Origin of the sequence: Streptomyces ficellus, assembly GCF_009739905.1 — a bacterium.
GTDB classification, from domain to species: domain Bacteria; phylum Actinomycetota; class Actinomycetes; order Streptomycetales; family Streptomycetaceae; genus Streptomyces; species Streptomyces ficellus_A.
In genome coordinates this window covers 6,637,394-6,694,198 of sequence record NZ_CP034279.1, presented here as the reverse complement: position 1 = coordinate 6,694,198, position 56,805 = coordinate 6,637,394, and the positions used below count along the sequence as shown (strand labels likewise).

Genomic DNA, 56,805 nt, shown 5'->3' with positions numbered 1-56,805 from the left:
GTTCCAGCGCGGCCTGTTCGGCGTGGGCCGCTTCCGCCTCGCGGGCCAGGGTCCGGGCGTCGTCGGCCAGTTCGGCCGGCAGGGCGCGGCCGTGCAGGCGGTCGAGGAGGGTGAGGTCGGCCGTGCCGGGTGCGTGTCCGGCGTGCAGGCGCCGGCGCAGTGCGAGGACGGCCCGCCGGTCGGCGGTGGTGAGGCCGGGGTGCGGGACGACGCTCACGCCGAGGTGTTCGGCGAGCGCCCGGGCACGGGCGGCTCGTTGTTCGCCGGCGAGGGCGTGCCGGGCGGCGCGGGCGAACAGCGCGGGGTCGGCGGCGGAGGTCCAGGCCGTGCAGGGCAGGCCCGCGATCCGCAGCAGCACGGTGGCCGTGTTCGGGGGCTCCGCCATGTCAGCGGTCCTCCGGGTCGGGGGTGTCGGAGCCGTCGGACGCCAGCGCTTCGGTCAGCAGGCACTGGCGGGCCAGGGGGAACCGGCCGCGGTTCCAGTGGAAGACGGCGTAGTGGGCGGCGGCCCGGCGGGGGCCGACGGTCGCGTCGCCCGTTTCGAAGTAGCCGGTGCGCCAGCGTTCCGCGGCCCGCCGGACGGCGTCCTGGTGGTCGCGCAGGCCGTCGCGCCAGGGGGCGGGGAGAGTGTCGAGCTGCTCCTCGCACGTCATGTCCCAGTACGCGCGGATGCCGTCGGCGGCCCGTCGTACGGGTGCGTCGCGCAGTCCGGCGACCATGCGCCGCCCGGTGTCGTCCCGTACGACCTGCCAGACGCCCCGGTGTTCCCAGCCGACGATGCCCAGGCCGTCGAGGGCGGCGCGCAGCAGGGTGAGTGACACCCGCCAGTCCGCGGGTGGTGGCGCTCCGGGTTTGCCGCGTGCGGCGTGGTGGTCGAGCCAGGCCAGGGAGTCGGCGGTGAACAGGGCGTGCACGAGCGGCATGGCGGTCACTCCGCCGAACAGGTAGGTCTCCGGTTCGTAGACGCCTTCGGCGGGGCTGGTCCAGGCGCCGTCGCGGCGGTCGAAGCGGCGGAGGAGTTCGGCGCGCAGGGCGGCGACGCCGGCGGGCCGGGTGGCGTGGAACCGGACGCGTAGGCCGGGTGGTTTGTGCATGAAGAAGAAGTCGCCGGCCCAGCCGCAGCCGGTGAGTTCGTGGGCGGTGTCGGCGAGCCGCCGGTACAGCGCGGGCCAGGCGTCCGGCCAGGGTGCCAGGCCGAGTTGCACCCAGCCGGTCTCCGGCACGTCGTCGCGCAGGGCTCGCAGCCCGGCGGCGAGGAAGGTGCGGCGGGCCTCGGCGTACGCGGCGCCCTCCCCGCTGAGCGGAAGTGTTCCGAGGGATGCGGTACGCGCGTCCGCCAGGCAGTCGGCCAGCAGTCGCTCGACGTCCACCATGCGGGCTCCTCCAGGAGTGTGTCGCTTCCTCCCAGGGGATGTCCGGGCCGGGACCGGCCGAAAGCACCACAAAAGCTAGTCGTACTATCGACTGGGGTGCGCTGGCGCTGTGTTGGTCCGCCCGCGGCTGCCGGCGCGCACGCCAGGGGCGTGCCGTACGCCCGGCGGGCGTGGACGCCTCAGGTGGTGGAGGGGTCGCCCTTGATGAGGGCGAAGGGCGCGCCGGAGGGGTCCTTGAGCAGGGCGAGGCGCCCGACGCCGGGGTAGTCGGTCGGGGCGAGGAGGCCCGTGGCGCCGTGTTCGGTGGCGGTGGCGTAGGTGGCGTCGCAGTCGTGCACGCCGAAGTACGGGTGCCAGGCGGAGCCGGGGCCGGACGCGGGTCCGTGCGGCTGGAGTGGGGTGATGCCGCCCTGTCCGGCGTCGTCGCCGGTGCCGCCGCCGGGTGCGGAGACGACGGAGTAGACGGTGCCGCCGCCGGTGTCCATGTCCTCGTACCGCCAGGAGAAGACCGAGCGGTAGAACTCCTTCGCGGCTGTCGTGTCGGTGGTGTGGAGCTCGGTCCAGCACAGGGTGGCGGGTTCCATCACCACGTCCACGCCGGTGGTGGTGCGGGGCTGCCAGACGGCGAAGTCGGCGCCCGTCGGGTCGGTGAAGGCGGCCATGCGCCCGGCGGTGAAGACGTCCATGGGCGGGACGCGCACCGAACCGCCCGCCCGCCGCACGTCGTCGGTCGTGGCGTCGGCGTCCCGGGTGTGGAAGTACGGCGTCCAGGCGGGGCTCGCGCCTTCCCCGGTGAGGGGGCCGAGTGCGGCGACCGTGCGGCCGTCGCGCTGGAAGAAGCCGTAGCCGCCGGCGTCCGGGCCGGCGGACCGGAAGGTCCAGCCGAACACGGCGGAGTAGAACGCCGCGGCGGCCTCGGTGTCGGGGGCGCCGAGGTCGATCCAGTTGGGGGTTCCGGGGACGAAGTCGGTGGTCAGCATGGGTGGTCCTTCGACGAGCCGAGCAGCGCGTAGGCGGTGGGGACGAGGGTGTCGGCGCGGCTGTGGCGGCGGGTGGAGAGGGCGACGAGCGCGGTGCCGCTGTCGGGGCGGAAGCCGAGGAAGGCGGTCTGTCCGCTGGTGGCTCCCATGTGGAAGTACATGCTTCCGCCGTGGGCGGGGTGGTGGAACCAGGCCATCGTGTGGGTGTGGGCGTGGTTCCAGCCGCGTCGCAGCACCGGGCGGCGCACCTCCGTCAGGGCCGGGGCGAGCGGTGAGGCGTCGGGGCGCAGGTGTGCCTCGAGGAAGGTGAGCAGGTCGCCCGGGGTGGCGCGGACTGCGCCGGCGGCCTGGAACCCGCCGATGTACAGGGGTGGCGTGGGGGTGGTGCCGTCGGCGCGGTGGCCGGTGGCGTCGACACCGGGGCCGGTGGGGCGCAGGGCGGTTCCGTCGAGGAGGCCGAGGGGGCGCAGGACGCGTTCGGTGAGGAGGTGTTCCCAGGGGGTGCCGGTGGCCGCGGCGAGGGTGTGTCCGAGGACGGCGACGCCGAAGTTGGAGTAGCGCCAGCGGGTGCCGGGCCGGTGGCGGGGGCGGGCGCGCAGGAAGGCGCGGACGACCCGCTCGGGCGGGTAGCGGGCGTAGGGGTTGGTGGACCAGCGGGGCAGGGCCTGGGGGTAGAAGTCGGCCGGCAGCGGCGGAAGTCCGGAGGTGTGGGTGATCAGGTGCGCCAGGGTCGCGGGGCGCGGTCCCGGTGGTCTGGCGGGGTCCAGGAGGGAGGCGGCCGGGTCGTTGCCGGTCAGCACGCGGCGGTGGATGAGGTCGGCGAGGAGCAGACCGGTGAAGGTCTTGGACGCCGAGCCGATCTCGTAGCGCAGTGCGTCGCGCGGTACGGGTCCGGGCGGTGCGGTGCCGCCGCTGCGGACGGCGCGTTCCCCGTGCCGGGAGAGCGCGAACACGACGTCGGGCGCGTCGACCGAGCGCACGGCCGCGTCGAGGAGTGCGGCGTCGTCGCGGTACCGGCCGTGGTGGTGGCCGGGCCGGTTCACGCGGGGGCCTCGGCGGTGAGCCGCCCCAGGGCCCGCGAGGTGGCCAGGACGGACGCGAACGCGGCGACGAGGGTGGAGTGGTAGACGACGTCGAAGACGTCCTGGGGGTCGCCCTCGGGCATGGTGCGCAGGGCGGGCATCGCCCCGTCGGGCCGCTGGGCGGCGGCGAAGCCTTCCCAGGCGGCCCCGTCGAGGGTGGGCGCGGGCAGGCAGGCGTCGACGACGAGGAGTTCGCCGAGCAGGTCCCAGCGCTCCAGGTCGAGCCAGTCGTCCAGCCAGACCGGCAGCCACTGGCTCAGGTACCGGGCGACGGAGGCCGGCAGGCCGTCCGGTTTCTCGCCCCAGTCGGTGAGGTGGAAGACGGTGTGGGTGATGTCGTAGCCGACGCGGGTCTCCACGGTCCAGGGCTCGGGTTCGCGTGCGAGCCAGGTCCGGCGGAAGGCCTCGTCCTCCGGGAGGTTCGGCGGGAGTCCGAAGCGTCGTTCGAAGGCGCTGAGTCCGAGTCTGCGCACGGGCAGCACCTCCAGGCCCGCCCAGCCGGTCAGCCGGTGGCTGAGCCGGACCGCCCGTTCCAGCTCGGGCTGGCTGTAGCCGAGTTCCCGGAAGGGGACGTACGTCTCGAAGGGGATCGGCGAGATGGGTTCGGTGCGCTGGCCGCGCACCAGCATCCGGCCGCCGTCGAGGACGTCCCGCCAGGCGTGGTCGAGCAGTCGGCGGGCCAGGTCGGCCTGGCGGGAGCCGGCCACCCCTTCCCGGAAGAGGACCTTGCAGATGAGGGCGAGTTCGCCGACCGGCTTGAACCGTTCGAGGATGCCCGTCTCGGGGTCGGCGTCCGGTTGCAGCCGGAACCCGTCGCGGTGGGCGTAGAGCCACTCGATGGCCTTCGCACCGACCGTGTGCACGAGACGGGTACTGGCGGCGGCGGTCATGCCGGTACTCCTCGGTGGGTCGTGCCGCCGTCAGGTGCGCCGGGGCGGCGGGCGGCGGTGAGGGTGGCGGCGAACGCCGCGACGAGCGTGGAGTGGTAGCAGTTGCGGAAGACCCGCGGGACGTCCTCGCCGTTCGGTCCGCGGCCCATCTCCGGCAGTGCGCCGGAGGCGTCCTGGGCGAGTGCCAGCGCCTGCCAGGCGTCGTCGGTCAGCTCCGGCGGGGGTGGTTCGGGGAGGGAGGCGGCGACGGCGAGCAACTCGCAGCACAGGTCCCAGGCCTGGGTCTCCACGCAGCCGTCGATCCAGACGGGCAGCCAGATGCGCAGGTAGTCCGCGATGTCCTCGGGCACTCGGTGCGGTTCGTCGCCCCAGTCCGTGAGGTGGTAGACGACGTGGGTGAGCGTGTACCCGGCGGCCCGTTCGAAGGTCCACGGCTCGGGCAGGCCGCCGAGCCAGGTGCGGCGCAGGGCGGCGGCGGTGGCCTCGTGGGGGGTGAAGCCGGTGCGGCGCTCCGAGTTGAGCACGCTGAGCAGCCGGTTCGGCAGGTGTTCCGTCGTCCGCCAGCCGCGGGTGGCGACGAGTCCGGCCGCGAACCGCTCGTACGCCGGGTTCCGCAGGCCGGCGGAGGCGAACGCGGCGTACACCTCCAGGGGGTACGGGGCCCAGGGTTCGAGCCGTTGCACGGCGAGGAGGAGGGCGCCGTCCCGGGTTTCGCGCCAGGCGTGGCACAGCAGATCGGAGGCCGTGTCGTGGGGCACGGTCCCCGGGCGGGTGCGGCGACGGACGCACAGGCACATCTGGGCCAGTTCGCCCAGGGGTTTCCAGGTGCGGTTGACGTCGGTGTCGGGCTCCAGCGCCTCGTCGCCCAACCGGAAGCCGGTGCGGTTGCCGGACAGCCAGCCCAGGGCGCTTCCGGCCAGCCCCATGAGGTCCGTGGTCGCCGGTGCGGTCACGGTGCCGCCGCCGCGGCGGAGCGCGGGAACCGGGCGGCGTGCAGGTGCAGGGCCACCCGCGGGTCGTCGCCGCCCATGAGGGAGACGAACTCCAGCCCGGCATCCAGGCCGAGGGTCTCGGGCACGTCGTCGAGGACGGCCAGCCAGCGCCCCGCTCCCGCCGCCTGGAGCCATCCGCGGCGCCGTACGGCCCGTACGAAACCGCGGGCGACGTCGACGGTGCGGCGGGCCGCGGCGCGGGCGACCGCGCTGTCGGCGTCCGGCACGGCGAGCGGCGCCAGCAGGGACAGCTGGTGGGTGAGCGCCTGCCAGGGCAGGTCGTCCAGCCAGCCGGCGTCGGGCTGCGGTTCGCCCGGGGCGGCCACGGCGGCCGGGGCGCCCAGCTCCCGCAGCGTGCGGGTCATCGCCCAGTGGCTCCAGCGGGAGGTGGGCGACGCGTCGGGGCCGGGCGGGTAGGCGAGCACCGCCTTCTCGCACACCGCCAGGTCGACGGGGGCGGGAGGGGTGCGGTGGAGGACGCTGGGCAGGAGGACGTCCGCCCCCAGGACGCGGACCGCGGCGAGGCCGAGGTCGTCGTCACCGACGGTGACCGCCGGACCGGCGGACAATCGGGAGTGGTCCCCGCCCGTGAGAGCGGAGACCACGTGGGAGGCGAGCTCCCGCACCGCGCCCGTCAAGGGCGTCGAAGTGCTGGGCTGCTCCATCTGGTTGCCCTTCAGCCCTTCTTCGGCCGTGGCGTCGGGGGCGACAGGAGCAGCCCGCCGCTACCGCCCGCGAGGGCCAGTGCCGCGCACTCACGGGTGTCACGGTAGAAGCCGGAGAGTTCGCCCGGGTTGAGGGCCTCTTCGATGTCGGTGTCCGAGACCTTGGTCCGGTCGCGGAGCTCGTACTCGGTCGTCATGCCACCATCCCCTCATGCGGAAAGGAATGCTTGCTTCCACTTCCAGTGGAACGCAGTCCCCCGCGACATGCAAATGGCGCGTTTAGGTGATGACGTACAACGTTCAAACGCTTGCAGGGCAGTTCACCGGTCCGGGCACCCCGGTCCGCGAGGACCCCGCTAGCCCCGGGGCGCGGCGTACCCCGTCTGCCCTTCCCGGATGGCGCAATTCACCGGCGTGCCCATTAGATGGTGCAAACCGCGCGCCCTCAGCGGCGCACGACGACCGACACGGTGTGTGCCTCACCGGAGTCCGGCGATCGGAGCCACGCCATGACCACCGACGACCCCACAACTCGCCCCGCGGCGGCGGCCCCTGACCGGGCCAAACCGCCCCACCCGCCCGACCCTCCCGCCAGCACCTCCCCGCCGCCCGCCCCGCACGGCGCACAGGTCACCGGCGCCCATGGCGAGCCGCCGTTCGGCACGGTGCCCGTCGACGCCGTGCACGCCGACGCCGTGCGCAGGGGCGCCGCCCCGGCGGCCACGCCCCCCGCGGCCGCGACGACGCACATCAGCGGCAGGTTCACGCCCGTGGTACCCCCGGAGCCGGCCCCCGCGAACGGGACGCAGCCCAACGGGGCTCAGCCCAACGGGACGCAGCCGAACGGCGTCCCTACCAACGGGACCCGCCCCCAGGGGACGCGCGCGCCCGCCCCGCCGGCCGAACCGCTCGGCACGGTGCGCACGGACACCACACCGGCGTACGGAATCTCGGCCACGCCGCCCGCCCCACCGGTCACCGCGCCGGGCGAGAACACGCCCCGCCACACCGTCTACCGCGAACCCGGATACGGCGAGCCCACGCAGGACGAGCCCATGTACGGCGACCGCGCGCACGGCGACCGCGCGCAGGGCGCGCCCTCGTACGGCGAGCCCCCGCAGGACGAGCCCGCGTACAGCGAGCCCTCGTACAGCGAGCCGGCGCACGCCGAGGCCCCGAGCACCGACGCCCCGCGCGCGCACGCCCACGCTCCCCACGCCGACGCCTCGCACGCGGAGCCCGCCTACGCCGACGCCTCGTACGCGGAGCCCGCGTACACGGAGAGCGCCCGCGCCGGGGCCGAGTCCAGGGACGCCGCACCCGCCGACGACGCCCGGCCCGCCGACGCGGCCGGTGAGGACCCCGAGAGCGGGACCATGACGGCCGGCGCGAAGTCCGGGGACGGGGAGGGCGCGGCAGCGGTCGACCCGGCGCTCGTCGACGCCGTCCTCGGTGAGTCGTCGGGCACGGAGACGGACGACGAGGACGGCGACGAGCGCATACGGACACTGATCTGGACGGCGGCCACGTACCGCCCGCTGGAGGAGGTCACCGCGCTGGTGACCCAGCTCAAGCACACCAAGGCCGTCGACAGCCCCGCCGACGAGGCGTTGCGCGCCGCCGCGGTCGCCCGTCCGCTGGAGGAGGTCCGGCAGCTGGTCGCGATGCTCAACGAGGCCGGTCACCAGCTCGACGACAGCGACACGACGCTGCGCGCCGCGGCCGTCGGCAGGCCCATCGAGGACGTCGTCGAGCTGGTGAGCATCCTCGGCACCGGCGACGCCCCGGCCCGCGCACCCGGGGCGGGTACGACCCCCGCCACCGCGTCCGGCGCGGCAGCGGGCGGCGGCGCCGTCCCGACGGTGCCCGAGAACCCCAACGTCCGCCCGCCCAGGTCCGCTTCGCTGGCGTCGGCCCCGGCGCCGGAGACCAAGGTCCTGGTGCCGGAGGCGGCCGGTGAGGACGCCCCGGCGTCGCCCCGGTCCGCGCTCCGCTGGCCCGCCGCCGCGGCCCTGTTCGCCTGCGGTGTCCTCCACCTGCCCACGGACTTCGGCGGACTGCGGTCCGGCGGGTACGCGGACGCCCTGGCGCTCGTGATCACCGTGGTCTGCCTGGTGCTCGGCGAGTGGCTGATCGTGCGGGACTCCCCGCGCGTGTGGGGCACCGCGGCCGCGACCGCCGTCGGGGTGGTCGCCCTGCACGGGATCGCGGGCAGCAGCGGGTTCGCCCTGTTGCAGAGCAGCCTGGGGCGGACGTGGGCCTGGTCGGGCGCCGCCGCGGTGACCTGTGCGATGGTCACGGCACTCCTGGCCGCCTCGGCGCTGCTGCGCCGGCAGAGAGAGCCCGACGCGACCAACAGCACATGACGGGCGATGCCCTCAACGGGCCGCCCGGACACGGGAGCCGCTCTCCGTGCGGCTCCCGTCGCCGTGCCGGCCGTTGCGGCTCCCGTCGCCGTGCCGGCCGTTGCCGTTGCGGCTCTCGGCGCGCGTGCCGTGCAGGGCGAACGCCGTGTTGACCAGGGCCACGTGGCTGAACGCCTGGGGCAGGTTGCCGAGCTGCCGGCGGGACACCGGGTCCCACTCCTCCGACAGCAGTCCGACGTCGTTGCGCACGTCCAGGACGCGTTCGAACAGCTCGCGGCCCTCGTCGCGGCGGCCCGTCATGGCAAGCGAGTCCGCGAACCAGAGGGAGCAGGCCAGGAACGTGCCCTCGCCGCCGTACAGCCCGTCCACCTCGTTCACGCGGCCGGGGCCGCCGGTGTCGGCGTACCGGCGCAGGAACCCGTGGTGGTCGAGCCGCCGGACCGCTTCCAGCGTGCCCCGCAGCCGGCGGTCGTCCGGCGGGAGGAAGCCGAGCTTGGGCATGAGCAGCACCGCCGCGTCGACCCGCCGTGAGCCGTAGTACTGCACGAAACAGCCCATCTCGTCGTCCCAGCCGTGGCGCAGCACGTCCTTGCGGATCTCCTGCCGCATGGCGCGCCAGCGCTCCGCCGAGCCGCGCAGACCGGCGACCCTGGCCATGCGCAGGGCACGGTCGGCGGCGACCCAGCACATGATCTTCGAGTGGACGAAGTGGCGCCGGGGGCCCCGCACTTCCCACAGTCCCGCGTCCGGCTCGCGCCAGTGCTTCTCCAGGTACTCCATGAACGAGGCGATCAGGCGCCACACCTGGGTGTCGATGGCGACCCCGGCCCGCAGTGCGGAGTAGACGGTGTTGAGCACCTCGCCGTACACGTCGAGCTGGAGCTGGCCCACGGCGGCGTTGCCGAACCGCACGGGCTCGGAGCCCTCGTAGCCGGCCAGCCAGGGCGCGAGGGTCTCGACGAGCCGGCGCTGGCCGCCCACGCCGTACAGCGGCTGGAGGTCGGAGGGCTCCCCCGCGACGGCGCGCACCAGCCAGTCCTTCCAGGCGACGGCCTCCTCGCGGTATCCGGAGCGCAGGAGACAGGACAGGGTGAAGGTGGAATCGCGCAGCCAGCAGAATCGGTAGTCCCAATTCCGTTCACCTCCCAGGCATTCCGGGAGGGAGGAGGTGACGGCGGCGACGATTCCGCCCGTCGGTTCGTAGGTGAGCGCCTTGAGGGTCACCAGTGAGCGGACGACCACGTCCCGCCACGGCCCCTGGTACAAACATTTCGAGGTCCAGGTGCGCCAGAAGTCCAGCGTGCCGGCGAGGAGTTCCTCCGTGTCCCCGCCGGGGTTCGCGGGAAGGTGGGAAGGGCTCCAGCGGAGCACGAACGTGACCCGCTCCCCCGCCGCCACGGAGAACGCGCACGACGTACGGGGCGTGGTGACGGACAGGTCCACCGCGGCGTCGGCGTGCAGCAGGGCCGAGTCGGGCCCGGCGACCGCCACCACCGTCCGCGCGTCGACGGTGCGCGTCCAGGGGACGATCCGCCCGTTGTCGAAGCGGACGGTCAGGTCGGCGCGCATGGCGACCCGTCCGGACAGCCCCTCGACCCGCCGTACGACCTGCGGGAGTCCGCCCCGGGGCGGCATGAAGTCGGTGACCTTCACGGCCCCGCCGACGGTCTCCCAGACCGTTTCCAGGACGAGGGTGTCGGGCACGTAGGACCGCCGGCTGCACGTGGCCGCTCCGGCCGGCGCGATGCGCCAGCGACCGTTGTCCTCGCTCCCGAGAAGAGCGGCGAAACAGGCGGGTGAATCGAAACGTGGCACACACAGCCAGTCGATCGCCCCGTCCTTCCCGACCAGGGCCGCCGTTTCCAGGTCTCCGATGAGGGCGTAGTCCTCGATTCGCCCGACCATGCACCGAATTCTAGTCCCGGAGCGCGAGAAGCGGACGACGGCCGCGGAATGACCGCACGTTGCTCCCCCATCGCTTTCCCGTTGCTTTCCCGTCGCTTCCCTGGGTTCTTCCCGCCGGAATCGGCGGCCACGGAAGCCGGTGATCGCGGCGGGAACGGCCGACCATTGACGAGGAATGTGGGGGTGTGCTACGGATTGACATCAAGCAGGCCATGCTCCTGGCAGACACGTCCAGGGAGAGGATGTCCGTGTCCTCCGTCCAGGCAAGCCGGAATCCGGCGCCTTGTGTTCCGCACCCGCTGCGGCGGGTGACGGACTGGCCTGCGAACCGGCCTGTCGCGGGAGCCCCGGACAGCGCCCACGGCGCACGGCCCGGCCCCCATCCCGCACGCCGGACGTCGGACCGTGTGGCGCTCGCCGCCACCTCACGGTGCGTGGCCGTGCGCAGGCCGTGTTCCGCGCCCCGCCGCCGACGCGGCCGCTCCGTCGCCTCGCACGCCACGGCGCGCCGTCGCGACGACGATTCCGACGGCGGTCCAGCCCCGGCGGATCCACCACCCTCCACGGCCCCGTGCGGGCCGTACCGGGCGTTGCGGCCCGGCGCGTTCGCCGCCCGTACCCGCCCCCGCACATCCTCTGACGCGCGTGCGCCGGCCACCTGGTCGTGGCCGGCGCCGCGCGCCCCCCTTCCCACGGTCCATGTCGGGTGGCCCCGGAGCGACGGGCGGATGCGGACGCCCCGCGCCGTGGCCACCATCCCCGGGGAAGCGGTGCCGGAACCCGCCGTCGGGCCGCTCGTGGCGTACGCGCCGGTGCCGCGCGACGCCCGGGCGCCGACGGCGTTCGGCATCGCAGCGCGGTCGTTCCCGGCCCGGTGCTCGCCCCACCGGACCGGGAGCGCCGTCGTGCACATCACCCCGTACGCCGCCGTCGCGTACGCCGGGGTCCCGGGTGCCGCCGGGACCGCGTGTGCCGGCCCGTCCCGCGCGGTGCGGCCATGACGCCCGGAGCGCGCCGCCCGCGCGTCCTGTTGCTCGCCGGCAGCTCTCTGGACCGTCCGGGCGGTACGGACACCCAGCTGGCGGCGGCCGTCGCGGAGGCGGTGAGCGACGCGGACTTCACCTGGTTCACCCACTGGCCGCACCGGGGCGGGTCCCCGCCGGTGGACCACGGCCGGCAGGTGCCGCTGCCGGGCGTGGACGGCCTCCCCCGGCGCCTGCGACGGCCCCTGATGGCCGCCGCCGGAGCCGCCCTGGCCCGCCACGCCGACCTCGTCCACGCGGTGCTCAGCGTCGACGAGGGCTTCCCCGCGTTCTCCCGGATGCTGCCGCCGCTGCTGCGCGGCAAACCCGTCCTGCACACCGTCCCGGGTGTGCGGGACACCCGTGTGCTGCGCCGGTCGCGGCCGCTCGGCCAGACCGTGGCCCTCTCCTCGGCGACCGCGAGAGAGCTGAGTTCCGCGGGATTCGGCCACGTACTGGTGCTTCCCCCGGTGGTCCGGCTGGAGCGGTGGCCGTACACGCCCCGCCCGTCGGGGCCCACGCCCCGGGTGCTCGTCATCGGCCACGTCGGCCCCAACGGGGGCGCGGAGGAGGCCGTCATGGCTGCCGGGGTGGCCGCCAGGGCCGGTGCCCGGTTCCGGCTGACGCTGGCGCTGCGCCCCCGCAGCGGTTACCCGGGGCGCTCGCCGGCCGCGTCCCTGCTGGCGCTGGCGGAGCACGAGGGCCTGCGGGACGTGGAGGTGCTCGGGCACGTGCCGGACATGCGGGCGCTGATGGCGTCGGCGGACGTGTTGTTGTTCGTGCCCCAGGTGCTGGGCGCGAGGGCGGACGTGCCGCTGACGGTGCTGGAGGCGCTGAGCACCGGCCGGCCGGTGATCCTCGGCGACCACCCGCAGTTCGCGGTGCTGGGCGACACGGTCCTGCGGGCCCCGGTCGGTGACGCGCGCCGGACCGGGCACCTGCTGCGGCAGCTGCTGGACCGGCCGCACTGGTGGCAGGTGTTGTCGGAGCAGGGCCGCGCCACGGTCGAGGACCGCTTCGGCCCGGAGCGGTTCGCAGCACGGTACGCCCGTCTCTACCGGGAGTTGCTCAGCTGACGTCACCCCCGTCGTCGCGGTCGTCTCCCTCGTCGCCTCGGTCGTTTCCCTCGTCGCCTCGGTCGTTTCCCTCGTCGCCTCGGTCGGTTCCGTTGTCGGCCGGGATGCGGACCGCGCGGAGCAGCACCATGCCGGTGTCCCCGTAGTCGGGCAGCGTCGGGTCCTTGTCGACGCGGGTGACCTGGAGCCGTTCGGTGTGCGGGGCGAAGACGTGGCGCACGGCCGCCGTGTCCACGGGGAAGGCGGGCCAGGTCAGACCCGCGCCGATGTGGTAGCTCGGCATGTTCTCCATGAACGCCGCGACGAGGTGCCCGCCGGGCCGTACGGCGTGGATGAACATCCCGCACAGCTCGGCGAATTCGTCCGCGTCCTCGGTGACGCTCTCGGCGACGAAGTTCATCGACGCCACGTCGTAGCCGCCCGGGGTGACGGCGGTCGCGTCGGCGTGCACGACGCGGACCCGGGAGAGCGCCTCGGTGAGGCTCGCGGGAAGTCGTGGGTCCAGGCTGCGGCACAGGTCGTAGAAGGCGTCCCAGCTGGCGTCCGGGCGGCGCAGCTGCCCGGCGAGGTAGGCGACGTTGGCGGCGCTGGGCTCCAGGGCGTCGATGCGGCGGGCGACGGCGGCGGCGAGCATCAGCGGGTAGAGGTTGGGCCCGGCGCCGAACTCCAGGGAGCGTCCGGCGCCGTCGGCGGGGAACTGGCGGTAGAACCCGGCGTGGTGGCGGATGACGGTGGCGTCGGAGGCGTGCATCCGCCGGTAGTTCTCGGCGAGGTACGCGGCGACGGGCCACCGGTCCCAGTCGGCGTCGGCGTTGTGGCGGCTCGGGTGGTGGTGGCTTGGCAGGTGGGCCACGTCGCCGTTGTCGTAGCGGGGGTCGGTCACGACGGCCACCCGCCGGGCGGGACGGAGGGAGCCAGGCTCTGCTGGAGCGGGAAGCGGTCGGCCAGCTCCGTCAGCGTCTCGTTGAGCTGGTCGATCTCCTCGTCCGTGTTGATCGCGGTGACCTGGACGCGGAAGCCGACCTGTTTGCGCGGCACCAGCGGGTAGCCGGCCAGCGTGACGTAGATGCCGTGGTCCCACAGGAAGTCGCCGACCGCGTCGAGGTCCCAGCTGTCGGCGAGCGGCAGCTCGATGATGGGCAGCCCGTCGGTGTTGGGGGTGGCAATGCCCAGCGCGTGCACGTGGTCCAGGACGCGCCGCGTCTTGCGGTGGAGGTCGGCCCGGATCGCGTCACCGCGCCGCTCGTTGACGTCCAGCCCGGCGAGGACGGTCGCGAGCGACGCCGTCGGCGAGGGCCCGGAGTACAGGTAGGGCCCGGCCGCGATCTTCAGGTGCGCCTTGAGTTCCGGGGTCGCGGTGAGGAACGCCAGGAGCGAGGAGTACGACTTGGAGAACCCGCCGACCAGGATGACGCCGTCGTACGACTCGGCCAGGTGCCGCACGATGCTGTTGCCCTTGATGCCGTACGGCGAGGACTCGGCGGGGTCGCGTTCGCCGATGACGCCGAAGCCGTGGGCGTCGTCGATGTACAGCAGGGCTTCGTGGGACCGGCAGATGCCCGCCAGGCGGGGCAGGTCCGGGAGGTTGCCGGTCATGCTGTTGACGCCGTCGATGCACACCAGGCGCGGTACGCCGGGCGGGGCGGAGGCCAGCAACTGGTCGAGTTCGTCCGGCCGTTCGGCGTGGAACCGGCGTACCGAGGCGCCCTGGCCGCGGGCCACCATGCAGCCGTCGTACATGGTGCGGTGGGCGCGGGCCTCCACGCACACCTGGCCGCCCCCGGCGAGGACGGGGATGACGGAGGAGTGGATCAGGGTGATGGTGGGCAGCAGCAGCGTGTCCGGGGCGCCCAGGAGCCCGGCGAGGCGTTCCTCGATGTCGGCGTACAGGCGCGGGTTGCCGATGAGCCGTGACCAGCTGGGGTGGGTGCCCCAGCGGCGGACGTGCGGGGCGATCGCCTCCATGATCTCGGGGTCGAAGTCGAAGCCGAGGTAGTTGCAGGAGGCGAAGTCGGCCAGCCACTGGTCGCCGCAGCGGATGCGCCGTCCGTGCACCTCGTCGATGACGGCGTCGCACATCTTGCTGCTCTTCTGGAGGCGGGACAGGTCGCCGACGCGGTGTTCGCCGCGGGCCGCCGGGTGGGTGACGGTGCGCCGCTCCGCGCGCCGGGTGACCAGCGGGGACGCCCGGCGGTCCCCCGTCACGGACAGCAGCCGCTGCGCCTCGTCGGCCGTCATGGGCCGGGCGAAGAGGTAGCCCTGGCCGAAGCGGCACCCCATGGCGCCGAGCAGGTCGCGCTGGCCGGCGTTCTCGATGCCCTCGGCGATGACCTGGAGGCCGAGGATGTCGGCGATGCGGACGATGCCCTCGACGAGCGCGACCTGCTGGCCGTCCGTCACGATGTCGTCGATGAACGACTTGTCGACCTTCAGCACGTCGATGGGGAACTCGCGGAGGTAGCTGAGCGAGGAGAACCCCGTACCGAAGTCGTCGATGGCGATGGAGACGCCGAGCCGCTTGAGCGTCCGCATGGCGGTGCGGATCTGCTCGTCGCGGCGCATCAGGACGGACTCGGTGATCTCCAGGACGAGGGAGCCGCTCGCGAGGCCCGAGGTGTCGACGACCCGCTGGACGTCCTCGATGAAGCCCGGGTCGATGAACTGGCGCGCGGAGACGTTGACGTTGAGGCACAGGGGCGGTGTGCGCGGGTGTTCCCGCTGCCAGCGGGCGACGTCGCTCGCCGCGCGTTCGAGCACCCAGGCACCGAGCGGCATGATGTGCCCGGTCTCCTCGGCGAGGCTGATGAACTGGTCAGGCGGCACCAGGCCGCGCCGGCGCGGCCAGCGGATGAGTGCCTCGAACCCGGTGACGGCGGCGCCGTTGATCTCGACGATCGGCTGGTAGCGCAGGGCGAACGCCTCTTCGGATATGGCGTTGTCCAGGCCGGCCTGGAGTTCGTGCCGCTCCACCATGCCGACGTGCAGGTCCGGCCGGAAGCGCTGCCACTGGCCCTTCCCGGCGGTCTTCGCGGCGTAGAGGGCCAGGTCGGCGTGGCCGAGCAGGCCCTCCGCCTCCTCGCTGTCGCGGGACGTGGCCACGCCCACGCACGCGGAGACGCTGGTCGAACCGGTGGTGAGCCGGAACGGCACGTCGAGCGCCTCGACGACCTGCGCGGCGAGCCGTTCGGCGTCCTCGGGGCCCTTGGCGCCCTCCATCAGGACGGCGAACTCGTCACCGCCGAGCCGCGCGGCGGTGTCGGTACGCCGCAGCGTGGCGGACAGCCGCCGGGCGACCGCGACGAGCAGCTCGTCGCCGACGGAGTGGCCCATCATGTCGTTGACGACCTTGAAGTCGTCGAGGTCGACGAAGAGGACGCAGGTCAGGGTGGAGTCGCGGCGCCCGCGCAGCAGGGCCCGCTCGATGCGTTCCAGCAGCAGGACCCGGTTGGGCAGGCCGGTGAGCGAGTCGTGGAAGGCGCGGTGGGTCAGCTCGCGCTCCAGTTCGCGCTGCTCGGTGACGTCCCGCAGGGTGAGCACGATGCCGTGGACGGTCTGCTCGTGGCGGAGGTTGCTGCACCGCACCTCCACGTCCAGTCGCTGGTCGTCGGAGCGCAGGACGCGCCAGTCGTCGTGGACGTCGCCCGCGTCACCGGCGCGGACCCGGCGCAGTGTGCGGGCGGCCCGGAGGTGGTCCTGTTCGGCCACGAGCCGGACCAGGGGCGTGCCGCTGAGGAGGGCGCCGCCGAACATGCCCTGGGCGGACGGGCTGGCGTAGCGGACGGTGTCGTCGTCGTCGACGATCAGGATGACGTCGGAGGCGTTGTGCACGAGGGTGCGGAAGTACGCCTCGCTCCGGCGGCGGTTGATCTCCTCGCTGAGCCCGACGCGTTCGAGCGCCAGGGCGGCCTGCGAGGCGAGGGACTCGACGGACACGCCGAGCTGCTCCAGCCGCCTGGGCGGCCCCGCCACCAGCAGGGCGCCGATCAGCGGGTCGGCCTCCTGGGGCGCTTCCACCATCAGGGGGCTGAGCATCACCCGGTGCGCCGGCGCGAGCGCGGCCGTCGCCTCGGGCCCGAGCCCGGCGACGTCGACGAGTCTCGTCCCGTCGACGCGCGGTCCCTCCACGGCGCTCGCGTCGCTCGCGTCACCCGTGTCGCCCGCGGCGGGGGCGGGGGCGGCGGGGGCGGCACCACCGTGCGAGGGTTCCGTGGGCGCCGTCGTACCGGTGGGGGCGGGCTCCACCTCGGGAGGACCGGGAGGACCGGGCGGGCCGGCCGGGCTGCCGCAGCTGCCCTCCTGGGACGGCTCCTGGTCCGCGGGGGCGGGCGGTGGGGCGGCCGGGTCGCCCGTCGGTGGCCGGGCCGCCTCGCCGGTCGGCGGCTGGGCGCCGGAGGGGGACGAGGCGGGCACGCCGACCGTGCTCAGGGCGTCGGCGGGGATGTCGATGCTCCGGGTCCAGGGCCGGCCGAAGGTGGTGACCGGTCGGAGCCGCCGGTCGGCGTCCACGGCGAGGAGCACGGCCTCGTGCTGGACGCCGGGGCCGAACAGGGTGGTCGCGGCGTCCTCGACGCACCGGGCGACGTCCCGTGGTGTCATCGCGCCGACGAGCGACGCCGCCGCCACGCGCAGGCTCCGCTCGCGCGCCACGGCGCGGCGGTGCTCGGAGACGAGTTCCCGCAGCCGGGCCATCACCAGCAGGAACATGACGGCCGAGAAGACGGCGATGACGGCTGCGTCCCGCACCGACCCGAGCAGCGCCTCGACCAGCAGCATCACGGGAGCGATGAGCGAGGCCCCGGCGAGGAAGGCCAGCCGCCGCTTGGCGATCCCGGGCCCGGGCTGGGGCACCCGCTCGGTGAGCCGGACCATCGACGGGTGCAGGGCGGCCAGGCCCCAGGCGGTGAAGAACACCACCCACCCGAGGTCCATGTAGGTGCCGACCCGCCACGTGCCCTGGAGCTGGAGCAGCCCGTAGAGGACGTCCGACGTGAGGATGCCGAACGTGCCGATCGCCAGGAGCTGGACGGCCCGCCCGCGGGTGCCGCCGAGGGTGAGCAGCCGGACCATCATGGCCAGGATCAGTACGTCGCCCAGCGGATAGGCGATGGCGACGGCCTGCTGGATCCAGGTGTCGCCGCCGGCCTCGGTCAGCGGGTTGATCAGGTGCACCCAGGAGAGCAGGGCGAGGCCCGACGTGAGGATGAGCGCGTCGAGGAGGCTGGCGAGGTCGCGGGACTCGGTGCGGTAGCGGATGAACCCGAAGAACCCGGCGGCGAACAGCGGATAGGTGGAGAGGTAGAAGACGTCCGCGAGCGACGGGAACGGATTGACCTGGCCGAAGCTCGCTTCGAGGATGTTGTACGTGGTGTCCCCGGCCGTGAAGGTCAGGTTGGCGGCGGCGAGCATCAGCCACGGCCAGCGTCTGGCGGGCCGGTGGATGCGGATGCCGATGAGGATCGCCGCGACGCCCGCGAGTCCGATCATCGCCCAGGCGCTGGTGTGCCGCGCCGGGACCGTCAGGTAGACGACGGTCAGGGGGATGACGAAGAGGACGTACAGCACCATCAGGCGGTTGACGGAGAGCGGGGGCTTCTCGCCGGTGACCGGGCCGGTGCCGCGGGACCAGTGGTCCGGCGCCCGTTCGCCGCTCGGTCGAAGCCACTTCTCCAGACGTGTGATCGGCTCCACGTTGACCTGCCGGTGGGTGTAGATTCGCCCGAAAGAGTTATATTTACGACGTATACATACACCTTGCTCCGATACGCGACGAGGGTCAAGGGATGCCCGAGCAAGCAGGTTCCGGGCGGCGAAACCGCCGGCGCGGGCGGCTGAGCCGGGACCTGGTGCTGACCACCGCGCTCGCGCTCGTCGACCGGGAGGGCCTGTCGGGCCTCAGCATGCGGCGGCTCGCGGCGGAGCTGGGGGTGGAGGCGATGGCCCTGTACCGGTACGCGGCGGGGAAGGACGCGTTGCTGGACGGGCTGGTGGAGGCGGTGTTCACCGAGCTGCTGGAGTCGCGGACAAGCCTGGAGCCCGAGCCCCTGGAGCACCTGGCAGACCTCGACTGGCGCGGGGAACTGCACCGTACGGTCCGCGAGATCCACCGGGCCGCCCTGCGCCATCCGCAGGTGGTTCCGCTGCTCGCCACCCGGATGCTCGCCGTGCCGCTGACCCGCAGGCCCCGTGCGGTGCTGCGCGTGCAGGAGCGGCTGCTGGCGCTGCTCGCCCGCGCCGGGTTCGACGACCACCGCACGCAGCTGGCCTACCGGGCGGTGGTGGCGTGGGGCCTCGGCTACGTCTTCGTCGAGCTGACCGCCGTGGTGGACGACCCCGAGGAGCCCGAGCCGGCCATCCGGCTGGGGCTGCACCGGCTTCCCGCGCGCGAACTGCCCCATCTGCGCGCCACCGTGCCCGCCCTCGCCGAGCCCGCGGGCGAGGAGGTCCTCGCCGCCGGGCTCGACGCGCTGCTGGACCGTTTCCTCGACGGGTCGGGAAGGGAAGCGATGACGTAGCCGACCCCGCCGGAAGGGCACCGCATGACCACCTCCGTGCACGGTCCCGGGCCCGCAGAGGAGGCCGCCGGGCCGCCCTCGGGATCCCCCGCGCCGCCCCGCTCGCGCAGAGCGCTGGTCGCGGGCTCGGTGGGCAACTTCATCGAGTGGTACGAGTTCGGCGTCTACGGCTACTTCGCCACGGTCATCGCCGCGACGTTCTTCACCCCGGAGGGCGGGAGCGAGGCGGAGGCACTGGTCCGCACGTACGCGTCGTTCGCCCTCGCCTTCTTCTTCCGGCCGGTCGGCGCGGCGCTGTTCGGCCGCATCGGTGACCGGGTCGGGCGGCGGCCGACGCTGATCCTCGTGGTCCTGCTGATGACGGCGGCGACCACGCTCATCGGCCTCCTGCCGTCGTACGCGACGATCGGCGCCGCCGCGCCGTGGCTGCTGACGCTGCTGCGGATCGTGCAGGGCCTGTCGGCGGGAGGCGAGTTCGGCGGAGCGGTGGCCCTGATGACGGAGTTCGCCCCGTCCGGCAGACGTGGCCTGTACGGGGCGTGGCAGTCCTTCACGGTGGCGCTCGGGCTGCTCGGCGGGGCCGGAGTGGCGGCGCTGCTGGCCACCGTGCTGACCGGGGCACAGCTCGGGGCGTGGGGGTGGCGGGTGCCGTTCCTGCTGACGCTGCCCATGGGGCTGGCCGCCCTGTGGTTGCGTCTCAGGCTGGAGGAGACGCCGTCCTTCCGGCGGCGGCCCGGCCCGGCGGCCACCACGGGAGCGGGCGGGGCGGGTGGGGTGGCGGCCGCGCCCGTGGGCGAGACGGTGCGTGCCGTCGCGCTGGGGGCGGGGCGGCTGATGGGCTGGTCGGCGGCCGGGTACACCTTCCTGGTCGTGCTGCCGTCGTACCTGCAGAGCGTCCTGGACGCGACGTTCCGGCAGGCGCTGATCGCCACGGTCCTCGCCAACGCGGGCTTTGCGGCGGCGATCCTCCCGGCGGGGGCGCTCAGCGACCGGCTGGGGCGGCGCGCGGTGATGGTGTCGGGTGCGGTGGTGGCCGCGGTCGCGGCGTTCCCGCTGCTCAACCTGTTGCAGGATCCCGGTGCACCGGCCGCCGCCAAGGGGCTGGCCGTGTGCGCCGCGGGCGCGGTCGTCGGGCTGATGGCGGGGCCGGGGCCCGCGATGCTCGCCGAGATGTTCCCGACCCGGGTGCGGTACACCGGGCTCGGTCTCGCGTACGCCCTGGCCAACGCGGTCTTCTCCGGCTGTGCGGGGCTGATCATCACCGAGGCGGTCGCGCGCACCGGTGACGTCGACATCCCGGCGTACTACGTGTCCGTCACCTGCGCGGTCAGTGCCCTCGCCCTGGCCACGCTGCGGGGCGACGACCACCGTCGCGCGCTGCGGGCCTGAACGCGGCGCGGGAGGCGGCGGACGATGCGGGTCGTGGGACTGATGTCGGGCACGTCGTACGACGCCGTCGACGCGGCGGGCGCCGACCTGTGGCTGGAGGACGACACGCTCGTCCTGGAGCCCCTGGGCATGGTGAGCGCGCCCTACCCCGGCGAGCTGCGGACCGACCTGGCGGCGGCCCTGCCGCCGGCGGCCACCACCATGAGGGAGGTGTGCCGGCTCGACACCCGCGTCGGCCGGGCGTTCGCCGCGCTCGCCGCCCGGGCGGACGAGGAGCTGTGCGGCGGGCGCGCCGAACTGATCGCCTCCCACGGGCAGACCCTCTACCACTGGTCCGAGGACGGCGTGGTGCACGGCACCCTCCAGCTCGGCGAGCCGGCCTGGATCGCCGAGGCGACCGGCCGCCCCGTGGTGTCGGGCTTCCGGTCCCGCGACGTCGCCGCGGGCGGCCAGGGCGCGCCGCTGGTGAGCATGGTGGACGTACTGTGGCTGCGCGGGCGCCCGGGCGTGCCGGTGGCCCTGAACCTCGGGGGCATCGCCAACCTCACGGTGGCTGCCGGGGCGGGGTCCCCGGCGGCGTTCGACACCGGCCCCGCGAACGCCCTGATCGACGCGGCCGTGCGCCACTTCACCGGCGGACGGCTGGCGTTCGACGAGGACGGCGCGATGGCCGCCCGCGGCCGGGTCGACGAGGCGCTGCTGCACCGGCTCCTGGACGATCGGTACTACGCGCGGCGGGCGCCGAAGACGACGGGCAAGGAGGTGTTCCACCTGCCCTACCTGCGGGCCGCCCTGGAGGGCCGCGGAGCGCCGGCCGCCGAGGACGTCGTCGCCACCGTCACCCGGCTCACCGCCCGGACGGTGGCGGACGCGGCCCGCTCGGTGGGGGCGACGGAGGTGGTCGCGTCCGGTGGCGGCACCCGCAACCCGGTGCTGATGGCCATGCTGCGCGCGGAACTCGGCGGCGTCCCGGTGCGGGGCTCGGACGCGCTGGGTCTGCCGTCGGCCGCCAAGGAGGCGTACGCGTTCGCGGTGCTGGGCTTCCTGACGGTGCATGGGCTCGCCGGGACGGTGCCGGCGTGCACGGGCGCCCGGTGTCCGAGCGTGCTCGGATCGCTCACGCCCGGCCGGCACGCGCTGCGCCTCCCGGAGCCGGCCGCCACCGCTCCGGTGCGGCTGCGCGTGGGGCGTTCTCCGGCCGCCTTGTGAGGACTTCCGGTTCTGATCTGTTTCAGCCCGTCTTCTTCCGGCGACCCGGAAAGGACGAGCCATACGGCGAACCGATCGACGGACTGGGAGAGTTCCATGACTGACTGGCGCCTTCAGGCGGTGTGCCGCGAGGAGGACCCCGACCTGTTCTTCCCCATCGGGAGCACCGGTCCCGCGCTGCTCCAGGCGGAGGAGGCCAAGACGGTGTGCCGCCGGTGCCCGGTGCGGGAGCCGTGCCTGGAGTGGGCGCTGGAGTCCGGCCAGGAGGCGGGCGTCTGGGGCGCCACGACCGAGGACGAGCGGCGCGCCATCAAGCGCCGCCGCGCCCGCCGCGCCCCGCGGGGCACCGGCTGAGGGCCCCGGCTGAGGGCGCGCCCGGAGGGGGCGTGGCGCGGTGACCGTGCGTGCCCGGCCGGTGCCGGTCCGCCGACAGGCCTGTTCAGGGAACACCTGTCCGGTTTACGTTGGTGTGACCGGCCCGTCCCCGGCACCGAATCCGGAACCCCATGACCCGTACCCGAACCGCCTCCGCCGCGCTCGCGACGAGCGTGGTCGTCGCCGCCCTCGTCGGCTGTGGCGCCGTGAACAGCGGCGCGGCCGAGCGCCCCGTGGCAGCCGTCACCGGCACGGCGTCGGCGGCGTCGGCGGCGTCCACAGCGCCCGCGGCGTCCCCGGCGTCCGCGCCGGCCCCCGGAGCCCCCGTGGCCGCCACCCCGCCCGTGACGCCCTCCCCGGAGCCCCCGCCCAGTGAGACGGCCCGCACCAGGACCGCCGTGCTCGCCGTCCCGGCCATCGGCGTGGCCGACCTGCGGGTGGTGCCGTACGAGGGGACGACGGACGACTGGCCGGGCACACGGATCCAGGACCGGGGCGTGGCCGCCAGCCCGTACGGTCCCGGCGGCGGGGTGGGCCCCGGTGAGGTGGGCAACTACCTCGTCACGGCGCACCGGCTCTCCGCCGGCGGCCCCCTGCGCGACCTCCCCGACCTGAAGGTGGGCGAGTCGGTCTTCGTCACGTCGGGCGGCACCGTGTACGAGTACCGGATCACCGAGACCCGCCAGACGTCGTTCCGGTCCGAGCGTTCCCTCGCCGAGCAGCGCGCCGCCGTGCCGGGCGAGCCGGGCGAGAAGCCCACCAAGGCGATGATCACCCTCTCCACGTGCGCGACGCCCGAGGACGACGCGGCGGGGAACTTCTGGCGGGACGCGAAGGGCAATCCGGAGCACCGCATCGACAAGGTGGGCGTGCTGGTGTCCTCCAGGGCCGCGTGATCGAGGGCCGAGTCGTCCAGGACTGAGTCATCCAAGCCTCAGGGGCAGTGATTTCAGGCCGTTGATGAAGTGCGAGACCAGCCGCCGGGGCGGGCCGGCCGGCTCGTAGGGCGGCAGGGCGCTTAGTGCCTCCTCGTGCAGGACGCGCAGCTGGAGCCGGGCGAAGTGGGCGCCCAGGCAGACGTGCGGGCCGTCGCCGAACGACACGTGCGGGTTCGGCGAGCGGGCGAGGTCCAGGCGGTGCGGGTCGGGGAAGACCCGCTCGTCGTGGTTGGCGGAGGCGTGGAAGACGACGACCTTGTCCCCTCGGCGCACGTGCCGGCCGTGCAGCACGTGGTCCTCGGCGGCGGTGCGGCGGAAGTGCAGGACGGGCGGGTGCACCCGCAGCAGCTCCTCGACGGCGGTGTCGACGGCGATACGTCCGTCCCGCAGTCGCCGCTGCTCGTCCTGGTGGGTGGCGAGCGCGAGGAGGCCGCCGGGTGCGGCGCTGCGGACGGTGTCGTTGCCGGCGACCGTCAGCAGGAAGAAGAACATCTCCAGCTCGCCGTCGGACAGGTCGGCGTGGGCGAGGGAGGTGAGGACGTCGTCGCCGGGGCGGTCGCGCTTGTACGCGGCGAGGTTCCGCGCGTAGTCGAACATCTCCCCCAGCATGGCGGGCGAGCGCGGGTTGGCGGGCGTGCCGTCCGGCCCGAGGACCGGCGGCTCGTCCGGGTCCTGATAGGCGATGACGCGTTCGGTCCAGGTCAGCAGCAGGCCGCGGTCGCTCTTCGGGACCCCGAGCAGGTCGGTGAGGTTGAGCAGGGCGTACTCGTCGGTGACGGCGCGGACGGCGTCGACGGTGCCGTCCCCGGCGCGGGCGGCGGCGGACGCGGCGGTGAGCAGGTCCCGGGCCCGGGTGCGGGCGACGGCCTCGAAGCGGCCGGTGCGGGCGGGCGTGAACGCGCGGCTGACCAGGCGCCGGAGCCTGCCGTGGCCGGGCGGGTCCTGGTTGAGCATCATGCGCCGGATGAAGGGCAGGTCGGCCGGGTCGGGGTCGCGGATCTGGGTGGCGCCGAGGTGCGAGGAGTAGCGCCGGGCGTCCTTGAGGACCCGTACGACGTCGCCGTGCCGGGTGACGGCCCAGAAGCCGGGCCCGGCGGGCCAGCCGAGGACCGCGTACTCGTCCTGCCGGGCCACCGGGTGCCGGTCGCGCAGCTCGCGGAAGGCGTCGTGCGGGATGCCCCGCGCGTACAGCCGGGGGTCGAAGACGTCGGGCACCGGTGCGGCCCGGAACCGGTGGGGGGCGGTGCCGGTCCGCTCGTGGGGCGGGAGGGGAGGGGCCACGGTCGCTCCGTCCGGGAGGGGTCGGCCGGTCGCGTTCACCCTGGCCCGTGACCGGCCGCGCCACAAGACCGCGCGGCGGGCGGCCGGTCTCCCGGGCTCCCGGCGTGGCACCAGCACGATGGATGGACGAAGGGGCAGAAATGGTGACGTAGCTGCCCTGTGCCGCCGTCGGCTGGAGACTGAGATGCGCGTGATGCTGGTCCACCCGAGTGCCCTGATGTACTCGGAGATCTTCCTGCGACTCGAGCCGCTCGGTCTGGAACGGGTGGCCGCGGCGGCCCGGGACGCCGGTCACGAGGTGCGCGTCGTGGACCTCCAGGTCCTCTCCCGCGAGCTGCTCGACCGCGAGCTGGTGTCGTTCGCGCCCGAGGCCGTGGGCATCTCGCTGAACTACCTGGCCAACATCCCGGAGGCGATCGAGATCGCCCACCACGCCAAGGCGGCGTCCCCGGGGTGTTTCGTCTTCCTGGGCGGCCACAGCGTCTCGTTCATCGCCGAGCACGTGCTGGAGCAGGCCGGGGGCGCGGTCGACGCGGTCGTCCGCGGCGAGGGCGAGCCGGCCGTCGAACCGTTGCTGGCGGCGGTGCGCGACGGCGGCCTGAAGGACGTGCCGGGCGTCGTGAGCACGGAGGGCCGCGGCCCGGCCCCCAAGCTGCTCGACAGCCTGGACAGCCCCCGGCCCGCCCGGGACCTGATGCGCAGGCGCAACCGCTATTTCATCGGCGAGCTGGACCCGTGCGCGTCGATCGAGTTCACCCGCGGCTGCCCCTGGGACTGCTCGTTCTGCTCCGCGTGGACGTTCTACGGGCGCAGCTACCGGAAGGCGTCCCCGGAGGGGGCGGCGGAGGAGATGGCCTCGATCCGGGAGCCGAACGTCTTCATCGTCGACGACGTGGCCTTCATCCGGCCCGAGCACGGCCACGGCATCGCCGCCGAGCTGGAGCGCCGGCGCGTCCGCAAGCAGTACTACCTGGAGACCCGCAGCGACGTCCTGCTGCGCAACGAGGAGGTCTTCGCCCGCTGGACCCGGCTCGGCCTGCGCTACATGTTCCTGGGCATGGAGGCGCTGGACGCCGAGGGGCTGGACCTCTACCGCAAGCGGGTGAGCCCGGACGACAACTTCAAGGCCCTGGAGACGGCCCGCCGGCTGGGCATCATGGTGGCCATCAACCTGATCGTCGACCCGGCCTGGGACGCGGAGCGCTTCCGCCTGGTCCGCGAGTTCGCGCTGTCGGTGCCCGAGATCGTGCACCTGACGGTGATGACGCCGTACCCGGGGACGGAGATCTGGCACACCGAGGCGCGCCAGCTGACGACCCGTGACTACCGCCTCTTCGACATCCAGCACGCCGTGGTGCCCACCACGCTGCCCCTGGAGGAGTTCTACCGGGAGCTGGTGCGCACCCAGGCCGTGCTGAACCGCAAGCACCTGGGGCTGCGCAACGCCATCGGCGCCATGAGCGTCCTCGGCCGCAACCTCGCCCGCGGGCAGACGAACTTCGCCCGCATGCTCTGGAAGTTCGGCAGCGTCTACAACGTGCGCCGCCAGCTGGCCGACCACCACCGGCCCGTGCGGTACGAGCTGCCGCTGCCCGAGCACCGCGCCACACCGCCCGGCCGCCAGGACCTGTTCATCCACACCAGGGCCGCCTCGCACGCCCGCCCGCAGGCCGACCCGGAGCCCGACGGGGTGTGATCCCGCGCGTTTCCGCCGTCCGGGTACACCGGCCGGGTCGCGCCGCCCGTGCCGGTGGCCCGTGTGCGAGGTTGAGCAGTCCGAGCCACGGCGGAGGGTGAGGAGACACATGTGCGGTCCGGGATCGTGACGCGGCGCCCGCGGCTCCGCCTCCTGCCCACCGACCCGCTGGGCTCCCTCGCGGAGCTGGTCCTGCGCTTCCCCGTCCGCACGCTGCTGCTGACCGGATGCGCCCTGCTCGTCGCGGCGGTGGCGGCCGTAGGCGTCGCGGGGAACCTCTACCACGGCGGTACGACGGCGCCGGGCGCCGAGTCGGCCCGCGCCGAGCGCGCCCTGTCCACGTCGCTGCGGAGCGGGAGCCCCACGGTGACGCTGGTGGCGACCGTGCGCGGCGGCGGTTCGGTGGACGGTCCGGCGGCCGCCCGCGCCGGGGCCCGGCTCGCCGAGCGGGCGCGGGGCCTGCCGAAGGTGGTGGAGGTCCGTTCGTACTGGACGGGGCGCCCCGCCACGCTGCGTGGCCGTGACGGCCGCTCCGCGCTGGTGCTGCTGCGGGTGGCGAGCAGTGAGGCGACGGCGCACCGGGACGTCGAGCCGCTGCTGCCGCGGCTGACGGGTCGTCACGGTGCGCTGGACGTCGCCGCGACCGGGCCGACACCCGTGGGGCTGGCCATCGAGCGGCAGAGCCGGCAGGACCTGCACCGTACGGAGCTGCTGGCCGCGCCGCTGACGGCGGCCGTGCTCGTCGTGGTCTTCGGCGGTGTCGTCGCGGCGGGTCTGGCGCTGCTGGTGGGCGTGTGCGCGGTGGTGGGCGCCGCCGCGTTCCTGGGCGGACTGTCGCACCTGACGACGGTGTCGGTGATCGCGCTGAACCTGACCACGGCGCTCGGGTTCGCGCTGGCGGTCGACTTCAGCCTGTTCATGCTGGCCCGGTACCGGGAGGAGCGCGACCGGTTCCGCGAGGAGCGCGACCCGGGCGAGGCGGTGCACCGGGCGCTGGTGGCGACGGTGTGCAGCACGGGCCGCACGGTGGTGTGCTCGGCGCTGACGGTGATCGGCAGCCTGGCCGCGCTGCTGGTGTTCCCCCTGGACATGCTGCGGTCGGTGGCGTACGGCGGCATCGCCGTGGTGGCTCTGAGCGCGCTGCTCGCGATCACCGCGCTGCCCGCGGCGCTGCTCCTGCTGGGTGCCCGGATCGACGCGCTGTCGGTACGCCGCCGGCGGCCCTGGGCGGCGCCGGACGGCGGCCGGTGGTACCGGCTCGCGTACGGGGTGATGCGCCGCCCGGCGGCGGTGGTGCTGGTGCTGGGCGCGGTGCTCACGGCGCTGGTCCTGCCGTTCGCGGGCGCCCGGTTCGGCACGTTCGACGACCGGGCGCTGCCCGCCGGTTCGGCGACGCGGCAGGCCACGGACACGGTGCGCCGGGATTTCGACCACCACGCGCTCAGCCCCGTGCAGGTGGCGCTGCCCGGGCTGGACGCCCGGGCGGACGCCGTCGCGCTGGACGGCTACGCCCGGCGGCTGGCCCGGCTGGAGCATGTGACGCGGGTGGAGACGGCGACGGGGACGTACCGGGAGGGGCGGCGGGTGGCGGCCGCGGGGCCGGGGCACGGCTATGCGTCCCCGGCGGGCGTGTGGGCGGCCGTCGTCACCGGCGTCGGCCCGGAGACGGCGGAGGGCGCCTCGGTGGTACGGGCGGTGCGCGCCGTGTCCTCGCCGGTGCCGGCGCTGGTGGGCGGTACGCAGGCGTGGCTGGCCGATCTGGGGGACACGATCCGCGCCGGTGTGGTTCCGGCGCTGTCCCTGATCGCCGTGGTCACCCTGCTGCTGCTCGGCTGGTGCACGCGCAGTGTGGTGCTGCCGTTGAAGGCGCTGGTGCTGAACGTGCTGAGTCTGAGCGCCACGTTCGGTGTGATGGTGCTGGTCTTCCAGGAGGGCCGGCTGAGCGGCCTGCTCGGCGGGTTCACGGTGACGGGGGTGACCGACACCGTCGTGCCCGTGCTGGTGCTGTGCGTGGCGTTCGGGCTGTCGATGGACTACGAGGTGCTGCTGCTGTCGCGGACCGTGGAGGAACACGACGCGGGGGCGTCGACGCGGCAGGCGGTGGCGCGTGCCGTGCAGCGCACGGCGGGTCTGTTCACGGCGTCCGCGCTGGTCGTCATCGTCGTGATGTCGGCGCTGGCGGCGTCCGGGCTGTTGCTGCTGAAGGTGGTCGGCGTGGGCCTGGCCGTGGCGGTGTTCGTGGACGCCACGGTGATCCGGCTGCTGCTGGCGCCGGCCCTGATGGCGCTGCTCGGCCGGGCCAACTGGTGGGCGCCGGCCCTCCGGCCCGCCGCTCAGTCCTTGGTGCCGGTGAAGAGGTAGTAGGGCACCTTCGCCGGGAGGTAGGGGACCGAGGAGAGGCTTTCGCGCACATGGGTGGGGGTGAACCGGGCGCGGAGGTAGGGCAGGTGGTCGGGCGACAGGAAGACGTTGTTGTGGCTGAACCAGGCGGGCCACAGGTGCCGCCGCCACGCGGCGTGGCGCGCCCCGCCGGCGGGCTGCTTGCGCGCGACGTAGAAGTCGCAGACGGCGATCGTCCCGCCGGGCCGGAGGATGGCGCGGGCGTGGTCCACGGCGGTGAACCAGTCGGGCATCATCGTCAGCGCGTAGGAGAACACGACGATGTCGGCCTGCCCGTCGGCGGGCCGGTAGTCGGTGGCGCTCGCCAGGACCGTCTCGACGTTGTCCCAGCCGGACCGCTCCACGCGCCGGCGTGCCACCTCCAGCATCGAGGCGGAGACGTCGACGAGGGTGATGCGCCGGCACTCCTTGCGGTGCCGCTCGCCGAGGTACGTGATGTTGTTGCCGGTGCCCGCGCCCATGTCGACGAGGTGGGCGCCCGGCGCGGTGGGCAGCCGGGCCATCAGCTCGCGCCGGCCGTGCAGGAGCCGCTCGCGGAAGGCGTCGTAGTCGCCGGCCGTGGAGCGGTAGTACGACTCCATGCGCTCGGCGGGCGTCTCGCCCGCGACGCGGGGGAACACCATGTGGCGGATGGTACGCAGGTCGGACCGGAGTCCCATGAACGCTCCCTCGGTCAGGGCAGGTCGGCGATGTGGAAGCTGCCGTAGGTGTGCACCCGGTCCCGGGCGTGCAGCCGGGCGGCGAGGCCGGGGTGGCGGTGCAGCAGGTCCGCCAGTCTTCGGGTGCGGCCGTCGTGGACGACGTGCACGGGGTCCAGGTAGCGGGTGTGCAGTCCGGCGCTGCGGTAGATCACCCGGGCGCCGGGGCGGGCCGCGTCGACGATGGCCTGCCACTCCGCGGCGAGCGCGGGCTGGTCGCGCCAGCCCATCCAGTCCATGTGGTCCAGGAGCACGAACTTGGAGACGTCCCGGCCCTCCGCCCGGACCCGGCCGAGGAAGCCGGTGACGGTGGTGGTGCGCACGTCCAGGCGCGCCAGGGCGCCCCGCAGGAGGGGGAAGTTGGCGGCTTTCAGGTACTCGGGACAGCAGTCCGGCGTGTAGGAGCCGGTGATGTAGGCGCGCCAGAAGTAGTTGTCGGCGAGCGGCAGCCGCCCCAGGATGGCGTCCAGGCCGTCGTGCACGAGCTGGACGGTGCCGCCCGTGTACTCCTCGGCGATCTCCCGGCGCTGCTCGGGCGGGACGCCGGCGAGGCTCAGGGCGAGGGGCTGGGAGGCGAGGCGGGCGGCCGCCCGGAGCCGCTCGCTCATCCGCCGGGACTCGTAGAGGTGCCGCTGCCGTTCCAGCGTCGGCGCGGCGAGCAGCTCCTCGAGGTGCGGGCCGAGGCCCTGGAGGCCCAGGACGAGCATGAGGCCCTTGGCCAGGAGACCGGAAGTGCCGCGGTAGTAGAAGGAGTTGCGCCAGCCGCGCCCGGCGAACGCGTCGATGTACCCGTCCCAGTAGCGCCGGGCGAAGGGCGTCAGGTCGGGGCGCAGCGCGTCCCGGTACATCTCGTGCGCCCGCGGGGAGCGGCCGGTGCCGAACAGCTCGAAGAACTCGGGGTGCGACAGGTGCCGGATGCCGGCCGCCTTCAGCTCCAGCAGGGCGTTCTGGCGCGGGTTGACGTCGACGGCGGTGACCCGGCCGGCCCCGGCGAGCAGGTAGTCCAGGGCGTTGCACCCGCCGCTGGTGATGACCAGGACGTGGTCGCCGGGCCCGATGGCGAGGGCTTCGCGGTCGAGCGCCGGGTCCTCCCAGCACGCGTTGTAGACGAGTTTCCGGTCGTGCAGGGCGGTGAACATCCGCCCTGCCCACGGGGTCCCCGCGCGGGGACCCGGCAGCGCCGGGGAGGGAGCGGCGACCGGCGTCACATGGGCGGAGGGGTACGAGGGCATGCCCCTCACCTTGCTGGATCGAGCGCCGCGGCCGGTGCGGAGACACCCGGATTCGCCCGGCCGGCCGACCCCGCAACGGTGACGCGCTGGGCCGGCCGGGCGGTTTCCCGGCCCGCCCGGCCGCGTCGGGCCGCCGCGCGGGCCGGGGCGGGGGACGCTGGCCGGTGGACCGTACGAGCGGGCCCGCGCCGGGACCCGTGAGGGGGCCCGCTGGGAGGGCCCGTGAGGGGAGGACCCGTGAAGGGACGACGGCGACGGGCGGTGACGCCGCTGGGGCTGGCCGGCACCGCCGTGACGGTGGCCGCGCTCACCCTGCTGGCGCGCACCCGCTCACCGGGCCCGGCCGGACGCCGCCCGGCGGGCGGGGACGAGGCGGACGCGGACCCCGGGAAGCGCTGGGTGCCGCTGCTGCTGATCCCGGGCGCGTAGGGCGGGTCACCTGCGGCGGGTTCTTGCGGCGGGTTGCCGGACGTCCCGCGGCTCAGGGATCGGGGGCGGCGGCGGTGCCCAGGTCGGGCGCCAGGTGCAGAACGCCGTCCAGCCCCAGGAGGGAAAGGATTCTGCGCACCGGTGAGGGCGGCGGGAGGGCGAGGACCAGCCGCTGGCGGTGATGGGCGTGCAGCAGGACGCTGATGAACGCCGAGTCCGCGAAGGTCACCAGGGAGAGGTCGACGACCGTGCGCCGGACCCGGTCGGCGCGGGCCGCTTCCAGGGCCGACCGGAGCTGGGGCGCGCTCGCGGTGTCGAACTCCCCGGAGCACAGGATGATCCTGGTGCCCCGCTCGTCGGGCAGGGCCTGCACGTGCGTGTCCATCGACCGCCTCCTCGTGAACGCGACCAGCCGATGGGGGACGCGTTCACACCGTGCCGAGGGGCTGCGATGACCACTGTCGTCCCAGCCGTGCACCGGACGGCAGGAGCGCTGATCGCACGCGTTCCATACCCGTCCCACGGCCCTCCCGACGCCTCGGAGCCGTCGGTTGGCATACGCACGCCACAGGCGTCACCTCCGGGACCGCGGTGGGACCGGGGGCCCGGAAGCCGCGCGTGGCCGGGAGCGCTGCCCGGCCGGGCGAGAATGTGGCGTACACGGGCGCCGCGACACGGCGCCGGACGGCCGGGTCTTGAGGGGAACGATGCGGGGAGAAACGACGCGTGAGGGCGTCGTGCGGCGAGGGGCGGCCCGGCCGGCCCGGACGGTGACGCTGGTGACGTGGGGGCTGCCCGCGCTCGTCGCGGGGGTGTGCGGGGCCTGGGGTTACGCCCGTGCCGGAGCGGGCCCCGCCGACCTGGTGCGCGACCTCGCGGTCGGCTGGGCCTTCGCCGTGTCGGGAACGGTGGCCCGGCTGCGGCGCCCGGCCAACCGCACGGGTCCGCTGCTGTACGCCGAGGGACTCACCTGGTTCCTGGGGAACCTCCAGGGCTTCTCCGTGCCGGTGCTCTTCGCGGCCGGCGCCTGGGGGGAAGCGCTCAACCTCGCGGTCCTCGGGCACCTGCTGCTGGTGTTCCCGGACGGCCGGGCGGGGAGCGGGTACGAGCGGCGGCTGGTCGTCGCCGGGTACGCGCTGGTGGCCGTCGGCGGCCTCGTACGCGCCCTGCTCTACGACCCCGCGGCGGACAGCTCGTCCAGCTACCTCGCCTGTGCGCGGTGCGGGCCGAACGCGCTCTTCCTCTTCGACGCGCCCGCGCTGTTCGAGGCGGTCGACGTGGTCTACCGGTGGGCCGGGGTCGTGCTCACCGTGCTGGTCACCCTGACGATGGTCCGGCGCTGGCGCGCGGGGAGCCCGGCGAGGCGCCGCGTCCTGCTGCCCGCGTGGGTGGCCGTCGGGCTCACCTTCAGCTTCGTGGGCTGGGAGGTGCTGTACCTGCTGGCACCGGAGGGGCTGGGCGGGGCGGACGCCGTGGTGACGGTGCTGTCGGACGTGACCCAGGTCGCGGTCCCCGTCGTGTTCCTGGTGAGCCTGTTGCGCATGCGCCTGCGGCGCGCGTCGGTGGGCGAGCTGGTGCTGACCGTGGGCCGCTCCCCCGGTCACCACGGCATGCAGGACATGCTGCGCCGGACGCTGGGCGACCCGTCGCTGGTCCTGGGTCTCCGGGCGGACGACGGTGGTCACTCGGGCCCGGACGGCCGTCCCGTGCCGCCGCCGGGGCGGGGCGGCGGGGACAGGGCGGTCACACCGGTGCCGGCCGGGGCGGTGCGCGACGCCGAGGCGGTCCTGGAGCACGACCGGTCGCTCGCGGAGGACACCGAGCTGATGGCGGCGGTCGGTGAGGTCGTCCGGCTGTGGGTGCGGGACCTCCGGGTGCGCTCCGAGGCGGGCGTACGGGGCGGTCAGGGCGACCGGGCCGTTCCCCGGCGCATCCTCCAGGCGGTCTACGAGGAACGGAAGAAGCTGGAACGGGACCTGCACGACGGCGCGCAGACCCGGATGCTCTACACCCTGATGACCCTGCGCCGCCTCGACGCCCGGCTCGCCCCCGACGCCGATCCGGCGCTCCGGCGCACCGTCGCGGAGGCGGAGGAGGGGCTGCGCCAGTCGATCGAGGAGTTGCGGGACCTGGCGCGGGGCATTCATCCGGCGGTCCTGGCCCGCGCGGGCCTCGGTCCGGCCCTGACGTCTCTGGCCGAACAGTGCCCGGTGCCCGTCGCGGTCGAGACGGAGCCGGGCCGCTGGCCGGCGGTCGTGGAGACGACCGCCTACTTCCTGGTGTCCGAGGCCCTGGCCAACGCCGTCAAGCACGCGGCCGCCCGGCGGATCCGGGTCGCCGTGCGCGGCGGCGGCCCGGGCCTGGTCGTCGAGGTGGCGGACGACGGCGTCGGCGGCGTACGCCTCCCCAGCGCCGACGGGCCGGAGAGCTTGGGTACGGGCTCGGGTACGGGCCTGAAGGGCCTCGCCGACCGGGTGGCCGCGGTGGGCGGCACGCTGTCGGTGGTGAGCCCGGCGGGCGGGGGCACCCGGATCAGGGCGGAGCTGCCGTGCGGGTGATCGTGGCGGAGGACGCTCCCCTGCTGCGCCAGGGGCTGGTGCGGCTGCTGGAGGACTGCGGAGTGGACGTGGTCGGGCAGACCGGGGAGTCCGGCGAGGTGCTGGACCTGGTGGAGAGCACCCGGCCGGACGCCGTGCTCCTCGACATCCGGATGCCGCCGACCCACACGGACGAGGGGGTGCGCGCCGCCGAGGCGATCCTGGCCCGCCGTCCGGGCACCGGAGTGCTCCTGCTGTCCCAGTACGTCGAGACCAGCGCCGCCGTGCACGTCCTGGCGCGGAGCCCGGGCGGTTTCGGTTACCTCCTCAAGGAACGGGTCGCCGACGCGCACGAGTTGCACGACGCGCTGCGGCGGGTGGCGGCCGGTGAGTCCGCCATCGACCCGGAGATCGTCTCCCGGCTGCTGGCGCGCCGGCGGACCGACAGCCTCCTGGACGGGCTGACCGGGCGCGAGCGCGAAGTGCTCGCGCTGATGGCGCAGGGCCGTTCCAACGAGGCCATCCGGGAGCGTCTGCACGTCGGCGCGAAGACGCTGGAGACGCACATCCGCAGCGTCTTCACCAAGCTGGGGCTGGAGTCCGAGGTGACGGACAACCGCAGGGTCCTCGCCGTGCTCACCTATCTCCGGGGGTGACCCGGGGGCGGTGCGGGGTTCTTGTGGCCGGCTTCCGCCCGACGTCGTCGGCGGAAGCCGGCCACCTCCAGGACGACTCCCCCGTTGTCCTGTCCCCCGTGACCCCAACCCTAGGCGGACGGGTTCGGGCGCACACCAGGGTTAACCCTGAGATTCCCCGGGCGCCGTGCCCGGGCGGTGCGGGGGGCTGTCAGCCGGTGGCGCTCAGGGTGCGGCGGGCGGTGGCGCACCGTCCCCGCCGCCCGGGCACGGGGCGCCCCCCGGCGCCCCGTGCCGACGCGGCGTCAGCCGCCGATGCGGGCGCCGACCGCGGCGAGTGCGGTCGTCACGGGCTGGAAGAACGTCTCACCGCCCACGTCGCAGTTGCCGCTGCCGCCGGAGGTGAGACCGACCGCGTCCCCCTCCCGGGTGAACAGCGAGCCGCCGCTGTCGCCGGGCTCGGCGCACACGTTGGTCTGGATCAGCCCGGTGACGGTGCCCTCCGGGTAGTTGACCGTGGCGTTCAGGCCGGTGACCTGCCCGTCCCGCAGCCCGGTGGTGCTGCCCATGCGGAACACCTGCTGCCCCACGGCCGCCTCGGCGGCCTGCTGGATCTGCACGGTCTGTCCGCCGCCGACGTCGACGACGCTGGGGGCCTCGGTGTTCGGGTCGTCGTAGGTGACGAGGCCGAAGTCGCCCTCGCCGGGGAAGACGCTCTCCTGCACCGAGCCGAGCGGCGCGCCGTTCTCGTCCGCCCACTGTTGGGTGGCCGCCGTGCAGTGGCCGGCGGTGAGGAAGCCGCTCTGCCCGTCCTGGGTGGTGACGTTGAAGCCCAGCGAGCAGCGCGAGCCGCCGCCGAAGATGGCGTCGCCGCCGTCGACGAACGGCTTGAACTCACCCTTGGACTTCTGGATGCGGGCCATGCCGGAGCCCAGCGACTCGACCGCCGACTCCAGCTTGTCCCAGCGTTCACCGGTGACCGTGCGGTCGGCGGTGACGAGGACCTGGTTCGTTCTGGGATCGACGGCCCACGCCGTGCCGGGGATGCCCGCCTTCTGCGACAGGGTCCGCGTGGCCGAGGTCAGTTCGCCGGTGCTGTTCTCCACGTTCCGGGCGACCGCGCCGGCCTCCTGGACCCGGGCCTTCTCCGCGTCGTCGCCGTCCGCGACGTTGACGACGAGCTGCTTCTTGGCCGTGTCGTAGTACGCCCCGCCGTAGGAGTCCCCGAGGGACTGACCCAGCTGCCTGGCCACCTGCGCGGCGGAGGCCGCGCTCATGGTGGTGGCGGTGAACGTCTCTGGGGTCGAACCGGATTGTGAGGCATTGGCGTTGGGCAGCAGGATCGCCGCCGCGACAATGCCGACCGCCCCGGCTCCTGCGAGGACGGCTTTTCGCTTGGGTATGCGCCTGTGACTCAACTCCGCTGCTCCTGCTGCTGGTTCGGACTCCGGCTGCCGACGGCACCGGGGGGACGCGTCCGCCCCTAGGTACGGACGGTTCGGCGGTTGCGTTCAGCGCCCGGGGTCCGTCGTCGCCGCGGTTCTGGTGGGCGACGGTGCCCGGCCGGACGCGCCGCCGGGCCGGGTGACGGGTGGCGGACGGCTGCCGCCGGGGCGGGGAGGCGCGGGGGGCAGTGCGGGGGGCCGGGCCGGGTGGCACGTGATCGCGGGTCGCTCCGGAAGAGCAGGCAATGTTAGAAAGGGGACATGAGCGGACGTCCCGGACGGAGAGCGTCGGGCCGCCCGGCCCCCGGACGCGCCCCCGGCGCTCCGGACCGGTCCCGGCCCTCGGAGGGACGCCGCCCGCCGCGCGAGGGGGTGCGGTCCCTGCTGGGAGTGCGCACCGTCGCCGGTCAGGTGTTGCTGCTCCAGGTCGTGGTGGCGGTGCTGCTGATCAGCGCCGCGGTGATCGGGCTGGCCTTCCAGGCGCGGTACGACAGCGAGAAGGACGCGCAGAACCGCTCCCTCGCGGCCGCCGAGTCCTTCGCGGAGGCCCCGGGCACCGCGGCGGCGCTGAAGGCCCCGGACCCGACGGCCGCGCTGCAGTCCTCGGTGCGCAACGCCCGGGACGGCTCCGGGGTGGACTTCATCTCGGTGATGGCGCCCGACGGGACCCGCCTCGCGGACAACGATCCCTCGCTGCTCGGCGTCCGGGCGGAGGGCGTGGAGCGGGCCGCGGCGGGGACCGGCTTCACCGAGATCTTCGAGGGCGCCCCGAACGACGCGGCACGGGCCGTCGTACCGATCCTGGACGCCGACGGGACGGTGGTGGGCCTGGCCGGCGCCGGCGTCACGATCGAGAACATCGGGGGCGCGTTCAACCGCCACCTGCCGGTGCTCCTGGCGTCCGCCGGCGCCGCGCTCGCGCTGGCGGTCGGCAGCTCGGCGCTGGTGAGCCGGCGGCTCCGCCGCCAGACGCACGGCCTCGGGCCCACCGAGATGACCCGGATGTACGAACACCACGACGCCGTGCTGCACGCGGCGCGCGAGGGCGTGCTCATCATCGGTGACGACGGCCGGCTGACCCTGGCCAACGACGAGGCGCGCCGGCTGCTGGAGCTGCCGCCGGACGCGGAGGGCCGCCACGTCACCGGCCTCGGGCTGGACGAGGGCACCGCGGAGCTGCTGACGTCGGGCCGTGCCGTGACCGACGAGGTGCACCTGGCCGGGGACCGCCTGCTGGCCGTCAACACCCGGCCCACCGCCCCCTACGGCGGTGCGTCCGGCACGGTCGTGACCCTCCGCGACACCACCGAGCTGCGCGCGGTGTCCGGGATGGCGGAGGTAGCCCGGGAGCGGCTGAAGCTGCTGTACGAGGCCGGTGTGCGGATCGGGACGACGCTGGACGTGGTGCGGACGGCCGAGGAGCTGTCGGAGGTGACGGTCCCCGGGTTCGCGGACTTCGTCACGGTGGAGCTGCTGGATCCGGTCCTGCGGGGCGAGGAGCCGTCGGGCACGCACACCGGGATGCGGCGTACGGCGGTGAGCGGCATCCGTGACGACCACCCGCTCCAGCCGGTGGGCGACGTCATCCGGTTCGCCGTGGCGACGACGCCGATGGCGGCTGCCCTGGCGAGCGGGCACGCGGTGCTGGAGCCCGACCTGAGCGTGGCGACCGGCTGGCGGGCCCAGGATCCGGAGGGCGCCGACGAGGCCCTCGCGTACGGCATCCACTCGCTGGTGACGGTGCCGTTGCAGGCGCGCGGGGTGGTGCTGGGGATGGCCAACTTCTGGCGCTCGGAGCGGGCGGAGCGGTTCGAGGAGGAGGACCTGGCCTTCGCGGAGGAGGTGGCCGCCCGGGCCGCCGTCGCCATCGACAACGCGCGCCGCTTCACCCGCGAGCACGCCATGGCGGTCACCCTCCAGCGCAGCCTGCTGCCGCGGGTCCTGCCCGAGCAGGGCGCGCTGGACATCGCGTACCGCTACCTGCCGGCGCAGGCCGGGGTGGGCGGCGACTGGTTCGACGTGATCCCGCTGCCCGGCGCCCGGGTCGCGCTGGTGGTGGGCGACGTGGTGGGGCACGGCCTGCACGCGGCGGCCACCATGGGCCGGTTGCGTACCGCCGTGCACAACTTCTCGGCGCTGGACCTGCCGCCGGACGAGCTGCTGGGGCACCTGGACGAGCTGGTCTCCCGGATCGACCAGGAGGAGGGCGGCGACGGCGACGGCGAGGGCATCACGGGGGCGACCTGCCTGTACGCGGTGTACGACCCGGTGTCCGGGCGGTGCAGCATGGCGACGGCCGGGCACTTCGCCCCGGTGGTCGTGCTGCCGGACGGCACGGTGGACTGTCCCGAGGTGCCGGTCTTCCCGCCCCTGGGGCTCGGCAGCCTGCCGTTCGAGACGGCGGAGGTCCGGCTGCCCGAGGGGGCGCAGCTCGTCCTCTACACCGACGGGCTGATCGAGCACCGCGGCCGGGACGTCGACACGGGGCTGCGGGTGTTGCGCGAGACGCTGTCGGGGCACCCGGACCGGGGTCCGGAGGAGGTCTGCCAGGCCGTGTTCGCCGCCCTGCTGCCGCCGCACCGCCGCGACGACATCGCGCTGCTGGTGGCCCGTACCAGCCTGCTGGACCGTGCCCGGGTCGCCGACTGGGACGTGTCGCCCGACCCGTCGGCCGTTGCGGGGGTGCGGGCGGCGTGCGGGCGGCAGCTGGAGCAGTGGGGTCTGGAGGACATCGGCTTCACCACGGAGCTGATCCTCAGCGAGCTGATCACGAACGCGATCCGCTACGGCTCCGAGCCGATCCACGTACGGATGCTGTACGAGCGCTGCCTGATCTGCGAGGTGTCCGACGGCAGCAGCACCTCCCCGCACCTGCGGCGGGCGGCCACCACCGACGAGGGCGGGCGCGGCCTGTTCCTGGTCTCCCAGCTCACCGACCGGTGGGGCACCCGCTACACCCCCACGGGCAAGGTGATGTGGACCGAGCAGTCCCCCACCGCCGGGCCCCGGCAGCCGATGGAGCTGCTGCTCGACGACATCTCCTGGTGACGGGCGGGCGCCGCTGTTGCCGGAACGACAACACCCTTTGCCGCTGCCGGGGCGGCCGGGGTGGAATGGACGGCATGGAAGAACAGTCGGACGCCATCGCCCGGACCCTCTCCGAGGTCGGGCCGCGCCTCAAGCGCCTGCGGACCAGGCGCGGGGTGACCCTGGCCGCGCTCGCGGCGGCCACCGGCATCTCCAAGAGCACCCTGTCGCGGCTGGAATCCGGCGGGCGCCGCCCCAGCCTGGAGCTGCTGCTGCCGATCGCCCAGGCCCACCAGGTGCCGCTGGACGAGCTGGTGGGCGCGCCCGAGGTGGGCGACCCGCGGGTCCGGCTCACCCCGAGGACCGTGCACGGCAACACCACCGTGCTGCCGCTGACCCGCCAGCCCGGCCCGCAGCAGGCGTACAAGATGGTGCTGCCGCCCGACCGGTGCACCCCGCAGCCCTGCACCCACGAGGGGTACGAGTGGCTGTACGTGCTGTCCGGGCGGCTGCGCCTGGTGCTGTCGGGGCACGACCTGGTGCTGGGCGCGGGCGAGGCGGCCGAGTTCGACACCCGGCTGCCGCACTGGTTCGGCAGTACGGGCGACGGCCCCGTCGAGGTCCTCAGTCTCTTCGGCCGGCAGGGTGAGCGGATGCACGTGCGCGCCAGGCCCCGGCGGGCGGGCGCGGAGAAGGAGGCGGCGGGGCAAGGTGACGGGCCGGACGCGAGCGGGGTCGGCCGCCGCCCGTCGCCGGCGTCCGCGTGATCATCCGGTGCAGGAGGCCGGAGGCGGCCCGCCCGGAGGCCGGGTCGTCGATGTGCGTGCCGATCCCGACGACGTCGTCGGCGCTCCCCTTTCCCGGGGAGGCGGCGGGGCCGATGAGGGGCGCGGCGTCCGACTACCGGCCGGGAGCTTCCGGCTAACGGACGACTTCCTTCGATCCAGGCACCATTCGGCATATGCATCCCCGCCTCACAACCCGCACCACCCGTTTCACCTTGGCATCGAAGGAAAAACGGCCGTTTGCGCCGGGTGGCCATCTGTTAATCTGCCCGCTCCTGGATGTTGGTCCACCGTTTCCCTCTCCCCCAAGCGCCCCACGCTCGCCGGGTGCAGCGAGGTGTTCCTTTCGTGTACAGCACTCCGTTCTCCCCGGCGGAAGCCAGAGCCGCGCGGGCCCGGGTGGGCCTGAGCACCGCCGAGGTCGCCCACGCCATGGCCGCCTGCGGCATCCCGGTCCACCCCGACCTGGTCCTCGCGTGGGAGCAGGGCTCCCACCCGCCCTCGGAGCCCCAGCTCTTCGCGCTCGCCGATGTGCTGTGGTGCCCGCCGACCACGCTGATGGGCGTCGAGCCGCGCACCCTGGCCGAGCACCGGCTGGCCCGGCAGCTGAGCGTGGAGCGGCTGGCGTACCGCATCGGCATGGACCCGGCCGAGTACCGCGCGGCGGAGTCGGAGCGGTACTGGGACGGCGACCTGCGGCAGACCAGGGCCCTCGTGGACGCCCTGGGGCTGTCGCTGCGGAAGCTGGTGGGCATCATGGGCCGCGGCGAGGAGCTGGCCGGCCACCTGCGGTCGGCGGTCGACGGGCGCTGGAAGACCCACGTGGCGCCGGTGGCGGAGCTGGTGGTCGTCAACGAGACCCTGGTGGGCGGCGCGCTGCGCACGATGCACACGGAGTTCGCGGAGTTCTCCAAGCGGTACATGGGCCATCTGGTCGCCCGCAACGACGACTCCCGCCTCAAGGAGGTCGCCGCGGAGCGCTCCGCCTACCTCCACCGGCTGGTCGACCACTTCTGGGACCTCGTCGGGGACGTGGGCGAGGAGCCGCCGTTCGACGCGCGGGGCCGCTGAGCCCGGGCGGCCGGCCACCGTGGGCCGGCCGCCGGCCGCTCGCCGGTCAGTGGGCGGTGGCCCTCATGGAGGTGGGCGGCGGCGCGGCGGCGCCGCCGTCCTCGTAGTCGTCCCAGTCGATCTCCATCGCCTTGCGGCGCGTGAACGCGTTGAAGAACAGGTTCAGCGCGATCGCCGTGAGGGCGCCGAGGGTGATACCGCTGTCCAGGACGGCCCTGAGGTCGTCCGGCATGCGGTCGAAGAAGGGTGTGACCGTCGTGGGGAGGAACGCCGCGCCCAGGCTGACGGCCAGGACGAGGGCGTTGCGCTCCTCACGGAGGTCGACCTTGCCCAGGATCTGGATACCGACCGCCGCCACCAGGCCGAACATGGCGATCGCCGCTCCGCCGAGCACCGGGTGGGGAACGGCGGCGACCAGGCTTCCGGCCTTCGGCAGCAGCCCGAGCACGATCATGAAGACACCGGCGGCGACCACCACGAACCGGCTCATCACCCGGGACATCCTGACCAGGCCGATGTTCTCGGCGAAGGCCACGTAGGGGAACGAGTTCAGCACGCCGCCGAGAACGGTCGCCACGCCGTCGGCGCGCAGGGCGCGGGTGACCGTGTCGCTGTCGACCTTCTTGCGGATGATCTCCCCGATGGCGTACACGTCGCCGGTCGTCTCGATCATGGTGATCAGCATGACGACCACCATCGCGACGACGGGGAGCAGTTCGAACTCGGGTGTCCCGTAGTGGAAGGGCGTACTGACGCCGAACCAGTCGGCGTCCGCCACGGCCCCGAAGTGCGCGTCGCCGAGGAGCCAGGCCACGGCGGTGCCGGCGACCAGCCCGATGAGTACGGCGAGGCTGCTGAGGAACGGCTTGCCGACGCGGACCACGGCCAGGACGAGCAGCAGGGTGCCCAGCGCGTACGCGAGGTTCTTCCCGGACCCGTACGAGGGGTCGCCCATGAGGTGGGCGCCACCGGCGGCGTTCTGGAGACCCACCGGGATCAGGGTGATTCCGATGATGGTGAGGATCGTGCCGACGACGACCGGCGGGAAGTACCTCACCAGCTTCCCGAAGAAGGGCGCGAAGAGGAAAGTGGCGATACCGGCCGTGATCACCGCGCCGTACACGACCAGCAGGCCGGCCGTTCCGCCGCCGGCGCCGATTCCGATGGCCACCATGGGTGAGACGGCGGTGAAGGTGACGCCCTGCACCAGGGGGAGTTTCGCGCCGACCTTCCAGACACCGAGCGCCTGGATGATCGTCGCTATGCCACAGGTGAGCAGGTCCGCGTTGATCAGGTAGACCAGCTCTTCGCGGGAGAGACCCAGGGCGTTCCCGAGGAGTACCGGGACGATGACGGCCGCGGCGTAGAACGCGAGAATGTGCTGGAAACCGTAGAGGGTGAGTTTGGGGAGGGGAAGCAACTCGTCGACGGGATGCGGCTGCTTCCCGGAGTGCTGTCGGGGGACTCGTGCCATCTCTGCCTTGCCTTCGCGAGGTAGGTGAATGAGAGAAGGGGCCTTCGCCGTGCGTCCCGGATGACAAGACGTGGACATGTCGGCCCGTACGGAGCCGACGTCTGGCGGAGTTGCCGACACCACGTCGCCCTGCGCTGCGTTTGTGCGTCCTGGTTGGCAGGACGTCCTTCGATCAGGCCTGAACAGGACCGTTTTGTCCTGGGATCCGGAGGGGGAGCCGATCGGGGCGCTCACCCTAGTTCACGGCCGGCGTTCCTCGCGAGTAACCGGCGTTCGACGGCGATCGGACCGCCACCCACGCCCTCCTCGCGCACCATGCGTCCCTTTTAGTCCATGCATGCACCTTTTGCCGCCAGCGACCGCAAAGTCCATATCGCTCCATACATAAGCAACTTGTGTATGCGGTTCGGGCGGCGTGATAAGAATCACCGCGCAACGAGGGCGTGCTGGCGTTCCGGGGCCGGATTTCCGTGGGTTTGCAGCAAAGTTGACACTCTGCCACCCGACCCGTGACGGAAGAGCCGGGAAATCCGAGCCTTGTTCCCTCACGCGTCTCTCGCTTACGGTCCCCTCAATCCGGATGGACCGCCGAATCCTGCCGCCGTCCGGAATTTCCACCCACCCACTCAACGACGCACGGCAGGAGCGGGGGAACCAGGTAAGCCGCCGGTCCGGTACACACCGGAACGGCTTGGGGTGAAGTCGCGGTGATTCCGCGGCCGGGCATCTCCAGCCCGAACCCGACAGCTCACCTCGCAGGCGACGGAGAGGAATTCGCCATGCCCGCAAAGGGTAAGCACCGTCGTCCGAAGAGCAACCCGCTCGCCCGCCGTTTCGTCGCCGCGGGCACGGGCGGCGCCGCACTCGCGCTCCCCATGATCGGCGCCACCGCCGCCGAGGCCGCGCCCAGCACGGCGCCCGCCGTGGCACAGGCGGTCACCGCCGCCTCCCCGGCCGCCGCGCCCGCGAAGGCCCCCGCCACCTATTCCGTCGTCGCGGGAGACACCCTCTCCGGCATCGCCCAGGAGCACGGCGTGAGCGGCGGCTGGCAGAAGCTGTACGAGGACAACCGCAAGGCCGTCGGCGCGGACCCGTCCCTGATCCGCCCCGGCCTCAAGCTGACGATCGGCGGCAAGGCCGCGGCCGAGCGCGCCTCGGCGCCCGAGCGTGCCGACCGTTCCGCCGCGCGGACCGCCACCCAGGCCGTCGCCAAGACCACCACGTACGCGAACAACCTCGACGGCTGGATCCGCGAGGCGCTCGACATCATGAAGCAGCACAACATCCCCGGCAGCTACGAGGGGATCCACCGCAACATCATGCGCGAGTCGTCCGGCAACCCGATGGCGATCAACAACTGGGACTCCAACGCCGCGGCCGGCACGCCGTCGAAGGGTCTCCTCCAGGTCATCGCGCCGACCTTCCAGGCGTACCACGTGCCGGGCACCGCGAACGACGCCTACGACCCGGTCGCCAACATCACGGCCGCCTGCAACTACGCGGCCGACCGGTACGGCTCCATCGACAACGTCAACGGCCCGTACTGATCCCTCCGGGTCGCCACGACCCCGCACGACCTCGACCCCGGGGCCGGTCCGCACGCACGCGGCCGGCCCCGGCGGCGTGCGCGTGGCACCCGACGAACGACCAGGCTCTTGCATAAAAATGCGGACTATGACAATCTCACTCATACCGCGTTGTACGAGGAGTTTCCCGCATGGCCCACGAAGCCGACCCGACTCTTCCCACCCCAGCACACCGAACAAACATCGCTCTGGCCCGCAACTGCCACCTCTGTGGTGAGTGGGGCACGGTGATCGACGCCCACGGCCATGACGCACCATGCCCGGGCTGCCAGGGGGCAGCTCAGTAGTTCTGCCACTCGTGGCGCGTGTACTCCAGCACCGCCGGGTCCATCAGGGTGCTCGCCCGTACGTCCTGCCGGCGCCGGTCGACCGGGAAGACGGTGGCGGCCGCGAGGACGTCCTCGTCGAGGAAGCGCAGCGGCGGCGTACGAGCCGCCAGGCGCAGCGGCGGCGGAGCGCTGCCGGCGCCCGGTGAGGCGAGGACGAAGCCCCAGTTGCCGAAGCTCGGCACGTCGATCTGGTACGGGGTCGTCGCATAGCCGGCCTCACCGATGGTCGCGGCGATGGACCAGTACGACTTGGGCGCGAAGAACGGCGAACCACCCTGCACCATGACGCGGCCGTCCGGCGTCAGGACACGGCCCAGCAGGTGGTAGAACTCCACGCTGTAGAGCTTGGCCAGCGCGGCGGTGTCGGGGTCCGGGAAGTCGATGAGCACCGCGTCGTAGCGCCGGGTGGCGTCCCGCAGCCAGTTGAAGGCGTCGGCGTGGACGACGGTGACCCGGGGGTCGGAGAGCGCGTCGTCGTTGAGGGCGCGCAGCGGGGCGAAGTCGTGGGCGAGCCGGGTCATCGCCGGGTCGAGGTCGACCAGGGTCACCCGCTCGACGTCGTCGTACCGCAGCACCTCCCTCAGGGCGAGCGCGTCGCCGCCGCCCAGGATGAGCACCGATGACCGCTTGCCCGACAGGGCGGGGTGGACCAGCGCCTCGTGGTACCGGTACTCGTCCACGGAGGAGAACTGGAGGTCGCCGTTGAGGAACAGCCGGGTGTCCGGCTGCCCGGTGAACGCGGTGGACCGGGTGACGACGATGTCCTGATAGGGCGTGGTCTCGGCGTGGACGATCGGGTCGCGGTAGAGCTGCTGGCGTGCGGTGACCTCGATGTCGTCGGCCAGGACGTACACCGTGGCCAGGAGGCCGAGGACGGCGGCCGCGCCGGCCAGCAGGCCGTTGCGCACCACCCGGCGCGTCTCGCGCCGGAAGATCCACAGGACGACGACCACGCCGGCCACCGCGTTGACCGCGCCCACCACCAGCGCGCCCTTGAGCTGGCCGAAGGCCGGCAGGAGCAGCAGCGGGAAGCACAGCCCGCCGACCAGCGCCCCGACGTAGTCCGCGGCGAACATGTCGGCGACGGCGCTGCCGGCCTCCTGCCGCCGGATCCGCTGGAGCAGCGTCATCAGCAGCGGGATCTCGGCCCCGACGAGGAGGCCCACGACGAACGAGACGACCACCATGGCGGGCATGTAGAGGCGCAGCCAGGCGAACGCCACGTACAGGATGAGGACCGACAGGCCGCCGACGAGCGCGAGCAGGATCTCGACGAGGGCGAAGGCACCGACCGCGCGCCGCTGGAGCGGTTTGGCGGCCAGGGACCCGATGCCCATGGCGAAGACCATGACGGAGATGACCACGGAGGTCTGCATCACGGAGTTGCCGATGAGGTAACTGCCGAGCGCCGTCAGCGCCAGCTCGTAGACCAGGCCGCAGGCGGCGCAGACGAACACCGCGAGCAGCAGCAGGAACCGCGTGCCGCGCGGGTGGGCGGCCGGCTTCCCGGAGGTGCCGGACGGGGTGGTGCGGTCCAGGACGGTGGTGCTCACGCGGGGGTCACGAGACGGCGGCGCCGACCATGAAGGCCGTGCCGAGGTACATGGCCGCCTGGACCCAGGCGGCGGGGTGGGGGCTCGTGCCGTTGTCGTCGAGCACCGCGTGGCCCAGTCGTCCGGGCGTCAGCAGGCCGACGACGACGGAGATCAGCGTCATCACGACGACCCCCGCGAGGCCGTACAGGAGCGTGCTCAACAGGCCCTGCCCCAGGCCCTGTTCGGACTCGCTGGCCCGGATGGACTGCTCGATGACGAGGCCGATGGCGACCGTCTGGCCGGCGAGGAGGACGGCGGCGCCGCGGTTGCGCTCGGTCCACACCACGTGGACGAGCTTTCCGGGGGTGACGAGGTCGAGCGCGATGAAGCCGACCGCCATCACGACGAAGCCGACCATGCCGTAGAGCAGGGCGGTGCCTGCCGACTCGAAGATCTCTGCCACGGTATGCCTTTCGGGGACGTCGTCGAGGAGCTCGGACGGAAGGGGCGGGAGGAGCGGGAGGGGCGGTACGGGTGCCGGGCGGGCGGCGGTGGTGGTGTCCGGCGGGTCACTTGCCGGAGCCGGGACCGCCGCCGCGGAAGGACGCGCTGTTGGGGTCGGGCCACGAGCCGAGGTGCGTCCGCCAGCGGCTGTAGCCGGTGCGGTAGTCGTCGATCTCGATCAGGCTGCCCCGGCCGCCGGCGTGCGGGCTTATGGCGACGATGTCGTCGCGGTAGCGGAGGAAGGCCATCTTCCCGTCCGCGAGGCGGTCGACGGCCCGGGTGTTGTCGTGGATCTCGTCGGAGACCTTGGACACGGGGTCGGTGCGGTCGACGTATCCCGTGCCGCTGGAGGAGTACGCGCCCCGGATCCAGCTGCTGGGTACGGCGTTGCCGCCGTCGTCGTCATCGTCCGGGTCGCTGGAACAGGCGGCGAGCGCCACCGTCGCGAGGAGCGTCACGGTGATGCGTCGAGCGGTCTTCATCGGGCCTCCAGCCGGGTGTGCGTCGCCACGATCCGGCGGCTCTGCGGGTAGGTGTGCCAGGTGCGCCAGCTCAGCCCGGCGGTCTCCCGCTCCACGGTCAGGGCGGTGACCGCGTCCGGGGAGCCGGGGAACACTCCGTGCAGCGCCCGGGGGTGGTCCTCCGAGAGGTCCCGGATCCGGGCCACCCGGGCGCTGAACTCGCCGGGTGCGCAGGTGTGGACGCGGGCGGCGAAGGCGTAGTGCCAGCCGTCGAAGTCCCGGGTCTCGGTGTCCGGCAGGCCGCCCTCGACACCGGGCAGGCAGGCGACGGTCTCACCGACCGGGCCGGCGAACACCTGGTGGGAGGCGCCCAGCAGCCGGAGCTGCACGTCGAGGCCGCCGACGGTGAGGTCGCGGACGGCCAGTGCCTCGCGCGCGGGGCGCCCGAGCACGAACGACAGCTGATCGGCGTCCGTGTCCAGGTACGGGGCCGTCAGGGCTATGCCGCTCATGCGGCGCCACCCCTGGTGACGACACCGTTACCGGTGTGCTCGAACCTCAACGATGATCCCCCGACTGCGAAGTGCTTGAAGCGCGGCTGAGTATGGCACAGGCAAAGGCCGCGTCCGCCGGGGGGTGCGTCAGCCGGGGTCCCGGTCGGATCCCGGCCATACGTAGGGAAGGTCGGCCGGGACCCCGGTGAAGCGCTCGGCGTAGAAGCCGGGGTCCTTGCGCAGCAGCGCCGACTGGTGGCTGCGGTGGAAGCCGGGGTCGCCGAGCCAGGGCGGCACCTCGCCGAGCCGGGACAGCTCGTCCTGGCCGCGCACGGGTGCGCCGGGGCGGACGGTGTGGAAGCCGGCGAGCAGGGACGCCGCGCAGGTGTCCTTGTGGCCCAGGGCGGTCCACGCCCCGCAGACCTCCAGCCCGTAGCGGACCAGGGCCTCCTCGTAGCCGGTCCACATCCGCACGGCGGGGTGCCGCCGCCAGCCGTAGCCCGGCACGGTCAGCCCTCGCAGCACCTGAAGCGCCTCGACCCGCTGCTTGCCCAGGCGGCGGGGGTCGAGCACCTCGGCGCACGCCGAGAACCCGGAGAACGGCAGGAAGGTCTGCACCCTCCTGTGTCTACCGCCCCGGCCCCGCCGCCGCACGCGGAGCGGGGCCGACGGGCACGGGTGCGGGGGTGGGGACGTACGTTCGGGTGTTCTCCCGCGTGACGTGGACGGGGCGCGGCAGTTGAACCGGGCATGAAGAAGCGCAGCATGCTCGCCGTAGCGTCCCTCGTCACCGGTGCGGCGATCGCCGCCCTCAGCCCGGCGCCTCCCGCCGCCCACGCGGCCGCCCCTGACAGCCCGTCGAACAGCGCGGACGCGCTCGACTCCGTCGAGAGCGGGGACGAGCGCACCGAGGGGGACGAGGGGACGACCACGCACGCGTAGCGTGGCGTACGCGCCCCGGCTCGCGCACGGCCGCTCACCACTCCGGGTGGGCGGCCGGCGGCGTCCAGCGTCGGGTGCGGGACACCACGGAGGTGACTCCGTAGTCCTTCTTCAGGTGCTCCGGGACGGCGTAGTGCATGACGCGTCCACGGGTGAGCGAGCTGAGTTCCAGCACGGTGGTCAGGTGGCCCAGCCGGTCCAGTGCCCAGGCGCCCAGCGGTGAGCGGTCCTCGATGGTCTCCAGGACGTTCAGCAGGGCCGGAGCGGCCTTCACCACGGTGTCCCAGGAGGTGCGGGGCACCTGGAGCCAGTCGGCGCAGGTGTCGCCGACGAGGTACCGGATCAGGGCGGAGACGACCGGGTCGAAGAGGGTGCCGGGGACGACCTCCTCGTACAGGTCGATCAGCTGGCGGGTCAGATGGGCGCCCTCGTCGCTGGGGCCCATGTGCCGGACCATGTACAGGTCGGAGAAGCGGCGGGCGGCCTCCAGGTCGCGGGGGACGTGGTCCTGGTCGACGCCGAGCATCGCCCCGACCACCCGCCAGGCGTAGTAGTACGCCTCCGCTCCCTCGACGCTCATGTGGACGCCCAGCCGGTGCAGTGCGTCCAGGACCTGGATCGAGAACATCATCTGCCCGCCGATCATGTCCTCCTGACAGATCGGTGTGCCCAGCGCCGCGGTGTCCCAGCGGCCCTCGCGCCGGAGGTGGTACCGGATGGACGCGTGCAGCAGACGGACCTTCTGGGCGGCGGGGATGAAGCGGCTGCCCGCCTCGAAGGCGTCCGGCTGCATCAGGTACACGGTGAACTGGCCCGTCTCGGCCATCCGTTTGGAGGGGTACTTCAGCGAGTGGGTGGCCGACAGCAACCGCGCGACGTGCGGCACGACGTAGCAGGCCGGCATCGAGGCGAACGACAGCGCCGTGGAGATGTGGACGTTGTTGTCGATGAAGAACAGCCGCGCCTTCTCCATCTCGTCCCAGTCCACCCATGCCGGCGGAGCGGCGGTCGTGCGCAGGTACTCCCGGGCCACGTCAGGCAGGCCCTCGGGCAGTGGCTGCCCCGCGGTGGAGACGTACCGCATCAGGGTGTTGAACGTGCCCACCTCCCCGCGCTCGAACAGGGTGGCCACCGTGGCGTCCGCCAGTTCGTCACCCGCCAGGCGCAGGGCGTCCAGGGACTGCTCGGTGTAGGTCATCAGGGGGCTCCTCGTGCGGGCACGGACGGATGGGCGGTACGTGAGCGGTACGTGGGCGTCAGTGGCGGCGATCGGTGGCGGTCCGGGCGAGACCGGTCAGTGCCCGGGCGGCCTGCACCGGCAGGCCCGCCTGCGCCACGACCGCGGTGGCCGCGCGCACCCGGTCGGTGATCATCTCCTCGACGCGGTCCGGCGCGCCCGTCCGGCGCATGATCGCCCGGACGCGGTCCAGGTCCTCACCGGTCAGGTCGCGACGGCCCAGGAGCCTCGTCAGCTCGTCCCGCTCGGCGCCGTCGGCCGACCGCCAGGTCAGGGCGAGCAGGGCGGTGGGCCGGTGGGCGGCGATGTCGTCGGCGCAGGCCTTGCCGGTGTCCTCCGGCTCGCCGAACAACCCGAGCAGGTCGTCCCGCAGCTGGAAGGCCTCACCGAGGGGCAGGCCGTAGTCCGTGAAGACCTCGCGCAGGCCGGGTGGGGCACCGGCCAGGGCGCCACCGATGTGCAGGGGGTGCTCGACGGTGTACTTGGCCGTCTTGTAGCGGATCACCTTGAGGGACGCGGCCGTGTCCGGCCCGGCGCCGGTGCGCAGGATCTCCAGGCACTCCCCGGCCACGAGTTCCCTGGCCAGTACGTCCCACAGCGGGCGGGCCCGGGACAGGTAGGCGCCGGGCAGGCCGCAGGCCGTGAACATCTGCCCGGCCCACGAGATCAGCAGGTCGCCCACGAGCATGGCCAGGGAACGGGCCGCCTCCCCGGCGTCGTTCCGGCCCGGTACGGCCGCCCGGAGGGCGCGGTGGGCGGTCGGCACCCCGCGGCGCAGCGGGCTGTCGTCGATCAGGTCGTCGTGGACGACGGCCGCCGCGTGCACGAGCTCCATCGCGGCGGCGGCCCGCACCAGCGCGGGACTGTCGGGCTGCCCGGCCGCCCGCCACCCCCAGTAGCAGAACGTGGCCCGCAGCCGCTTGCCCCGGGCCGTGGCGACCCGCAACTGTTCGGCGACCGGCGCCAGGTCGGCGTCGATCGCCAGCAACCGGTCGACCTCGTCCTCGACGAAGCGGAGGACCTCCTCGTCGACCCGGTCCTTGAGCGCGTCGAGCGCGTCGCGCTCAGACATCGCCGTCACCGGCGCGGCGGGCGGCCGCACGCCGGGCCAGCACTTCCAGGTGCGCCGGGGGTACGACGGCGGCCCGGTCCATGACCAGTCGCCCCCGGGCCCTGAGCTGCTGCCGCGCCTCGGCCGCCAGCTCGGGCACGTCGGCGCGGGTGAGCAGTCCCCGTGCGGTCCGCGCCGCCGACGACAGGCCGCTGAAGGCCAGATCGGCGACGCCGGCCGCCAACTGCACCAACCCGTTGCCCGCGAGGCCCTCGTCCTGTCGCTTCCGGTACTCCACCGTGTCCCCCTGTCGGCCCGTGGTCCGTGCGGTTGGTCTCGTGGACACGGTGCCGGAATGCCGTCGGCGGCTCACCGAAGATCAACGAACGAGTGATCCGCTGGATGGGTGTCCACCGCCGGCCGGGAGGGCGGCGGGGCGCCGCGGGGCACCGTGCGGGATAATGACGCCATGCGGATCTCGGCCAGGGCGGACTATGCGGTGCGTGCCGCGCTGCTGCTCGCCGCCGGTGAGCGGGGCGGACCGCTGAAGGCCGAGGCCATCGCGGAGGCGCAGGAGATCCCGCACAAGTTCCTCGAGAGCATCCTCAACGACATGCGCCGGGGCGGGCTGGTCCTCAGCCAGCGGGGGGTCAACGGCGGTTACCGGCTGGCCAGGCCCGCGAGCGAGATCAGCGTCGCCGACGTGGTGCGCGCGGTGGACGGCCCGCTGGTGTCGGTGCGGGGCGTACGGCCGCCGGAGCTGTCCTACAGCGGCCCCGCCGAGTCGCTGCTCCCGTTGTGGATCGCGCTGCGCGCCAGCGTCCGGAGCATTCTCGAGGGTGTCTCGCTGGCGGACGTGGCGTCCGGCCGCCTCCCGGAGCTGGCGCACTCCCTGGCGGAGGACCCCGCCGCCTGGTCCAATCCCTGAGACACCGCCGCCACCGCCGCGAAGTGCGGCTTCTCACCTGACGAGACGTTTTTGACCATGATGTGAACACCCCCTTGCCTGCGGGGGCTTCGCCGAACCAGTATCCCTAGCAACCCGATAGGGAAACTAGGGAATAGGTGAGGTGGCCGTGAAGACGTTGATTCTGCTGGCACTTGCGGGGCTCGGCGCCCAACTGGTCGACGGGAGCCTGGGCATGGCCTACGGCGTCACCTCCACCTCCCTGCTGCTCGCCGTCGGCACGAACCCCGCCGCCGCCTCCGCCACCGTGCACCTCGCCGAGATCGGCACGACGCTCGCCTCGGGTGCGGCGCACTGGCGGTTCGGCAATGTGGACTGGCGCGTCGTCGCCAGGATCGGCATCCCGGGGGCCGTCGGGGCGTTCGCCGGGGCGACGTTCCTCTCGAACCTCTCCACCGAGGTCGCGGGGCCCGTCATGGCCCTGATCCTGCTGGGCCTCGGCGTCTACGTGCTGGGCCGGTTCACCTTCCTCGGCCTGCCCACCGGCAACCTGGGCAAGCCCCTGCGCAAGCGGTTCCTGTCCCCGCTCGGCGTGGTCGCTGGGTTCCTGGACGCCACCGGGGGCGGTGGCTGGGGCCCGGTCGGCACACCGGCGATCCTCGCCAGCGGGCGGCTGGAGCCGCGCAAGGTCATCGGCTCCATCGACACCAGCGAGTTCCTGGTGGCCGTCGCCGCGAGCGCCGGCTTCCTCGTCGGCCTCGGCTCCGAGGGGGTCAACGCCTCCTGGGCGGTCGCGCTGCTCGTCGGCGGGCTGATCGCCGCGCCCGTCGCCGCCTGGCTGGTACGCCATGTGCCGCCGCGCGTCCTCGGTTCGGCCGTGGGCGGCCTCATCGTCCTCACCAACGCCCGCACGCTGCTGCGCAGTGACTGGCTCGGTGCCGGCGACGCCACCCAGTGGACGGTCTACGCCGTCCTGTACGCGGTCTGGGCCGCCGCCCTCGCGCACTCCGTCAGGGAACACCGGCGCCAGTCCGCGGCACCGGCCGCGTCCGAGGCCGGTGTCCCCGGGCAGGACGGCGGCGCCCCACAGGGCGCCGACGCCCCCTCGACCCCCGTGAGCCGGTGAGGTCCGCCGTGCCCGGAACGACGACGGCCCCCGGCCCCGTCCCCTCGTCCACCTCCACCTCCATCGAGGGCGGGTGGGACGGCGGCACCCCGCCCGCCGAGGAGATCCGCGCCCTGCTCCGCACCGCTCGGGACGTCGCGGACGACCTCGCCGCCGACGCCGTGGCCCGCGACCGGGCCGGCCGGCCGCCCGCCGACGAGGCGGCCCGGCTGCGCGAGGCCGGGCTGCCGGGCCGCCTCGTCCCACCGGGGCGTACGCACGGTGTCGACTGGCGCACCGGGTGCGCCGTCGTACGGGAGACGGCCACCGCGGACAGTTCCCTCGGCGAGTTACTGGCCCGCCACTACGTGCACACGTGGAGCGGCCGCTTCTACGGGACGCCCCGGCGGGCCTCCGCCCTGGAACGGGACACCGCGCGCGAACAGTGGATCTGGGCGGGCGCGGTGGGCGCCGCCGGCGGTTTCGACGGGAGCGGCCCGGACCTCACCCTCACCCCGCTCGGCTCCGGGTACCTGCTGGACGGGCGGCTGGCGGTGGAGACCGCGGCGACCGTCGCGGACCAGTTCGTCGTGGACGCCGTCTGCGCGGTGACCGGTGATCTGCTGGTCGTGCGGGTGGCGCCCGGCCGGCCGGGGGTGTCCGTCGTCCCGGCCGGGGACCGGCTCGGCCAGCGGGTCGCCGGTGCGGGTGTCGTCACCTTCGAGCGGGTGACCGTCACGCCCGCGCAGGTGCTCGGACCGCGGCCGCACGACACGGAGTCCACCGCGCCCCACACCGCGCTGGCCGGCCCGGCGCTCCGGCTCGCCCTGTGCCACGTCGGCCTGGGCATCGCCGAGGGGGCCCTCGCCGAGGCGCGCGACACCAGCAGGAGCGGCCTGGCCGCCCGGCCCCTCCCCGCGGACCCCGACCTCCTCCTCGCGTACGGGGAGCTGGCGTCCGCCGCCCGGACCGCCGCGGTGGTGGTCGAACGGGCGACGGAGACGATGGCCGGGGCCCTGGAAGCGGGGCCGGACCTCGACGTGGACGAGCCCGCCGACGTCTCGGCGCTGGTGGCCACGGCCGAGACGGTCACCGCCAGGGCGGCGCTGCACATCACCACGCGGGTACTGGAGCTGGCCGACACGCCCGGCCTGGACCGGTTCTGGCGCAACGCCCGGGTGCTGACGGCGCATCACGCGGCGACCCACCGGCTGCGGGACATCGGCGAGCACTACCTCAATGGGACGCACCGCCCGGCGCCGGCGGGCCGCTGACGGCTCAGCCGGCCACAGCGGCCTCGCAGCCGGGGTGGCCCCAGCGCGTGCCGAGCTTGGCGATGGACTCGCCGGCGGCGTACGACCGGCCGCACGGGCAGGTTCCGCGGAACTTCGCCTTGATGGTGCGCGGACCGGAGCGCCTTCCCGTGCCCGGATCGCCGGCGCCCGTGGCCGACGCGGCGCCGGCCGGGCGCTTGCGGGCCCCGGTGCCCGATCGCGGGCGGGGCGCCGGGGCGCTGCGCTCCGGCGCGGGCACCGGGATCAGGGCGGCACCGTGCGCGGTGCCGGCTGCCTGCTGGGTGACGGCGGCGTCGCTGGCCGCCTGGTCGGCGATGGCGTTCAGCGGGTCGCCGTCCACGCGGTGGGCGGGCACGTACCGGAACTCGACGTCCCGGTCCGCCAGCAGGGCGTCGATGCCCCGCACCAGCTCCTGGTTGGCGACGGGCTTGCCCGCCGCCGTCCTCCAGCCGTTGCGCTTCCAGTTCGGCAGCCACTGCGTCACAGCCTTCATGGCGTACTGGGAGTCCATGCGCACCTCGACGGAGGTCCCGGGCGCCACCGCCTCCAGCAGCCGGTGCAGCGCGGTGAGTTCACCGACGTTGTTGGTGGCGCGGCCCAGCGGACCGGCCTCCCAGCGCTCGGGCCGGCCGGCCGCGTCGGCGATGACCCACGCCCAGCCCGCCGGGCCGGGATTTCCCTTGGCCGCCCCGTCACAGGCGGCGATGATGCGATCGGACATCCCTCGATCATGCCCTACCCGGCCGGGGTGGCCGGAACGCCCCCGCACCCGTACGCGCCGGGACGCGGTGTCCGCGCCGTGCCGGGCCCCCCGGTGCGGAATCATGGGCTCCGCGCCGGCTCCGGTGCTCCGGACGGCCACGTCCGGACGGGCCGGCCCGCCGTCAGCGGGAGGGCAGTTGAACGCCAGTGGGACGGGCCGGACCGGTGGTGCGACGGCCGACGACACGACACGCGCGGACCTCTCCGACGGGCGGCCGCCGGGCGCCGGGGTGCTGTCCCGCCGCGGGTTCCTCGCCGGCGCCGGGTCTGCGGCGGGAGCCGCCCTGGTGCCGCCGGCGGCGGCCGCGGCTGTGGCGGCCCGGGAGCAGGTCGTTTCCCTGCGCTTCTCGGAGGCCACGAACGGGGCGGCCGACCTCGCGCCGTCCGGCGACCGGCTGATCGCCGAGGTCCAGCACGTGCTGTGGTCGTTCCCCCGCGCCGGAGGGGCCGCCGTCGCGCTCGCACCGGCCGTCCTGGAACCCCACCGCCCCGTCCACTCCCCCGACGGCTCCCTGGTCGCGTTCTGCGCCTACCGGGGCGGCGGGTTCCACCTGTGGACCATGCGGCCCGACGGCTCGGAGCTGCGCCGGCGCACCGGCGGGCCCTGGGACGACCGGGGCCCCGCCTGGTCGCCCGACGGGACGCGGCTCGCCTTCGCCTCCGAGCGCGGCGGCGACGCCGTGTCCGGTGCCCCGTACCGCATCTGGGTGCTCCACCTGCGCAGCGGCGCGCTCAGCGCCGTCAGCGGACTGCCGGGGCAGGCGGGGCCGTTGCAGGAGGGCCGCTGGGAGGACTTCGACCCGGTGTGGTCGCCGGACGGCGGGCGGATCCTGTGCGTACGGGCGGCCGTGCGGAGCGCCGGCTCCGGGACGTCACTCGACGCCCGGACGGTGGTGTCCGTGCCGGCCGACGGTGCCGGTCCGGTGAGCGTCGTCCACACCGAGACCACCGCCGCCCAGGTGCTGGCGCCCGCGCCGTCGCCGGACGGGAAGCGGCTCGCCCACCTGCGGGTCACCCCGGCGCCCCACGGCGGGTGCGCGCTGGTCGTGGACGGCGAGCCGGTGGCCGTCGCCGGGGACGTCGCCGCCGTACCGCCGCGCTGGACCGCCGACGGCGCGCTGCTGCTCACCGTCGACGGCCGGTTCACGCTCGTACGGCCCGGGGAGCCCCGTGCCGCGGAGACGATCCCCTTCGAGGGGACCGTGCGGGTGCGCCGCCCGCGGTACCGGACCAAGGCGCACGACTTCGAGGGCGGCCGGACGCGTCCCGTGCGGGGCATCCACCTGCCCGCGCTGTCGCCCGACGGGCGCCGGATCGCCTTCGCCGCGCTCGACTCGCTGTGGCTGGCCGCGACGGAGGGCGGGCGTCCCCCGCGCCGGCTGGTGCGCGCGGGGCCGACGCGCTACCTCCTCGGGCCGGCGTGGGCGCCCGACGGGGCGTCGCTGGTGTACGCGGACGACGGCGACGGCCTGCTCGGGGTGTACCGCCACGACCTCGCCACGGGCGCGCGCACGACGCTGGCGACCGGCGGCCGCGTCCACCCGGCCCTCTCCCCCGACGGCGGCCGGCTCGCGTGCCTGGACCTGGCGGGGCGCCTCCTCGTGAAGGACCTGGCCACCGGTACCGAACGCGTGCTGGCGGCCCCGCTGGCCGGTGGCGGCCTGCCGGGCCGGCCCAGCTGGTCCCCGGACGGCCGCTTCCTCGCCCTGTGCGACCGCAACCGGCTGAACCAGCGCTTCCGCGAGGGCTACAACCTCGTCCGCGTCGTGGACGCCTCGACCGGTGCCGGCCGGCTGCACGCGGTCGCCCCGCACACCTCCGTCTCCGACCGGTACGGTTCCGGTCCCGTGTGGTCGCCCGACGGCCGGTGGATGGCGCTGATCGTCGAGTCGGCCCTGTGCCTGCTGCCCGTCGCGCCGGACGGCACACCGACGGGCCCCCCGCGCACGCTCACCACCGAGCCGGCCGACCACCCGTCGTGGTCGGGCGACTCCCGGACGCTGCTCCATCTGTCGGGCGCCCGGCTGCGGTTGACCGCCGTCGACGGCGGCGGCACGCGTACCGTGCGGGTCCCGCTGGACTACCGGCGGGCGGGGGCCGCCGACACCGTGGTGCGCGCCGGCCGGTTCTGGGACGGCACGGGCGACGAGTCGTCGGTGCGGGAGGACGTCGACGTCGTCGTGCGTGGCGGGCGCGTCGCGGCGGTGGAACCGCACTGGTCCGGCCGTGACCGGTCGGCGGCGCGGCGGGTCGACGCCTCGGACCGGACGGTGCTTCCCGGCCTGTGGGACGCCCACAGCCACCCCTGGCAGTACACGTACGGCGGCCGGCAGACCGCGTGCCAGCTGGCCTACGGCGTCACGACGGCCGTGTCGCTCGGCGGGTTCGCCCACGAGCAGGCCCGCATCAGGGAGGCGGCCGACGCCGGGCTGCTGGCCGGCCCGCGGCTGCTGAGCTGCGGCGAGCTGCTGGACGGCTCCCGGGTGGCCTACAGCATGGGCCGGGCGCACCGCACGCGCGCGGGGCTGCGCCGGTCCCTGGAGCGGGGTGCCGCGCTCGACTGGGACGTGGTCAAGACGTACGTGAGGGCGCCGGGCTGGGTGATGGAGGAGGCGGCGCGGTTCGCCCACGAGCGGCTCGGGGTGCGCGTGGGCAGTCACTTCTGCTCGCCGGGGCTCCAGACCGGACAGGACATGACCAGTCACCTGTCGGCGACGCAGCGCGGGGAGTCCGGACACGCGGTGACCGCGACGGGCCGGGCCTACCAGGACCTGCGGGAGCTGTACACGGCCGCCGGCACCGACTTCACCCTGATCGCCACGCCGTTCCCGGCGATGTGGCTGGTGGGCGCGGACCCCGGGCTCGCCCGGGACGACCGGGTCGTGTCGGTCATGCCGCCGTGGGACTCCGCGCTGGTACGGGAGCTGGCCGCGCTGCCGCCGGGCGAGGCCCGGCTGGCGGCGCTGCGCACGGAGACGGAGGTGTACCGGCGGGTCCTCGCGGCGGGCGGACTGGTGGCGCTGGGGACGGACGCGCCGATCGTGCCGGTGGGCCTGTCGCTGCACCTGAACCTGCGGGCCCTGCACCTGGGCGGCCTGTCGCCGGCCGAGGCC

The 56,805-nt window shown here is 74.1% G+C and carries 48 protein-coding genes and 1 riboswitch (2 of these 49 only partly in view); of the genes, 22 read left to right on the top strand and 26 right to left on the bottom strand.

The annotated features are described in order from the left end of the window. The 8 genes from EIZ62_RS30095 to EIZ62_RS30060 all read right to left on the bottom strand — a co-directional run. Positions 1–385, bottom strand: the beginning of a protein-coding gene (locus EIZ62_RS30095) for a lantibiotic dehydratase (RefSeq protein WP_156695814.1). It extends 2,231 nt beyond the left edge of the window; the window shows 385 of its 2,616 coding nt (coding positions 1–385); the start codon lies at positions 383–385; its stop codon lies off the left edge, out of view. 1 nt (position 386) lies between these two features. Further along, complete coding sequence (locus EIZ62_RS30090) at positions 387–1,373, bottom strand: thiopeptide-type bacteriocin biosynthesis protein (RefSeq protein ID WP_156695813.1); 987 nt, start codon at positions 1,371–1,373, stop codon at positions 387–389. 179 nt (positions 1,374–1,552) lie between these two features. Further along, positions 1,553–2,353 carry a VOC family protein gene (locus EIZ62_RS30085; protein WP_156695812.1) on the bottom strand — a complete coding sequence of 267 codons (801 nt, stop codon included), beginning with the start codon at positions 2,351–2,353 and terminating at the stop codon, positions 1,553–1,555. Continuing rightward, entirely contained in the window at positions 2,347–3,396 is a 1,050-nt protein-coding gene (locus EIZ62_RS30080; protein ID WP_244376033.1) for a serine hydrolase domain-containing protein, read from the bottom strand. The genes EIZ62_RS30085 and EIZ62_RS30080 overlap by 7 nt, the downstream gene beginning before the upstream one ends. Beyond that, complete coding sequence (locus EIZ62_RS30075) at positions 3,393–4,325, bottom strand: DUF6895 family protein (protein WP_156695811.1); 933 nt, start codon at positions 4,323–4,325, stop codon at positions 3,393–3,395. The genes EIZ62_RS30080 and EIZ62_RS30075 overlap by 4 nt, the downstream gene beginning before the upstream one ends. Beyond that, positions 4,322–5,251 carry a DUF6895 family protein gene (locus EIZ62_RS30070; protein WP_156696669.1) on the bottom strand — a complete coding sequence of 310 codons (930 nt, stop codon included), beginning with the start codon at positions 5,249–5,251 and terminating at the stop codon, positions 4,322–4,324. Before EIZ62_RS30070 ends, EIZ62_RS30075 begins: the two co-directional genes overlap by 4 nt. Positions 5,252–5,274: 23 nt before the next feature. Beyond that, complete coding sequence (locus EIZ62_RS30065) at positions 5,275–5,982, bottom strand: hypothetical protein (RefSeq protein ID WP_156695810.1); 708 nt, start codon at positions 5,980–5,982, stop codon at positions 5,275–5,277. A gap of 11 nt (positions 5,983–5,993) precedes the next feature. Next, a complete protein-coding gene (locus EIZ62_RS30060) occupies positions 5,994–6,179 on the bottom strand; it encodes a hypothetical protein (RefSeq protein ID WP_156695809.1) in 186 nt (61 codons plus the stop codon). Between the two features lie 312 nt (positions 6,180–6,491). On the opposite strand from EIZ62_RS30060, the gene EIZ62_RS30055 reads away from it, so the two are divergent. Then, entirely contained in the window at positions 6,492–8,348 is a 1,857-nt protein-coding gene (locus EIZ62_RS30055) for a hypothetical protein (protein ID WP_156695808.1), read from the top strand. Positions 8,349–8,360: 12 nt separating this feature from the next. Here the strand turns inward: EIZ62_RS30055 and EIZ62_RS30050 are convergent, their stop codons facing one another. After that, a complete protein-coding gene (locus EIZ62_RS30050) occupies positions 8,361–10,253 on the bottom strand; it encodes a glycoside hydrolase family 15 protein (RefSeq protein WP_156695807.1) in 1,893 nt (630 codons plus the stop codon). A 728-nt stretch (positions 10,254–10,981) separates the two neighbouring features. Here EIZ62_RS30050 and EIZ62_RS30045 point away from each other — a divergent pair. Further along, a complete protein-coding gene (locus EIZ62_RS30045; protein WP_156695806.1) occupies positions 10,982–11,254 on the top strand; it encodes a hypothetical protein in 273 nt (90 codons plus the stop codon). Next, entirely contained in the window at positions 11,251–12,351 is a 1,101-nt protein-coding gene (locus EIZ62_RS30040) for a glycosyltransferase family 4 protein (protein ID WP_156695805.1), read from the top strand. The genes EIZ62_RS30045 and EIZ62_RS30040 overlap by 4 nt, the downstream gene beginning before the upstream one ends. Here the strand turns inward: EIZ62_RS30040 and EIZ62_RS30035 are convergent. Further along, entirely contained in the window at positions 12,344–13,234 is an 891-nt protein-coding gene (locus EIZ62_RS30035; protein ID WP_244376029.1) for an NNMT/PNMT/TEMT family class I SAM-dependent methyltransferase, read from the bottom strand. The genes EIZ62_RS30040 and EIZ62_RS30035 overlap by 8 nt on opposite strands. Beyond that, positions 13,231–18,039 (bottom strand): aminotransferase class I/II-fold pyridoxal phosphate-dependent enzyme, encoded by a 4,809-nt coding sequence (locus EIZ62_RS30030; protein ID WP_425281861.1) that lies wholly within the window; start codon positions 18,037–18,039, stop codon positions 13,231–13,233. The genes EIZ62_RS30035 and EIZ62_RS30030 overlap by 4 nt, the downstream gene beginning before the upstream one ends. Positions 18,040–18,131: 92 nt before the next feature. On the opposite strand from EIZ62_RS30030, the gene EIZ62_RS30025 reads away from it, so the two are divergent. The 5 genes from EIZ62_RS30025 to EIZ62_RS30005 all read left to right on the top strand — a co-directional run bounded on the left by EIZ62_RS30025 (position 18,132) and on the right by EIZ62_RS30005 (position 22,732). Beyond that, on the top strand, positions 18,132–18,863 hold the full coding sequence (locus tag EIZ62_RS30025; protein ID WP_156695804.1) for a TetR/AcrR family transcriptional regulator: 732 nt from the start codon (positions 18,132–18,134) through the stop codon (positions 18,861–18,863). Positions 18,864–18,887: 24 nt separating this feature from the next. Further along, a complete protein-coding gene (locus tag EIZ62_RS30020; RefSeq protein ID WP_156695803.1) occupies positions 18,888–20,252 on the top strand; it encodes an MFS transporter in 1,365 nt (454 codons plus the stop codon). Between the two features lie 24 nt (positions 20,253–20,276). Then, positions 20,277–21,461, top strand: coding sequence for an anhydro-N-acetylmuramic acid kinase (locus EIZ62_RS30015; RefSeq protein WP_156695802.1), 1,185 nt, complete (start codon positions 20,277–20,279; stop codon positions 21,459–21,461). A 96-nt stretch (positions 21,462–21,557) separates the two neighbouring features. Beyond that, positions 21,558–21,815 (top strand): WhiB family transcriptional regulator, encoded by a 258-nt coding sequence (locus tag EIZ62_RS30010; RefSeq protein ID WP_156695801.1) that lies wholly within the window; start codon positions 21,558–21,560, stop codon positions 21,813–21,815. Positions 21,816–21,967: 152 nt separating this feature from the next. After that, complete coding sequence (locus EIZ62_RS30005) at positions 21,968–22,732, top strand: class E sortase (RefSeq protein ID WP_156695800.1); 765 nt, start codon at positions 21,968–21,970, stop codon at positions 22,730–22,732. A 27-nt stretch (positions 22,733–22,759) separates the two neighbouring features. Here the strand turns inward: EIZ62_RS30005 and EIZ62_RS30000 are convergent, their stop codons facing one another. Then, positions 22,760–23,989, bottom strand: a complete 1,230-nt coding sequence (locus EIZ62_RS30000) for a cytochrome P450 (protein ID WP_156696667.1) — start codon at positions 23,987–23,989, stop codon at positions 22,760–22,762. A 250-nt stretch (positions 23,990–24,239) separates the two neighbouring features. Between EIZ62_RS30000 and hpnR the strand changes: the two genes are divergently transcribed. Further along, entirely contained in the window at positions 24,240–25,751 is a 1,512-nt protein-coding gene (gene hpnR / locus EIZ62_RS29995; RefSeq protein WP_156695799.1) for a hopanoid C-3 methylase HpnR, read from the top strand. Between the two features lie 111 nt (positions 25,752–25,862). Next, positions 25,863–28,112: an MMPL family transporter gene (locus tag EIZ62_RS29990; protein ID WP_156695798.1), complete on the top strand. Its 2,250-nt coding sequence runs from the start codon at positions 25,863–25,865 to the stop codon at positions 28,110–28,112. Here EIZ62_RS29990 and EIZ62_RS29985 read toward each other — a convergent pair. After that, positions 28,085–28,810 (bottom strand): class I SAM-dependent methyltransferase, encoded by a 726-nt coding sequence (locus EIZ62_RS29985; protein ID WP_156695797.1) that lies wholly within the window; start codon positions 28,808–28,810, stop codon positions 28,085–28,087. The two genes, EIZ62_RS29990 and EIZ62_RS29985, sit on opposite strands and share 28 nt — an antisense overlap. Positions 28,811–28,824: 14 nt before the next feature. Further along, on the bottom strand, positions 28,825–30,081 hold the full coding sequence (locus EIZ62_RS29980) for a BtaA family protein (protein ID WP_208828100.1): 1,257 nt from the start codon (positions 30,079–30,081) through the stop codon (positions 28,825–28,827). Between the two features lie 237 nt (positions 30,082–30,318). Here EIZ62_RS29980 and EIZ62_RS29975 point away from each other — a divergent pair, with 237 nt between their 5' ends. Further along, positions 30,319–30,510 (top strand): hypothetical protein, encoded by a 192-nt coding sequence (locus EIZ62_RS29975; protein ID WP_156695796.1) that lies wholly within the window; start codon positions 30,319–30,321, stop codon positions 30,508–30,510. A 52-nt stretch (positions 30,511–30,562) separates the two neighbouring features. On the opposite strand, the gene EIZ62_RS29970 is transcribed toward EIZ62_RS29975, so the two are convergent. Next, positions 30,563–30,895, bottom strand: coding sequence for an STAS domain-containing protein (locus EIZ62_RS29970; protein WP_156695795.1), 333 nt, complete (start codon positions 30,893–30,895; stop codon positions 30,563–30,565). A 394-nt stretch (positions 30,896–31,289) separates the two neighbouring features. On the opposite strand from EIZ62_RS29970, the gene EIZ62_RS29965 reads away from it, so the two are divergent. Beyond that, positions 31,290–33,068, top strand: coding sequence for a sensor histidine kinase (locus tag EIZ62_RS29965; protein ID WP_244376027.1), 1,779 nt, complete (start codon positions 31,290–31,292; stop codon positions 33,066–33,068). Next, entirely contained in the window at positions 33,065–33,703 is a 639-nt protein-coding gene (locus EIZ62_RS29960) for a response regulator transcription factor (RefSeq protein ID WP_156696665.1), read from the top strand. Before EIZ62_RS29965 ends, EIZ62_RS29960 begins: the two co-directional genes overlap by 4 nt. A 284-nt stretch (positions 33,704–33,987) precedes the next feature. Here EIZ62_RS29960 and EIZ62_RS29955 read toward each other — a convergent pair whose 3' ends face one another. After that, positions 33,988–34,959 carry a S1 family peptidase gene (locus EIZ62_RS29955; RefSeq protein WP_167536442.1) on the bottom strand — a complete coding sequence of 324 codons (972 nt, stop codon included), beginning with the start codon at positions 34,957–34,959 and terminating at the stop codon, positions 33,988–33,990. A gap of 429 nt (positions 34,960–35,388) precedes the next feature. Between EIZ62_RS29955 and EIZ62_RS29950 the strand changes: the two genes are divergently transcribed. From EIZ62_RS29950 to EIZ62_RS29940, 3 genes are all read left to right on the top strand, one after another. Then, a complete protein-coding gene (locus EIZ62_RS29950) occupies positions 35,389–38,175 on the top strand; it encodes a SpoIIE family protein phosphatase (RefSeq protein ID WP_156695792.1) in 2,787 nt (928 codons plus the stop codon). A 74-nt stretch (positions 38,176–38,249) separates the two neighbouring features. After that, a complete protein-coding gene (locus EIZ62_RS29945) occupies positions 38,250–38,921 on the top strand; it encodes a helix-turn-helix domain-containing protein (RefSeq protein WP_425281860.1) in 672 nt (223 codons plus the stop codon). Positions 38,922–39,287: 366 nt separating this feature from the next. After that, a complete protein-coding gene (locus tag EIZ62_RS29940; RefSeq protein ID WP_156695790.1) occupies positions 39,288–40,010 on the top strand; it encodes a helix-turn-helix domain-containing protein in 723 nt (240 codons plus the stop codon). Positions 40,011–40,056: 46 nt separating this feature from the next. Here the strand turns inward: EIZ62_RS29940 and EIZ62_RS29935 are convergent, their stop codons facing one another. Beyond that, entirely contained in the window at positions 40,057–41,484 is a 1,428-nt protein-coding gene (locus EIZ62_RS29935; RefSeq protein WP_156695789.1) for a nucleobase:cation symporter-2 family protein, read from the bottom strand. Positions 41,485–42,093: 609 nt separating this feature from the next. Then, a riboswitch (cyclic di-AMP (ydaO/yuaA leader) is annotated at positions 42,094–42,261 on the top strand. 2 nt (positions 42,262–42,263) lie between these two features. Here EIZ62_RS29935 and EIZ62_RS29930 point away from each other — a divergent pair. Further along, complete coding sequence (locus EIZ62_RS29930) at positions 42,264–43,031, top strand: LysM peptidoglycan-binding domain-containing protein (RefSeq protein WP_156695788.1); 768 nt, start codon at positions 42,264–42,266, stop codon at positions 43,029–43,031. Between the two features lie 319 nt (positions 43,032–43,350). Here EIZ62_RS29930 and EIZ62_RS29925 read toward each other — a convergent pair whose 3' ends face one another. The 5 genes from EIZ62_RS29925 to EIZ62_RS29905 form a co-directional block, all read right to left on the bottom strand. After that, positions 43,351–44,952: a polyamine aminopropyltransferase gene (locus EIZ62_RS29925; protein WP_156695787.1), complete on the bottom strand. Its 1,602-nt coding sequence runs from the start codon at positions 44,950–44,952 to the stop codon at positions 43,351–43,353. Between the two features lie 7 nt (positions 44,953–44,959). Beyond that, entirely contained in the window at positions 44,960–45,397 is a 438-nt protein-coding gene (locus EIZ62_RS29920; RefSeq protein WP_156695786.1) for a DUF350 domain-containing protein, read from the bottom strand. A 106-nt stretch (positions 45,398–45,503) separates the two neighbouring features. Beyond that, entirely contained in the window at positions 45,504–45,920 is a 417-nt protein-coding gene (locus EIZ62_RS29915) for a DUF4247 domain-containing protein (RefSeq protein ID WP_156695785.1), read from the bottom strand. After that, positions 45,917–46,411 (bottom strand): DUF2617 family protein, encoded by a 495-nt coding sequence (locus EIZ62_RS29910; protein WP_156695784.1) that lies wholly within the window; start codon positions 46,409–46,411, stop codon positions 45,917–45,919. Before EIZ62_RS29910 ends, EIZ62_RS29915 begins: the two co-directional genes overlap by 4 nt. A 129-nt stretch (positions 46,412–46,540) precedes the next feature. After that, positions 46,541–47,011 (bottom strand): MSMEG_6728 family protein, encoded by a 471-nt coding sequence (locus EIZ62_RS29905; protein WP_156695783.1) that lies wholly within the window; start codon positions 47,009–47,011, stop codon positions 46,541–46,543. 132 nt (positions 47,012–47,143) lie between these two features. Between EIZ62_RS29905 and EIZ62_RS29900 the strand changes: the two genes are divergently transcribed. After that, positions 47,144–47,335 carry a hypothetical protein gene (locus tag EIZ62_RS29900; RefSeq protein WP_156695782.1) on the top strand — a complete coding sequence of 64 codons (192 nt, stop codon included), beginning with the start codon at positions 47,144–47,146 and terminating at the stop codon, positions 47,333–47,335. 34 nt (positions 47,336–47,369) lie between these two features. Here the strand turns inward: EIZ62_RS29900 and EIZ62_RS29895 are convergent, their stop codons facing one another. The 3 genes from EIZ62_RS29895 to EIZ62_RS29885 are packed head-to-tail and all read right to left on the bottom strand — an operon-like array spanning position 47,370 to position 49,921. Then, positions 47,370–48,533: an oxygenase MpaB family protein gene (locus EIZ62_RS29895; RefSeq protein WP_156695781.1), complete on the bottom strand. Its 1,164-nt coding sequence runs from the start codon at positions 48,531–48,533 to the stop codon at positions 47,370–47,372. Positions 48,534–48,591: 58 nt separating this feature from the next. Then, positions 48,592–49,644 carry a polyprenyl synthetase family protein gene (locus EIZ62_RS29890; RefSeq protein WP_156695780.1) on the bottom strand — a complete coding sequence of 351 codons (1,053 nt, stop codon included), beginning with the start codon at positions 49,642–49,644 and terminating at the stop codon, positions 48,592–48,594. Continuing rightward, positions 49,637–49,921, bottom strand: coding sequence for a polyprenyl synthetase (locus tag EIZ62_RS29885; protein WP_208828098.1), 285 nt, complete (start codon positions 49,919–49,921; stop codon positions 49,637–49,639). Before EIZ62_RS29885 ends, EIZ62_RS29890 begins: the two co-directional genes overlap by 8 nt. 171 nt (positions 49,922–50,092) lie before the next feature. On the opposite strand from EIZ62_RS29885, the gene EIZ62_RS29880 reads away from it, so the two are divergent. The 3 genes from EIZ62_RS29880 (at position 50,093) to EIZ62_RS29870 (ending at position 52,909) form a co-directional block, all read left to right on the top strand. After that, positions 50,093–50,551 (top strand): RrF2 family transcriptional regulator, encoded by a 459-nt coding sequence (locus tag EIZ62_RS29880; RefSeq protein ID WP_156695779.1) that lies wholly within the window; start codon positions 50,093–50,095, stop codon positions 50,549–50,551. 148 nt (positions 50,552–50,699) lie between these two features. Next, positions 50,700–51,656 carry a sulfite exporter TauE/SafE family protein gene (locus tag EIZ62_RS29875; protein ID WP_156695778.1) on the top strand — a complete coding sequence of 319 codons (957 nt, stop codon included), beginning with the start codon at positions 50,700–50,702 and terminating at the stop codon, positions 51,654–51,656. Positions 51,657–51,664: 8 nt separating this feature from the next. Further along, entirely contained in the window at positions 51,665–52,909 is a 1,245-nt protein-coding gene (locus EIZ62_RS29870) for an acyl-CoA dehydrogenase family protein (RefSeq protein ID WP_244376025.1), read from the top strand. Between the two features lie 4 nt (positions 52,910–52,913). Here the strand turns inward: EIZ62_RS29870 and EIZ62_RS29865 are convergent, their stop codons facing one another. Further along, positions 52,914–53,651 carry a ribonuclease H family protein gene (locus EIZ62_RS29865; RefSeq protein WP_156695777.1) on the bottom strand — a complete coding sequence of 246 codons (738 nt, stop codon included), beginning with the start codon at positions 53,649–53,651 and terminating at the stop codon, positions 52,914–52,916. Between the two features lie 178 nt (positions 53,652–53,829). Here EIZ62_RS29865 and EIZ62_RS29860 point away from each other — a divergent pair, with 178 nt between their 5' ends. Further along, positions 53,830–56,805: the 5' portion of an amidohydrolase family protein gene (locus tag EIZ62_RS29860; RefSeq protein ID WP_483030213.1), read on the top strand. It continues 315 nt past the right edge of the window; only the first 2,976 of its 3,291 coding nucleotides appear in the window; the start codon lies at positions 53,830–53,832; its stop codon lies beyond the right edge, outside the window.

Excerpts from the sequence above, each read along its gene's own strand:
- EIZ62_RS29915 (WP_156695785.1), bottom strand. The coding sequence starts at position 45,920 with ATGAAGACCGCTCGACGCATCACCGTGACGCTCCTCGCGACGGTGGCG.
- EIZ62_RS30020 (WP_156695803.1), top strand. The coding sequence starts at position 18,888 with ATGACCACCTCCGTGCACGGTCCCGGGCCCGCAGAGGAGGCCGCCGGG.
- EIZ62_RS30090 (WP_156695813.1), bottom strand. The coding sequence starts at position 1,373 with ATGGTGGACGTCGAGCGACTGCTGGCCGACTGCCTGGCGGACGCGCGT.
- EIZ62_RS29895 (WP_156695781.1), bottom strand. The coding sequence starts at position 48,533 with ATGACCTACACCGAGCAGTCCCTGGACGCCCTGCGCCTGGCGGGTGAC.
- EIZ62_RS29935 (WP_156695789.1), bottom strand. The coding sequence starts at position 41,484 with ATGGCACGAGTCCCCCGACAGCACTCCGGGAAGCAGCCGCATCCCGTC.
- EIZ62_RS30040 (WP_156695805.1), top strand. The coding sequence starts at position 11,251 with ATGACGCCCGGAGCGCGCCGCCCGCGCGTCCTGTTGCTCGCCGGCAGC.
- EIZ62_RS30060 (WP_156695809.1), bottom strand. The coding sequence starts at position 6,179 with ATGACGACCGAGTACGAGCTCCGCGACCGGACCAAGGTCTCGGACACC.
- EIZ62_RS30005 (WP_156695800.1), top strand. The coding sequence starts at position 21,968 with ATGACCCGTACCCGAACCGCCTCCGCCGCGCTCGCGACGAGCGTGGTC.
- hpnR (WP_156695799.1), top strand. The coding sequence starts at position 24,240 with ATGCGCGTGATGCTGGTCCACCCGAGTGCCCTGATGTACTCGGAGATC.
- EIZ62_RS29900 (WP_156695782.1), top strand. The coding sequence starts at position 47,144 with ATGAAGAAGCGCAGCATGCTCGCCGTAGCGTCCCTCGTCACCGGTGCG.
- EIZ62_RS29910 (WP_156695784.1), bottom strand. The coding sequence starts at position 46,411 with ATGAGCGGCATAGCCCTGACGGCCCCGTACCTGGACACGGACGCCGAT.
- EIZ62_RS29945 (WP_425281860.1), top strand. The coding sequence starts at position 38,250 with ATGGAAGAACAGTCGGACGCCATCGCCCGGACCCTCTCCGAGGTCGGG.
- EIZ62_RS30045 (WP_156695806.1), top strand. The coding sequence starts at position 10,982 with ATGCGGACGCCCCGCGCCGTGGCCACCATCCCCGGGGAAGCGGTGCCG.
- EIZ62_RS30085 (WP_156695812.1), bottom strand. The coding sequence starts at position 2,353 with ATGCTGACCACCGACTTCGTCCCCGGAACCCCCAACTGGATCGACCTC.
- EIZ62_RS30055 (WP_156695808.1), top strand. The coding sequence starts at position 6,492 with ATGACCACCGACGACCCCACAACTCGCCCCGCGGCGGCGGCCCCTGAC.
- EIZ62_RS29955 (WP_167536442.1), bottom strand. The coding sequence starts at position 34,959 with ATGAGCGCGGCCTCCGCCGCGCAGGTGGCCAGGCAGCTGGGTCAGTCC.
- EIZ62_RS29950 (WP_156695792.1), top strand. The coding sequence starts at position 35,389 with ATGAGCGGACGTCCCGGACGGAGAGCGTCGGGCCGCCCGGCCCCCGGA.
- EIZ62_RS30075 (WP_156695811.1), bottom strand. The coding sequence starts at position 4,325 with ATGACCGCCGCCGCCAGTACCCGTCTCGTGCACACGGTCGGTGCGAAG.
- EIZ62_RS29890 (WP_156695780.1), bottom strand. The coding sequence starts at position 49,644 with ATGTCTGAGCGCGACGCGCTCGACGCGCTCAAGGACCGGGTCGACGAG.
- EIZ62_RS29970 (WP_156695795.1), bottom strand. The coding sequence starts at position 30,895 with ATGGACACGCACGTGCAGGCCCTGCCCGACGAGCGGGGCACCAGGATC.
- EIZ62_RS30015 (WP_156695802.1), top strand. The coding sequence starts at position 20,277 with ATGCGGGTCGTGGGACTGATGTCGGGCACGTCGTACGACGCCGTCGAC.
- EIZ62_RS29985 (WP_156695797.1), bottom strand. The coding sequence starts at position 28,810 with ATGGGACTCCGGTCCGACCTGCGTACCATCCGCCACATGGTGTTCCCC.
- EIZ62_RS30050 (WP_156695807.1), bottom strand. The coding sequence starts at position 10,253 with ATGGTCGGGCGAATCGAGGACTACGCCCTCATCGGAGACCTGGAAACG.
- EIZ62_RS29880 (WP_156695779.1), top strand. The coding sequence starts at position 50,093 with ATGCGGATCTCGGCCAGGGCGGACTATGCGGTGCGTGCCGCGCTGCTG.
- EIZ62_RS29865 (WP_156695777.1), bottom strand. The coding sequence starts at position 53,651 with ATGTCCGATCGCATCATCGCCGCCTGTGACGGGGCGGCCAAGGGAAAT.
- EIZ62_RS30025 (WP_156695804.1), top strand. The coding sequence starts at position 18,132 with ATGCCCGAGCAAGCAGGTTCCGGGCGGCGAAACCGCCGGCGCGGGCGG.
- EIZ62_RS29930 (WP_156695788.1), top strand. The coding sequence starts at position 42,264 with ATGCCCGCAAAGGGTAAGCACCGTCGTCCGAAGAGCAACCCGCTCGCC.
- EIZ62_RS30065 (WP_156695810.1), bottom strand. The coding sequence starts at position 5,982 with ATGGAGCAGCCCAGCACTTCGACGCCCTTGACGGGCGCGGTGCGGGAG.
- EIZ62_RS29980 (WP_208828100.1), bottom strand. The coding sequence starts at position 30,081 with ATGCCCTCGTACCCCTCCGCCCATGTGACGCCGGTCGCCGCTCCCTCC.
- EIZ62_RS30070 (WP_156696669.1), bottom strand. The coding sequence starts at position 5,251 with ATGGGGCTGGCCGGAAGCGCCCTGGGCTGGCTGTCCGGCAACCGCACC.
- EIZ62_RS30010 (WP_156695801.1), top strand. The coding sequence starts at position 21,558 with ATGACTGACTGGCGCCTTCAGGCGGTGTGCCGCGAGGAGGACCCCGAC.